The 48,709-nt window shown below is 35.7% G+C and carries 42 protein-coding genes, 1 tRNA gene, 2 pseudogenes and 1 riboswitch; of the genes and pseudogenes, 21 read left to right on the top strand and 24 right to left on the bottom strand.

Annotation, left to right across the window (positions count from 1 at the left end):
- From A9G41_RS05490 to bamE, 9 genes are all read right to left on the bottom strand, one after another.
- Positions 1-650: hypothetical protein (locus A9G41_RS05490; RefSeq protein ID WP_143425417.1), on the bottom strand; the 650-nt coding region annotated here is incomplete at its 3' end.
- A gap of 162 nt (positions 651-812) precedes the next feature.
- Positions 813-1,496: an endonuclease gene (locus A9G41_RS05485; RefSeq protein ID WP_075539412.1), complete on the bottom strand. Its 684-nt coding sequence runs from the start codon at positions 1,494-1,496 to the stop codon at positions 813-815.
- Between the two features lie 1,494 nt (positions 1,497-2,990).
- Positions 2,991-3,067: transfer RNA gene (locus A9G41_RS05480), tRNA-Arg, on the bottom strand.
- 235 nt (positions 3,068-3,302) lie between these two features.
- Entirely contained in the window at positions 3,303-3,593 is a 291-nt protein-coding gene (locus tag A9G41_RS05475; protein ID WP_179854679.1) for a hypothetical protein, read from the bottom strand.
- Positions 3,594-3,753: 160 nt separating this feature from the next.
- Positions 3,754-3,978, bottom strand: a complete 225-nt coding sequence (locus A9G41_RS05470) for a hypothetical protein (RefSeq protein ID WP_075539410.1) — start codon at positions 3,976-3,978, stop codon at positions 3,754-3,756.
- Between the two features lie 166 nt (positions 3,979-4,144).
- A complete protein-coding gene (gene rep / locus A9G41_RS05465; protein WP_065582724.1) occupies positions 4,145-6,160 on the bottom strand; it encodes a DNA helicase Rep in 2,016 nt (671 codons plus the stop codon).
- A 131-nt stretch (positions 6,161-6,291) separates the two neighbouring features.
- Positions 6,292-7,254 (bottom strand): tRNA dihydrouridine(20/20a) synthase DusA, encoded by a 963-nt coding sequence (gene dusA, locus A9G41_RS05460; protein ID WP_065588395.1) that lies wholly within the window; start codon positions 7,252-7,254, stop codon positions 6,292-6,294.
- A gap of 852 nt (positions 7,255-8,106) precedes the next feature.
- Entirely contained in the window at positions 8,107-8,469 is a 363-nt protein-coding gene (locus A9G41_RS05455; protein WP_065588704.1) for a hypothetical protein, read from the bottom strand.
- 482 nt (positions 8,470-8,951) lie between these two features.
- Complete coding sequence (gene bamE / locus A9G41_RS05450; protein WP_065588703.1) at positions 8,952-9,374, bottom strand: outer membrane protein assembly factor BamE; 423 nt, start codon at positions 9,372-9,374, stop codon at positions 8,952-8,954.
- A 208-nt stretch (positions 9,375-9,582) separates the two neighbouring features.
- Here bamE and A9G41_RS05445 point away from each other — a divergent pair, with 208 nt between their 5' ends.
- Positions 9,583-10,194 carry an FKBP-type peptidyl-prolyl cis-trans isomerase gene (locus A9G41_RS05445; RefSeq protein ID WP_065582721.1) on the top strand — a complete coding sequence of 204 codons (612 nt, stop codon included), beginning with the start codon at positions 9,583-9,585 and terminating at the stop codon, positions 10,192-10,194.
- A gap of 60 nt (positions 10,195-10,254) precedes the next feature.
- Here the strand turns inward: A9G41_RS05445 and A9G41_RS05440 are convergent, their stop codons facing one another.
- Positions 10,255-11,484: an MFS transporter gene (locus A9G41_RS05440; RefSeq protein WP_065582720.1), complete on the bottom strand. Its 1,230-nt coding sequence runs from the start codon at positions 11,482-11,484 to the stop codon at positions 10,255-10,257.
- A 130-nt stretch (positions 11,485-11,614) separates the two neighbouring features.
- On the opposite strand from A9G41_RS05440, the gene dapB reads away from it, so the two are divergent.
- From dapB to tamB, 5 genes are all read left to right on the top strand, one after another.
- A complete protein-coding gene (dapB, locus tag A9G41_RS05435) occupies positions 11,615-12,436 on the top strand; it encodes a 4-hydroxy-tetrahydrodipicolinate reductase (protein ID WP_065588702.1) in 822 nt (273 codons plus the stop codon).
- 7 nt (positions 12,437-12,443) lie between these two features.
- Complete coding sequence (tadA, locus tag A9G41_RS05430) at positions 12,444-12,941, top strand: tRNA adenosine(34) deaminase TadA (protein ID WP_065582718.1); 498 nt, start codon at positions 12,444-12,446, stop codon at positions 12,939-12,941.
- Positions 12,942-13,073: 132 nt separating this feature from the next.
- Positions 13,074-13,613, top strand: a complete 540-nt coding sequence (gene hpt / locus A9G41_RS05425) for a hypoxanthine phosphoribosyltransferase (RefSeq protein WP_065567268.1) — start codon at positions 13,074-13,076, stop codon at positions 13,611-13,613.
- Between the two features lie 17 nt (positions 13,614-13,630).
- On the top strand, positions 13,631-15,346 hold the full coding sequence (gene tamA / locus A9G41_RS05420) for an autotransporter assembly complex protein TamA (RefSeq protein ID WP_075539409.1): 1,716 nt from the start codon (positions 13,631-13,633) through the stop codon (positions 15,344-15,346).
- Between the two features lies 1 nt (position 15,347).
- Positions 15,348-19,169: an autotransporter assembly complex protein TamB gene (tamB, locus tag A9G41_RS05415; protein ID WP_075539408.1), complete on the top strand. Its 3,822-nt coding sequence runs from the start codon at positions 15,348-15,350 to the stop codon at positions 19,167-19,169.
- Positions 19,170-19,181: 12 nt separating this feature from the next.
- On the opposite strand, the gene mnmD is transcribed toward tamB, so the two are convergent.
- The gene (gene mnmD, locus A9G41_RS05410) at positions 19,182-19,934 is read right to left on the bottom strand and encodes a tRNA (5-methylaminomethyl-2-thiouridine)(34)-methyltransferase MnmD (RefSeq protein ID WP_075539407.1); all 753 of its coding nucleotides are present in this window, start codon (positions 19,932-19,934) and stop codon (positions 19,182-19,184) included.
- 88 nt (positions 19,935-20,022) lie between these two features.
- Between mnmD and A9G41_RS05405 the strand changes: the two genes are divergently transcribed.
- The 6 genes from A9G41_RS05405 to A9G41_RS05380 all read left to right on the top strand — a co-directional run bounded on the left by A9G41_RS05405 (position 20,023) and on the right by A9G41_RS05380 (position 24,816).
- Entirely contained in the window at positions 20,023-20,754 is a 732-nt protein-coding gene (locus A9G41_RS05405) for a 1-acylglycerol-3-phosphate O-acyltransferase (RefSeq protein WP_065567264.1), read from the top strand.
- 3 nt (positions 20,755-20,757) lie between these two features.
- Positions 20,758-21,528 (top strand): methyltransferase domain-containing protein, encoded by a 771-nt coding sequence (locus tag A9G41_RS05400; protein ID WP_065567263.1) that lies wholly within the window; start codon positions 20,758-20,760, stop codon positions 21,526-21,528.
- Positions 21,529-21,638: 110 nt separating this feature from the next.
- Positions 21,639-22,565, top strand: a complete 927-nt coding sequence (gene rfaD, locus A9G41_RS05395; RefSeq protein WP_065582714.1) for an ADP-glyceromanno-heptose 6-epimerase — start codon at positions 21,639-21,641, stop codon at positions 22,563-22,565.
- Positions 22,566-22,580: 15 nt separating this feature from the next.
- The gene (gene rfaF / locus A9G41_RS05390; RefSeq protein WP_065582713.1) at positions 22,581-23,630 is read left to right on the top strand and encodes an ADP-heptose--LPS heptosyltransferase RfaF; all 1,050 of its coding nucleotides are present in this window, start codon (positions 22,581-22,583) and stop codon (positions 23,628-23,630) included.
- Positions 23,630-24,592: a lipopolysaccharide heptosyltransferase RfaC gene (gene rfaC / locus A9G41_RS05385; protein ID WP_065582712.1), complete on the top strand. Its 963-nt coding sequence runs from the start codon at positions 23,630-23,632 to the stop codon at positions 24,590-24,592. The genes rfaF and rfaC overlap by 1 nt, the downstream gene beginning before the upstream one ends.
- Positions 24,593-24,615: 23 nt before the next feature.
- A complete protein-coding gene (locus tag A9G41_RS05380; protein WP_065580077.1) occupies positions 24,616-24,816 on the top strand; it encodes a YaeP family protein in 201 nt (66 codons plus the stop codon).
- Here the strand turns inward: A9G41_RS05380 and A9G41_RS05375 are convergent.
- The 3 genes from A9G41_RS05375 to trmA form a co-directional block, all read right to left on the bottom strand.
- Positions 24,809-26,221, bottom strand: coding sequence for a heavy metal sensor histidine kinase (locus A9G41_RS05375; protein ID WP_082259620.1), 1,413 nt, complete (start codon positions 26,219-26,221; stop codon positions 24,809-24,811). The genes A9G41_RS05380 and A9G41_RS05375 overlap by 8 nt on opposite strands.
- Complete coding sequence (locus A9G41_RS05370; protein WP_065567284.1) at positions 26,199-26,885, bottom strand: heavy metal response regulator transcription factor; 687 nt, start codon at positions 26,883-26,885, stop codon at positions 26,199-26,201. Before A9G41_RS05370 ends, A9G41_RS05375 begins: the two co-directional genes overlap by 23 nt.
- Before the next feature lie 361 nt (positions 26,886-27,246).
- Positions 27,247-28,344, bottom strand: a complete 1,098-nt coding sequence (gene trmA, locus A9G41_RS05365; protein WP_065582710.1) for a tRNA (uridine(54)-C5)-methyltransferase TrmA — start codon at positions 28,342-28,344, stop codon at positions 27,247-27,249.
- 349 nt (positions 28,345-28,693) lie between these two features.
- On the opposite strand from trmA, the gene srmB reads away from it, so the two are divergent.
- Positions 28,694-30,004, top strand: a complete 1,311-nt coding sequence (gene srmB / locus A9G41_RS05360) for an ATP-dependent RNA helicase SrmB (protein WP_065582709.1) — start codon at positions 28,694-28,696, stop codon at positions 30,002-30,004.
- 118 nt (positions 30,005-30,122) lie between these two features.
- Positions 30,123-30,725, top strand: coding sequence for a peroxiredoxin C (locus A9G41_RS05355; RefSeq protein ID WP_065567255.1), 603 nt, complete (start codon positions 30,123-30,125; stop codon positions 30,723-30,725).
- Positions 30,726-30,808: 83 nt separating this feature from the next.
- On the opposite strand, the gene A9G41_RS05350 is transcribed toward A9G41_RS05355, so the two are convergent.
- Positions 30,809-31,123, bottom strand: a complete 315-nt coding sequence (locus A9G41_RS05350; RefSeq protein ID WP_065582708.1) for a DMT family transporter — start codon at positions 31,121-31,123, stop codon at positions 30,809-30,811.
- Between the two features lie 26 nt (positions 31,124-31,149).
- Entirely contained in the window at positions 31,150-31,473 is a 324-nt protein-coding gene (locus tag A9G41_RS05345) for a DMT family transporter (RefSeq protein WP_218057698.1), read from the bottom strand.
- 562 nt (positions 31,474-32,035) lie between these two features.
- On the opposite strand from A9G41_RS05345, the gene A9G41_RS05340 reads away from it, so the two are divergent.
- The 3 genes from A9G41_RS05340 to A9G41_RS05330 are packed head-to-tail and all read left to right on the top strand — an operon-like array spanning position 32,036 to position 34,267.
- Complete coding sequence (locus A9G41_RS05340) at positions 32,036-32,692, top strand: nucleoside recognition domain-containing protein (RefSeq protein ID WP_065582707.1); 657 nt, start codon at positions 32,036-32,038, stop codon at positions 32,690-32,692.
- The gene (locus tag A9G41_RS05335; protein ID WP_065582706.1) at positions 32,685-33,152 is read left to right on the top strand and encodes a YjiG family protein; all 468 of its coding nucleotides are present in this window, start codon (positions 32,685-32,687) and stop codon (positions 33,150-33,152) included. The genes A9G41_RS05340 and A9G41_RS05335 overlap by 8 nt, the downstream gene beginning before the upstream one ends.
- Before the next feature lie 14 nt (positions 33,153-33,166).
- On the top strand, positions 33,167-34,267 hold the full coding sequence (locus A9G41_RS05330; RefSeq protein ID WP_065582705.1) for an amidohydrolase: 1,101 nt from the start codon (positions 33,167-33,169) through the stop codon (positions 34,265-34,267).
- Between the two features lie 108 nt (positions 34,268-34,375).
- On the opposite strand, the gene ribB is transcribed toward A9G41_RS05330, so the two are convergent.
- The 6 genes and pseudogenes from ribB to eco form a co-directional block, all read right to left on the bottom strand.
- A complete protein-coding gene (ribB, locus tag A9G41_RS05325; protein ID WP_065582704.1) occupies positions 34,376-35,020 on the bottom strand; it encodes a 3,4-dihydroxy-2-butanone-4-phosphate synthase in 645 nt (214 codons plus the stop codon).
- A 163-nt stretch (positions 35,021-35,183) separates the two neighbouring features.
- Positions 35,184-35,363: riboswitch (FMN riboswitch) on the bottom strand.
- 110 nt (positions 35,364-35,473) lie between these two features.
- Positions 35,474-36,232, bottom strand: coding sequence for an ABC transporter permease subunit (locus A9G41_RS05320; protein WP_081302218.1), 759 nt, complete (start codon positions 36,230-36,232; stop codon positions 35,474-35,476).
- Between the two features lie 243 nt (positions 36,233-36,475).
- Positions 36,476-37,348 (bottom strand): annotated as a pseudogene (potH, locus tag A9G41_RS05315) (putrescine ABC transporter permease PotH); the annotation flags it as partial.
- Positions 37,349-37,666: 318 nt separating this feature from the next.
- Complete coding sequence (potG, locus tag A9G41_RS05310) at positions 37,667-38,803, bottom strand: putrescine ABC transporter ATP-binding subunit PotG (RefSeq protein ID WP_218057107.1); 1,137 nt, start codon at positions 38,801-38,803, stop codon at positions 37,667-37,669.
- Between the two features lie 100 nt (positions 38,804-38,903).
- Positions 38,904-40,013 carry an extracellular solute-binding protein gene (locus A9G41_RS05305; RefSeq protein ID WP_065580074.1) on the bottom strand — a complete coding sequence of 370 codons (1,110 nt, stop codon included), beginning with the start codon at positions 40,011-40,013 and terminating at the stop codon, positions 38,904-38,906.
- Between the two features lie 339 nt (positions 40,014-40,352).
- The gene (gene eco / locus A9G41_RS05300) at positions 40,353-40,847 is read right to left on the bottom strand and encodes a serine protease inhibitor ecotin (protein ID WP_065582703.1); all 495 of its coding nucleotides are present in this window, start codon (positions 40,845-40,847) and stop codon (positions 40,353-40,355) included.
- Between the two features lie 120 nt (positions 40,848-40,967).
- On the opposite strand from eco, the gene ydiK reads away from it, so the two are divergent.
- Entirely contained in the window at positions 40,968-42,020 is a 1,053-nt protein-coding gene (ydiK, locus tag A9G41_RS05295; protein WP_065582702.1) for an AI-2E family transporter YdiK, read from the top strand.
- A gap of 196 nt (positions 42,021-42,216) precedes the next feature.
- Positions 42,217-43,575, top strand: a complete 1,359-nt coding sequence (gene pssA / locus A9G41_RS05290) for a CDP-diacylglycerol--serine O-phosphatidyltransferase (protein ID WP_442902722.1) — start codon at positions 42,217-42,219, stop codon at positions 43,573-43,575.
- A gap of 369 nt (positions 43,576-43,944) precedes the next feature.
- Here pssA and guaB read toward each other — a convergent pair whose 3' ends face one another.
- Together guaB and ubiG are read right to left on the bottom strand one after the other, a co-directional pair.
- Positions 43,945-45,411 (bottom strand): IMP dehydrogenase, encoded by a 1,467-nt coding sequence (gene guaB / locus A9G41_RS05285; RefSeq protein WP_065582700.1) that lies wholly within the window; start codon positions 45,409-45,411, stop codon positions 43,945-43,947.
- A 175-nt stretch (positions 45,412-45,586) separates the two neighbouring features.
- Positions 45,587-46,285 carry a bifunctional 2-polyprenyl-6-hydroxyphenol methylase/3-demethylubiquinol 3-O-methyltransferase UbiG gene (gene ubiG, locus A9G41_RS05280; RefSeq protein WP_065582699.1) on the bottom strand — a complete coding sequence of 233 codons (699 nt, stop codon included), beginning with the start codon at positions 46,283-46,285 and terminating at the stop codon, positions 45,587-45,589.
- A gap of 307 nt (positions 46,286-46,592) precedes the next feature.
- Between ubiG and A9G41_RS05275 the strand changes: the two genes are divergently transcribed.
- Both A9G41_RS05275 and A9G41_RS05270 read left to right on the top strand, forming a co-directional pair.
- The gene (locus tag A9G41_RS05275; protein ID WP_218057109.1) at positions 46,593-47,954 is read left to right on the top strand and encodes a sodium-dependent transporter; all 1,362 of its coding nucleotides are present in this window, start codon (positions 46,593-46,595) and stop codon (positions 47,952-47,954) included.
- Positions 47,955-48,080: 126 nt separating this feature from the next.
- A pseudogene (locus tag A9G41_RS05270) lies at positions 48,081-48,709 on the top strand (transposase); the annotation flags it as partial.

Here is a 48,709-nt window from a genome sequence, read left to right as displayed (position 1 = left end):
ACCCTTTCATGATAAAGGTTCTTAATATGATTAAATTCATCTATTTCTTTCTTTTTTATTACTAAATTTAAAGTTATTAAGCCAGATAGTTCACTTAACACTATTAAAAGTAGGCATAATATATTAAATAAAACTGGCGATTGAATGTTTGTATTGGTGCTAGAATAGATATATAAAAAAGAAAAAATAGCCATTCCAATAAAGCAGAATACAGCCCATAAATAATTACTATACCGCTTATTTTTGATTTTTTTATCATTTATCAATATTTCATTATTTATAAAATACAAATAAGGATATAATCGCTTAAATTTATTATAGGACACAATGTGCTTTAACAAGTTAATTAATTCATAAAAATAAACACCAATCTTTCTATCTGCTGATTGTACTAGTTCCATTTCCGCTAAAATCATTAACTCTGTATGACATTCTTTAACTACTTCTTCATTTAAAGAATTATCTTTACTAATTGCGTATATTCTACTTTTTTCTCTATTAATTATTTTATTTAAAAAAAATGATATGGCAGGTATTGCTATTTTTTTTACAAATTCTGGTATTAACATTACTAATATAATAGTTGTTACAATAATTCCCCGTGTGATAGCAGGTAACATATTTAAACACTCGACATACAAATCGTTCATTTCATCCTCCGAAATAAAAAAAAGATAAAATCTTAATTATCAATAGTCAATAGCTATTTAAAATCCAAGTAATAAAAACGCTGTTATCTCTAATAGGGCTTACAGCTAACTATTTGCAGCAAATATAACGCATTTAAATCAACACGCCATTGATAAACCTAATTATTTATTACACTGTTTTGTAATAAACTTGTTATCATTACCCTGAATTTGTTTAATTTGTTGATTGCGCTTGCATTCCCATTGTTCAGACGGATACATTTTATTCCACGCTGTCATTAATTTGCGCTCAGAATCTGATAAGTTAATGTTGTATTTATCTGACATATAAAAATGAGTGCGTGCAATTATGCCTCGAATCTCGTCACGTGGTTGAAATTGACGATATTTAAAGTCAACTGCAGATTGACATTGTCCATACTGATTAAATTGATTAGTGAATTGCGAGTATCGGTAGTTAGAACGATCACCGTTAATTTCGCCAATTGCAGGTTGTAGATTATGCATGTCACCTTCCATCAGATTAAACGTAGCATCTTTTTTACACGCCTTACGTCCACCATCTCGCCAACATTGTAAATGGCGTCCAAAATTTTCGGCTGGCATGACATGTTCCCATTCTATGCGAGAGGCTCGAGCTTCATTTTTTCTGGGTTTGTAACCACATTTACCAAAATCAACAACGCCCTTTTTATCGTTAAAGCTAAATTCGCAAGCGCAATAAAACTCAGTTTGTTTTGGGTTTGATTTATACAATTTAGTTAATTGGGTTTTTGCTGTATTAAAGTTTTGTGTTGAATTAGCAAAAAAAGAAACAAGCACAAGCGAGATGATAAACTTTTTCATAAATCCGTTTAAAAAACAACTCCAAAATAAATAAAAATATCGAGCGTTCTAATTAAAAATCATCGCACTCAATTAACTATAAGTACCAAGCAAGAAACTTGAGAAAGTAAACCCTCGATCTAAGTTGGGATAAGAAGAAAAATGAAAATACTAATCATTGTTCTTCTACTCCTTTTAAGTTTCCAGCTTTTTAGTAGTATCAAAGGCGAGGAGAACCCCGCTTTTGATCTTAACTATAACAATAAAATCTTAAAAAATCAAGGTGGTTAAGATTGCATTAATTAATGTAAACAAGTGAAAACTTAGATAGTTTGCAAGTTTAATTTATGGTTGATACTGTAAAGCTTTGTCTATGAGGTTTTATCTATAAAGTTTTGTCTAAATAGTAAAAAGCCTCTAGATGAGGCTTTCTTTTAAATTCAATAATGAGCGATGCTCTTGTAAAGTTAATGATTTATGATATTTTCTTGGATTACCACACATCCAACAAGAACAGGCTACCGGTGTTATTACATGCTTTTTAAGCGATTTTCTAGTATTGCCAGAATGAAAATCATGCTTTCTGTTATCTAAACATCGCTTAGCCTGATGTCGTCTATATGCTCGTGCTCTCATAAAATGACTTACATATGGAAACAAAAAAAGCCCAACTATTTTAGCGGACTTAAATTCTGTGCGCTTAAAACCGCATCATGTGCATATCATATATTTAAACGTTTAAACAGTCAAGTGTTTTATTGTATATTTCACGCTTTTTTTATTACTATAATTTGTAGCTCCATTTCTAGTGTATGAATAATTTTAGGCATAGAGTTAAAATAAGGTAGGTTTGTTGTAAAAGCATTAATTTAACCTTTCACTATCACTCAAAAAAATTAAATAAAATCAATTGGTTTCCTGAATAATTTTTAGTTAGTTATGCCAGATAATTGGCAATAATCTATTCCTGCTTATAGTAAAATGATTTGTAATTATATGCATCGTCTACTTTTTGACAATCAATCTTGCTGGTTCAATTAACTATATTTTTTCTCTCATATAATTAGCAACAAATAATAGTCGATTTAATTTATACCAATCTTCATTAGATAAACAGCTTCGAGAATATACACCACCCAACCGCTCTATAGCTTCATCAAACTTACTAACAGATCTTGGTAGCGTGGAATTTTAAATTGCTGATGAAGCTTTGAATAAATCGCTTGATGTCTTTCCCCTGTTCGATAAATCCTTTCATTTACCGCTTGCTGGATTCGCTGTTGTTCTGGTGGAATAGTATTAGGAAATTGCTGTGTTAATTTCGGGTTTTACTCGACTGGTTTCACTGCCAAATAGCCAACTGTTGATCATTGAAATAGATAAACATAAAGACTATTACAGAATAATCAACATTAATAAAAATAACAGTATAAGCGTTTTAGCCTAACTTAAGCAGTGAGATTTCCTTTAGATTTTAAAGCATAGCGTAACTTATTGATTGTCTTAATAATTAAATGGCGTCCCCTACAGGATTCGAACCTGTGACCTACGGCTTAGAAGGCCGTTGCTCTATCCAGCTGAGCTAAGGAGACTTAGATAGGATTTGTTGATTAGACGATGTGTATTATATAAAGCTATTTCTATCCGTCAATGATTTTTAATTGTTTATTATATTAGATTAACAAAATATCACCAATTGAGTTTTTATTATTTTGATCATGGTAACGAATATCATTACTTAGGATTAATTTTTTATATTCCAAAACATATCGTATCTTTAAAAATTATTTATCCTATTATTCATTAATAACCTTTTGTTTTAATTATCTAATTTATATAAATATTGTTCTCATTTCGCGGGGTTATTTGGCATAATGTTTCACATTGGTTCTTTTTCATTACTTCGATAATATGTGATAACTGTGATTTAAATTGATGTTGTTTGGTCATCAAATTTTCAGAATTTTCGATAATTTTGGCCTTTTCTGATTCAGGTATATATTTTGCATAATTTTCAGCAGATTTTGCTAGCATCGTGACGATTTTCAGTTTAGATTGGTCGGTTAAACAATCTGGTAAGTCCATCCACATTAATCCGCCTGCATAATATTTTAGCATTTCAGATTGCATCGCGTTAACGCTAAGTAGTGTTAGCGCACTCTTTTCCGAATCTGGCAATTCTTCATAAAATTGGTTAACATATGGCGATATTGCAGCAAAATATTCTATATTAAAATTACTTAATAAAATAACTTCGGGTTGAAATCGTTTTAGATTATTAGTGAATATCTTGCTCCGTTATCGTGTTTAATTCATTGAGTGAAAAAGTTAAATAGGTTTCAACTAACCAATTAATATAATTGGTGATATTCAGTTGTTCTTCTAGCTTATCTTTTGACAAATCCGCAATAAGTTTAGGATCAGTAAATTGACTGAGTATTTCTTTCCCTGTTACTGTATCAAGCCTTGGTAAGTTTTTTTCGGCTTGAAATTTTTTAAGCAAGGTAAAAAATCGCAGGTTATAAGTTTTAGACTTTAACTCTGTCGCATTGGCAAAGCAGCAGGTAAAAATTAAAATAGCTGTAATGATAAACTTTATCGTTTATTGTTCCTTAGATAATAATGATTTTTAATTATTTAGTTATTTAATTTTGATTATTGACCGTTGATTATTTCGCTTTGGCTATTTGCGCCTTTAACATCGCTAACCGACTTTGGCCTTGTTGCATTTTTTTTTCGGGTGATAACGCATTACGCTGATCTTGCCAGGCTAAGTCGTCTTGTGGTAGCTCTAATAAAAATCGGCTCGGTTCAACTTGCAGCGTTTCGCCAAATTGTTTTCGTTGCCGACTAAATGAAAAGGTGAGTTCACGTTGTGCTCGCGTAATACCGACATAGGCTAAACGTCGTTCTTCTTCGATATTATCTTCATCAATACTGGTTTGGTGGGGTAATAAGCCTTCAGACATGCCGATCAAATAAACATAAGGAAATTCCAATCCTTTAGAGGCATGCAATGTCATGAGTTGAACCTGATCGAGCTCTTCTTCAGTCTCGTTACGTTCTAACATATCACGCAGGGTAAATCTGGCAACTGCTTGCTCAAGCGTCATCGCTTCATCAATATCATCGCCTTGTAACATATCATTTAACCAACTAATCAACTGTTCAACATTGCGCATGCGCATTTGCCCTGCTGCTGGTGATGCGGATGTCTCATAAATCCAACTTTCATAATGAATGCCATGCAGTAGTTCATAAATAGCATTCATGGGTTCTGTATGTGTTTTTTGAATAAGTGTATCAAACCAGTGAATGAAAACTTGTAATGATTCCATGCGTTTGCCAGATAGAAACTCGGTCAAGCCCATATCATGGCTTGCTTGGTATAAACTCACTCCTCGCTGATTAGCCCATTCGCCCAGTTTTTGAATGGTTGCAGGACCTATTTCTCGTTTGGGTGTGTTAATGATGCGAATAAAGGCATTATCATCATCAGGATTAGTTAATAAACGCAAATAGGCCATCAAGTCCTTAATTTCAATTCTCGAAAAAAACGATGTACCACCAGAGATTCGATATGGCACTCGGTATTGCATTAACATTTTTTCAATCAGTCTTGCCTGATGATTGCCACGATATAATATGGCATATTGGCCATATTGGCTGTTATTAGCAAAGCGATGGCCAATAAGGTCATTAATCACTTTTTCGGCTTCGTGCTCTTCACTATCGGCAGAAATAACTTTTAATACGTCACCATAACCCAGTTCGGAAAACAGTTTTTTTTCAAAAATATGTGGATTATTTTCAATTAAAATATTTGCTACTTTTAAAATTCGACCTGATGATCGGTAATTTTGTTCTAGTTTAATCACTTCTAAATGGGAGAAGTCTTGTTTGAGTAATACTAAATTTTTTGGTCTTGCGCCACGCCAAGAATAGATAGATTGATCGTCATCACCAACAACGGTAAATTTAGCTCGGCTACCAACCAGCAATTTGATAAATTCATATTGGCTTGTATTGGTATCTTGATATTCATCAACCAATAAATAACGCACTTTATTTTGCCACTTTTCCCGCACTTGTTCGTTATTTTTTAATAGCAGTGTGGGCATTAAAATCAGATCATCAAAGTCTAAAATACTGCATGCTTTTAGCTGTTTTTCATAAAGCAGGTAACAATGGGCAAATAGCTTTTCTTTGTTGGTTTGCGCTCGGGCCATAGCAAGAGTGGAGTCAACAATATCATTTTTCCAATTTGAGATTGTTGCACGTAACTGATTTATCAGATCCTTATCACCCTCTAACCATTGATGAGTCAGCTCTTTAAGTAGCGCTATTTGATCATGATCATCAAATAATGAAAAGTTAGATTTTATACCTAAATGCTTGTACTCTCGGCGAATAATATCTAATCCTAGAGTATGAAATGTGGAAATTTTCAGCCCTCTGGCCTCTTGTTTACTAAGCGATTGGGCAATACGTTCTTTCATTTCACGTGCTGCTTTATTAGTAAAAGTTACTGCGACAATATGACGGGGTAAATATTCTTTCACCCGAATTAAATAGGCAATTTTATTGATGATAACCCGCGTCTTTCCTGATCCTGCCCCCGCTAAAACAAGGCAAGGACCTGAAACATATTCGACCGCTTTTTGTTGACTTGAATTTAAACGCACTAGATAAAAACCATTAGAGAAATTGTGGGCTAGTATATAACGATACACTAACTGCGTGCAATTGTTGTCATTATAAGCGAATATAATGACAATTTTAGGAAAACCATTCTATAAAAACTATTCGATAAAAACTATTCTATAAACATTAAAGCTTGTTCTACCACATCGACTCCAGCTCCTTTTTTGTGCGCATTTTCGCTAAGATAACGTCGCCATTGTCTTGCACCTTTACACCCATTAAAGAGGCCTAAAGTGTGACGCATAATGTGGTTAAGCTGAGCACCTTGTGCTAACTGCTGTTCAATGTAAGGATAAAGAGCACGAATAGCCAATATCGGGGCGATGACAGAGGGCTTTTCACCAAAAATTTTCGAATCGATTTCAGTCAATAACCAAGGGTTTTGATATGCTTCTCGCCCTACCATTACGCCATCAACATATTGTAAGTGGTGTTTTATTTCATCCATTGTTTTTATACCACCGTTGATAGCTATGGTTAAATGAGGATAATCTTGTTTTAGCTTATAAACACGGTCGTAGTCAAGCGGTGGCACTTCACGATTCTCTTTAGGACTTAATCCCGATAACCAGGCTTTACGCGCATGTACAATGAATGTATTAGTATAAGGCATCACCTTTTCAATAAACTGGCACAAAAAAGCATAGCTATCAAAATCATCAATGCCAATTCGGGTTTTTACTGTGACTGGAATACCAACTTGATCTTGCATTTGTGCAACACAGTCTGCAACTAAATCAGCTTTTCCCATTAAACAAGCACCAAACATGCCATTTTGTACACGATCGGATGGACAACCCACATTTAAATTGATTTCGTCATAACCACGCTCTTGTGCTAATTTCGCACATTGCGCTAACGCTTTTGGATCACTCCCGCCTAATTGTAAGCAGACTGGGTGCTCTTCATGATTAAACGCTAAATAATCGCCTTTACCGAATAAAATTGCCCCTGTTGTTACCATTTCGGTATACAGCAATGTTTGCTTAGTTAAAATTCGATGAAAATAGCGACAATGCTTATCGGTCCAATCCAGCATAGGAGCAATGGAAAATTTGTTAAGGGTTGAATTCATTGATACACCAATGTTTATAGCAGCTTTTATTAATTATCTCAAAAGGTTATTTTTGCCTATTTTGATATATTTTTTCATTATTAAACTCCCACGCCAATAGGAAGAATAATTTAAAGCAAATAATTTAAGGCTTATTGTATCATAGATAAACCTGTCCGTGCAGACAAAACACCTCACTATCGTTGCACCGTTGAAATAAAAAAGCCAAGATAATTAATCATCAGCCAAAAGTATTTAGCAAGCAACAAATAATAAAAGTATGGGTTACAAACCAATTATCGGAAATAGAGCAATTCTGGACATTATTAAAAATAATATATTGTGTAAATTTTCATCAATATTGACATTGCAAGTATGCAATTATCTACTCTAAATGCCCATCACATCATTGAATATTGTAGAATGCCTAGCGGTATCAAGAACTAAACCTACTGCTATCAACCGAAAAGAGATGATAGAAAATGACTAAACACAGCATAAGAAAAATAAAAAAAAGAAATTGTCAATTCTCTGGAAGCGAAGAAAATATATAAAGATGCTGATAAAGCTTGGAAACTACGAAAAATTTTAATTGGGCTCGTGAACATGCAAACCATTTTTAGGTATCTTGGCGCATATAAGGTATAGGAACTTGATATATAGCAAATATTTATCTAACCAGCTAACAAATGCCAAGGTTACTTTTTTATCAAAATTAGTAAAATTTTTTAGTGAGTGGTAACTGATCAACCTCTATTACGTATATTTAACTCAATTATGAAAATTGATATTGAACCCGCGTTTTATATAAACGTAACATATGAGAATATCGAGCTCTTTAAAATCAGGAACAACACAAACAAAAAGAATCATCTACCAAGATAATGTCTCATTGTCGGCTTGATTATTTTCTTCATACATCATTTGTATATTGATATAGCTACACATATCTAGACCACTAGTACAATAATCGCGGATCACTCGATCCATTATTTTTCTATTTTTTGCTTGAGTCGCTTTTTTAAATGCATTTAAATTTTCTCGTTCCATCATTCTTAAATTTGATGCTTGGCACATATCTAATTTACCACAATAGTCTTTTTTAACATTATCCTTAATATATTCCATAACTTCTTCCTTTTGAGCTTCTGAACCATCAAAGTCCATTGGATGAATAAATTTAGCGTGTGCAGCAGTGGAAAATAACATTGCGGTTAATATTAATTTTTTCAACATAAGGATTTCCTGTCTTGTTTATTGATTTTTATTAATAATACACTTTTTATATTGTTTATGAAAGTTTAAAAATTTAAAGTGGAGTATTAGAATAAATACCGTGTTTTTATTAATCGGTAAATTTAACACACCAACAATACCTCTATTTTAAATAGCAGAACGAAACCTCGGTATGAAAACTAGATGAACGGCAAAAAAACTGAGAATGGTACATGTCAAAGATCTAGCAGATTAAATCGACATACAGAGACAAAAAGCAGAAAAGAGTTAGAAAAAGCTGATAATTAATAGGTTGGGGGCTTTGCTCTTGAAAATCTTCATGGCTATTGGAAATATTTTCTAATTATATCTATCGCTTCAATTATTATCACTATTCTTTCTTTTTTAAGTAATGGCTAGTATTAATAATTAAAATTGTAATTTTTTTATGTTTAAATAGTATAAATCAAAAAACCTCATGATTTAACGAGGCTTTTATTTTTTTAAGATTCAGGAGTAGAATTCTCATCATCAGATTTGACATCAATTGGATCTGATATACCTTGTTTGTTCATCTCTTCTAACGATTTAGAACCCGCTAATTCTGTGGTTTTGATATCTTTTACTATGCCCATTTCATCAAAATAGATAGCAAAATTTCTTTGGCTAACGCCACCATGTTGTGGTTGCTGGCGGAAAATATAATACCAAATGTTATCACCAAAAACAGAAGTTAACATTGGTGAGCCCATAATAAAGACAACCTGTTCTTTGCTTTGACCAACTTGTAATAGCTCAATAGCATCTGGTGTTACATAATTACCTTGGTTGATATCTGGTCTATATACCCAACGTTCAACAACTGAACATCCCGTTAATAAAACACTTGCTACAATTGCAAAGGCGGTAAATTTACGAAACAGCATCTAAAATTATCCATAAAAAAAATTATAATTTATATTATCGCTGATATTTTATCTAAGTGCTAGCCAAATTGATAAATTCTTTCACAATTAGCTAATAAGCTAAGCTAACATCAGACCATCATGCGAATTATTGCTTGACTTTTGTTGTGGTATCAACCAACTTAATAGCGTCACAATAAACATTATTTTTAATAATAAAAGGTAAAAAATGAAATTAGAGACAACAGAGCAAAAAGCAAGTTATGCTATTGGATTACAAATTGGGCAACAATTAAAAGACTCAGGATTAAATAATTTAGAGCTTAATGCATTAAAACTTGCAATGGAAGATGTTTTAGCGGGTAACCCTCCTGCCCTGCCTTTACAAGAACTACATGATGCATTACGCCATGTGCATGAACAAGCAACGAAAGAAAAAGCCAAACAAGCCGAAAAAATGGCTCAAGCAGGTAAAGATTTTCTTGCTAAAAACATTGAAAAAGATGGTATTAAATCAACTGAATCTGGTCTACAGTATGAAATCATTAAACAAGGCGACGGTGCTTTACCTCAAGCGACCGATCACGTTCAAGTTCATTATACTGGGCAATTAATTGATGGCACGGTATTTGATAGCTCTGTAGAGCGTGGTCAACCTGCTGAGTTCCCAGTTAACGGTGTAATTAAAGGATGGGTAGAAGCGCTACAACTTATGCCTGAAGGGTCAAAATGGCGCTTATATATTCCTCAAGAATTAGCCTATGGAGCTCAAGGTGCTGGCGCATCAATTCCACCATACAGCGCATTAATTTTTGATGTTGAACTATTAAAAGTTTTATAAAAGTTATCTAAAAATTTTATAGATAGGTATGGACGCAATTTGACGTCCATCTGTTTTAAGCTATTGTTTTGCGTGTTTTGCGACAAGCGGTAATTGTTTAGGAAGGAAATAAGCAGTCACAGCCGCCATCAACAATAAGATGCTAGCCGTACCAAAGGCAACTAAGTGGGTATGTAAATTATCATAAGCCCATCCACCAAGCCATGAGCCAATCATTGCGCCCACTTGATGAAAAAAATAGGTTAATCCAGAAAGTAATCCGACAAGCTTTACTCCATAAATATCAGCGGTAATTATGCCCGATAATGACAAAGCGCCCGCCCAAACCAGCCCTCCTACTGCTGCGATAGTAAAAAGCTGCCATTTGCTTGATGCTAAAATAAGAGCAATAAAACCTAATCCTCGGATTAAATAAACCATCATTAAAATATTTTTTCGTTGCACTATATCAGAAAGATACCCCAACACTAGGGTGCTAAAAATAGCGACTAAACCGATTAAACCTATACCGTTAGAACTGGTGATTGAATCAAATCCGTGATCAACCAGCATTGGAACACCATGTGTTCCTAATAAATTCATACTAAAACCACAGGTAAAAAGCCCAAAGCTTAGCTGCCAAAATGGACGTGTTTTTAATACGTCCATAAGTTTGATGCTATCATCTGTTTTTTGATTGATAACAGGATCTATATTCGGTGTTGCAATTTCAGATTGATTATCTTTCATAATAAAAAAGGCAATAGGCAATGCCATAATCATGAAGATCACCGCAAACGAAACTAGTGTGGTTTGCCAACCATAAATTGGAATGAAGAAAGCAAAAACAGGTAACATCACCGCCATGCCAGCCATACTGCCTGTTGATAGAATAAATAATGCTAACCCTCTTCGTTTGATAAACCAACGCGCCACAATAGGCGTAAAGCTGACAGAACCGACAAAAGAAGTACCAAAAGATAACGCAATACCAAAAGACAAGAAAAAGTTCCAATAATCATGAGAGTTCGCAGACCAAACCGTTGAGGCAATAATAATGATTGATCCTAATATGAGCACAAAGCGAGTGCCATATTTACTCTCTAAATATCCCGCTATTGGCGTGGCGATACCCGAAAAAAGCATACCAATAGCAATAATGCCAGAAAGTACGCTGCGACTAAAACCAAGATCGTTTGCAATGGGAAGAAAAAATACGCCCATGCTCATCCTTAATCCGCTAGAAAGCAACGTTAAAAGCGAGGCTGCAATAACAATATTCCAACCAAAATACCAAGGAGATCGCATCATAATTTTCACCTCTTTTTAAATAAAAAGCGCTCGAAATTTGTAGTATTTAAATTTGACATTATGTATAAGTTGCTTATTTTCCGCTATAATATTTATTTATCTATAGCCATAAAAAGTTAAGGAAAGTTATATGTCAACAAATATGATTCGTATCGCAATTGCGGGTGCTGGCGGAAAAATGGGACGACAGCTCATCCAAGCCGTTGCACAAATCGAAGGCGTGACTTTAGGTGCAGCATTTGAGCGCGAAGGCTCATCGTTGCTTGGTAGTGATGCAGGTGAACTGGCTGGAATCGGTATTTGTGGCATTAAAGTTACTGATAATTTACAACAAGCAAAAGATCAGTTTGATGTATTGATTGATTTCACCCGCCCAGAAGGTACGCTGACTCACTTAGCATTTTGTGTCGAAAATAAAAAAATGATGATTATTGGCACCACCGGTTTTGATGAGGCAGGTAAACAAGCGATTGCCGATGCAGCAAAAAAAATTGCTATTGTTTTTGCTGCAAACTTTAGTGTTGGCGTTAACCTAGTGCTAAAACTATTAGAAAAAGCAACCAAAATCATGGGTAATTATACTGATATTGAAATCATTGAAGCCCATCACCGCCATAAAGTCGATGCACCATCAGGCACCGCATTAGCCATGGGCGAAGCGATTGCCGATGCACTTAATTGCAATTTAAACGATCGTGCTGTTTATTGTCGTGAAGGTCATACTGGCGAAAGACCACAAGGCGCTATTGGATTTGCTACTATTCGAGCAGGTGATATTGTTGGCGAACATACCGCTATCTTTGCAGACATTGGCGAACGGGTTGAAATTAGCCATAAAGCGTCGAGTAGAATGACCTTTGCCAATGGTGCCGTGCGTGCAGCACTATGGCTTGCCACACAACCCGTTGGTTTATATGACATGCGTGATGTGTTAAATCTCAATAACCTATAGTCGTAAAATGTTAGATGAATATTGGATGCAACATGCATTAATGCTTGCTAAACATGCCGAATCTATAGGCGAAATACCTGTAGGTGCGGTAATTGTTAATGAACATAATCAAATTATGGGTGAAGGCTATAATCAACCCATAAGTAAACATAATCCTACGGCTCATGCTGAAATTATGGCTATCGAGCAAGCAGGAAAACTTTTAACTAACTACCGCCTAATCAATACAACTCTTTATGTCACGCTTGAGCCTTGTATTATGTGTGCTGGTGCCATTATTCATAGTCGTATTAAACGTGTTGTTTATGGTGCAAGCGATTACAAAACTGGCGCCGCAGGTTCTTTTATTGATATTCTTGCTTATCCAAGTATCAATCACTATGCTGAAGTTACTGGCGGAGTGCTGGCTAATGAATGTAGTACTATTTTAAGTGATTTTTTTAAAAAACGGCGTTTACAAAAAAAGAAAGTTAAAGAGAGTGGTCAGACGGTTTTAGGTAACTAAGCATTTCAGTATAAAATATTAAAATTCATTCTTACCATAGTTTGATAAAAAGTAAGTTTGCTTATTCTTTTTATCAAGGAAAATTGCTAGAATCTAATTAAATTTTTTTGAAAATTAACTTGAGCATTATTAATGAAAAAACACGAATTAAGCATGATGATATCATCAGATGATATCCAAAAACGAGTAATCGAGTTAGGTCAACAAATCAGTAAAGATTATCAACATAGCCAAAATGAGCTAATCTTAGTTGGACTTTTACGTGGTTCATTTATCTTTATGGCAGATTTAAGCCGAGCCATTACCGTTGGACACGAAGTCGATTTTATGACAGCATCAAGTTATGGTAATGCGGTGGTAAGTAATCGGGACGTCAAAATATTAAAGGATTTAGATGAAGATATCCGTGATAAAGATGTGTTGGTTATCGAAGATATTATTGATACCGGTAATACGCTTAGTAAGGTGATGGCGATTTTAAAATTACGTCATCCGCGTAGCATTGAAATTTGTACGTTATTAGATAAACCGTCACGTCGTGAAGTAGCCGTACCCGTAAAATATATTGGATTTTCCATTCCTGATGAGTTTGTGGTTGGCTATGGTATTGATTATGCACAACATTACCGCCATTTGCCTTATATTGGACATATAAAATTACTTGAATCTTAACAAATATCGAGGTGTATGTGTCACGATTTTCTTGGTCATTAGGCTTGCTTTTAGTGATATGCGCTACATCAAGTTATGCTGATATGAAGTTATCAATTAAGGGATTATCAGGTGAACTTGCTGACAATGTCGATGCTCGTATATCATTAATCGCCCCCAATAAAATTGATGATACACCCAATTTTAAGCGTTATTTTGAAAATGAAGTGCAAAAATCGCTTCGTGCATTAGGTTATTATTCACCGACTTTCGAGTATAACGCGCAAAATCCTAAAGTTCTTGTTGTCAATATATCACCAGGCGAGCCTGTGCTCGTTAAGCAACTCAATGTGAATATTACTGGTGAAGGTCAACACGATCCCGATTTTGAATATTTACAAAAAAACAACTTACCCAAAATCGGTGATATATTAAATCATGGTGTTTATGAATCATTTAAGAAAAACCTGCAAGATTTATCACTAAAAAAAGGTTACTTTGATGCCAATATGCCCAAGCATCAGTTAGCGGTTTTACTGTCTGAACATCAAGCTTTTTGGAATATTGATTATACAACGGGTAAACGCTATCGATTTGGTAAAGTCACTTTTCATAATGCCAAAATCCGTAAAGATTATTTAGCTAATATTGTGCCATTTAAAGAGGGCGAAGAATATACGGCAGAGCAGTTGTCATTATTAAATAGGCGCCTTACCTCAACAAACTGGTTTAACTCAGTTGTAGTTGTGCCTGACTTTCCTCATTTAACAGAAGGTAAAATACTCCCAATTGATGTCGATACATCGCCTAGAAAGAAAAATAATATGGATCTTGGATTAGGATTTTCAACAGATAACGGTGTGCACGGAAAAATTGGCTGGAACAAACCATGGCTCAATAGCCGTGGACAGAGTTTTCAAAGCAATTTATCGCTATCCTCGCCAGAACAATTGGTTACGATGAGTTATAAAATTCCCTTAAAAAAATCACCACTTGAACAGTATTACACCATTCAAGGGGGTTATAAAAAGATTGATAATAATGATACTTACTCACAATCTTATACGTTTGGCGCTTTACGCAACTGGGATAATTTTTATGGTTGGCAAACCGCTTTAGGTTTTAATGTATTACGTGATGATTTTACCCAAGGCGATGCTAGCTTTAGAACATTTTTATATTATCCATCACTTAGCTTATCTAGAATTCGTTCTGACGGTAATTTATTAACAATGTGGGGAGATTCTCAACGTTATTCGCTTGAAGCTGCTGGTGAATCATTAGGCTCTGATATTAATCTGATGCGCTTTCAAGCACAACACGCATGGATTCGCTCGTTACAAAAATCCCATCGATTTATAGCTCGTGGGAATTTTGGCATTATACAAGCAAACAATTTTGACCGTGTTCCACCGTCATTTAGATTTTTTGCTGGTGGTGAACGTAGTATTCGAGGTTATAGTTATCAATCTATTTCACCTAAAGATAAAAAAGGCAAGTTAAAAGGAGCTTCAAAACTTATCACTGGCTCACTTGAATATCAATATAATTTATCTGGCTCATGGTGGGGAGCCGCATTTGTCGATACAGGAGAAGCTATTGACAAAGTTGATAGAACTAAATTCTATACAGGAACGGGGATCGGCATTCGCTGGGCTTCACCTGTTGGCCCAATAAAAGTCGATTTAGCAACGCCACTTAACCAAAAAAGCGGTTCTATTCACCTATATATTGGTTTAGGAAGTGAATTATAAAATGAATAACAACACAGCTAGAATTAAAAAAGTAAAAAAATTAAAACGGATACGTAAATGGAAAAAACGAAGCGTTGCCATTTTATCAGTTATCGTTTTTCTCACTGTTTTTACTATTCTACTTATCTACACAAGTTTAGGTGTCAAAATAACCACTTATGTTTTAAATAAATTTTTACCCGAGCTAAAAATTGCCCAAGTTGAGGGTACGTTTCATGATCTACATATACAAGGGTTCTCCCTTGAATTACCAGGTGTTAATGTTCAAGTCAATGAGGCTTCATTGTCACTTTCTGGGCTTTGCTTATTAAAAACAGAAGTGTGTGTAGATCAATTTAATGCCAATGGGGTAAAAGTTTCCATTAACACCGAACAAATTGGCAGTTCGCCAAGTGAATCAAGTGAGCCAACAAGTGAACCTAATGAAGAAAACCTCTTCAAGCTCAAAACACCATTACCGATAGATCTTAAACAGACCCACCTAACGGATGTCAAGGTTATTGTTGATGATATGCAATTTGGCATGTCAGACTTTACAGGGAAAGCCACATGGGTAAATAATCAGATTTATGTTTACCCTGCTGTTGCAACAGATCTAAGTGCTATTTTTGCGGATAAAACACTGACAAATCAAACCGTAACAACAACAGACAAAGACATTGCACTTAATGAAAAAATTACCGAGATTTTTAATCAACCGCTAATTGATTCATTGCCCCAAGTTAATATCCCATTAGATATTAATGTCACAAGTTTAACCGGTAATCATTGGTTATTACATATTGGTGGACAAGATTATCGATTTAATAACGTTGCTATTCAAACCGATATTGTCAATAGTCACATTATTGTAAAACAAGTGGAATTTGATGCTAGCACCCCTTATGCCAATGGACATACTTCTGCCTCGGGCGAAATTACATTACACGATAACTGGCCTGTACTAGCATTAATTAAAGCGAATACTGAACAAAACCAATTAAATGCTCAGTTTTCAGGAAAATTGCTTGGCGAACTATTAGCTAATATAAAGATGAGTGGTTTAAATCAAATGGCTATGAGTGGGCACCTTAATTTTATTGAAAAATACTTACCTATAATGGCTCAACTTGAAGGTAAGCATATTCAATGGCCAATTGAGGGATCAGCGCAATACCAGCTAGATGATTTTTCAACATCAATAAAGGGGAATGTAAAACAGTATCAACTGTCAGCCAAAGGTAATATAAAGGGACAAGAACTAGCCAATACCAAGTTTGAGATTGTGGGCACAGGAACCAACCAAGACGCAATGATAGAGCGTGCCAACATAAAATTACCGCATGGGGAAATTAATGTAGCGGGAAATATAAGTTGGCTACAAGCATTACAATGGGATACAAGCATAAAGCTAAATAATGTCGATCTCACTAACGAGCTACCAAGTTATCCTATTCGATTAAATGGTCTATTAAAAACAACTGGTAAGCTTGAAGAGGGTAAATGGGCGTTTAATTTACCCGACGTACAGTTAAAAGGTAATATTAATCATGCTGATTTTTTTGCATCTGGTAGTATGTCTAGTAATTCCGAAAATAAAGTTACTGCAAATAATCTTGCAATTAAATGGGGTAAAAATCAGATAGGTTTAAATGGGGCGAACGATAAAGGCAACTTGTTAGCAAAATTGAATCTTGAATCATTACCGCTATTAGTTGATGGTATGCAAGGATCTATTGCTGGAAATATAAAACTCAATGGCACATCTGATAATGCAATCGTAGACACGAATTTAACCATTAATTCACTATCTTTCGATACAATAAAAATAGCTAAAGCCAATGTTACAGGCAAAGTGGAATATAAAAACCAAGCCAGTGGCAACATGAAGTTAACGGCTCAAACAATAGAGCTACCTGGTCAAACAATCAAAAAAGCCAATATTGAACTATCTGGCAGTGAAAACCTTCATACTTTAACGGTTGATATTGATGGTGAACCAGCATCATTGAAAACTTCGTTAATAGGAAAACTGAATAAAGCGCGTACAAAATGGAACGGAACGATTCCTCATGCCCTACTTCACTTAGGCAATAATAACAATTGGCAGCTCACTAAATCAGTGGACTTATCTTATGATGTAGCCCATCAAGTGCCCAGTATTAATGCCCACTGTTGGAATAATAATCAGTCAAGTATTTGTCTTGATAAACAATTATCATTAACTAATAATACCAATACAAGCATTACCTTAAAAGAGATTAATCTGTCTAAATTGCCCATTCCAACCGATGGTGAAACCAAACTTGCAGGTAATGTTAATGGTAAAGTCATCATACAATTTAATCATGATAGTATGCTACCATCAATCAAAGCCAATATAACTAGCTCTGATGTTTATATTCAACAAATGCTTACCTCAAAAGCGCTGCCTCTACCTTTCGATCTTTTTAAAATAGAGGCTGAGTTTAATGAGCAACAAGCCAAACTCGATTGGCATTTTAGTTTAAATAAGCTAGGAAAAATCAATGGTAACCTTGTTATCACTGATCCAGTAAAACAAAAAAAATTAAGTGGTCAATTAAATATCAATCAATTAGCTTTAGCAATTATTAATCCGTTATTGGATAGCAAAGATTATGCTAAAGGCGCTATTAATGGCACGGTTAAATTTTCTGGATCACTAAATGATCCGTTACTAACTGGAAGTATTGGCTTAAAACATAGCGAAATAAAGTCAAGTCAATTACCCATTGATATTAAATCAGCCAAAGTTGATATCAATTTCAATGGGAAATCATCCACATTAAAAGGTATTTTAGCTACGCAAGCAGGCAATGTTAATATTAATGGTAATGCCAGCTGGAATACCTTTGACAAATGGCAAGCTTCGTTAACCGTGAATGGGGCTGCTATGGAAGTTTCGGTGCCGCCAATGATTGTTATGGCCATTGTTCCAGATATTAAAATCAATGCGACACAAGACGAATTAACATTATTAGGTAAAGTTAACATACCAAAAGGGAAAATAACGGTTGAATCACTTCCGCCATCAAGCATTGATGTATCTCCTGATGAAGTTATGCTTGATACAAATCGAAAAGAAATTAAACCACAAAAATTTGGCATGAACATCTTTAGCCATCTTGAGATCAATATTGGAGATAAAGTCACTGTTGATGCATTTGGGTTAAATGCCTCTCTTAAAGGTAATCTGATTGCGACACAAACCAATAAAGGACTTGATCTGCATGGAGAAGTGTTGATACCAACAGGTCGGTTCCACGCCTATGGGCAAGATTTAATTATTCATAAAGGCATTATCACATTCTCAGGATCGGCAGATCAAGCTAGGCTTGATATTGAAGCTATACGCAATCCTGAATCAATGGATAATAGCAATATCATGGCGGGAATTCGCGTTACTGGATCGTCTCAATCACCTAAAATTGAAATATTCTCAGACCCAGCTATGTCACAACAAGAAGCCCTTTCCTACATAATTCGCGGTCAAGGGCTTGATAGCGCAGAACAAAGTGATAGCGACATGATGACAGCACTGCTAGTTGGTATTGGCACAGCAAAAACAGGTAAATATGTTGGCGATATCGGTAACCTATTTGGTATCAAAAATCTAACACTTGATACACAAGGCGCAGGCAATAGCTCTAAAGTTGTGGTTAGCGGTTATATATTACCTAATTTGCAACTCAAATATGGCGTTGGTATATTTGATTCATTAGCTACATTTACTTTACGTTATCGTTTAATGCCGAGCCTCTATTTAGATGCCACATCAAGCTTAGCGCAAACATTAGATCTAATTTATCAATTTGATTTTTAAGCTGAATAAAACTTAAATAACCATTTTGCCTTGCCAAACTCCTTGGCAAGGCTGCTTATCTTTATAACCAATTAACATTTCACGCTTAACCCCATAACCCTTACGTTTAAGCACGTTAAATCCTGCATTAAGCAAATTTCGCCGCACAAATCCAGCCGCAGTAAAAGTGGCAAATGAGCCATTTAAGGCGGTTAATGCATAACAATCTTTAAATAATGATTCTGTCCACATATCTGGATTTTTTGCTGGCGAAAACCCATCAAAAAACCAAGCATCAACAAGTACCTTTTGTTTAGTTAAAAATGTCGAAAAATGGCTGATATCAGCATAACATATCGCTAAACTGACATTATCAAACTGGCAAGAAGAGTTAATTAAACCGTTTTGAAGTCGCCTAGCTAACAAAAATAGTGTTTTATTTTTAGAAATCACACTATCATGAACCTTTATTAATTCATCTAACGATAGTGGGTATTTTTCGATACTAAAAAAAGTAAGGTATTTAAGTATATGTTCTGGGTTATGACGCCTAAAATGCAAAAAAGATTGCCATAAGATCAAAAAGCTCAATCCAGAGCCAAAGCCTGTTTCGCCAACAACAAAGGTATCTTTGTTATGCTCAACAAAGCGTTGCTGTAAATTATTACCATCTATAAATACATACTTTGTTTCATCAATTGCGCCTTGCGTATTAAAATACACATCATCAAAATAAGTAGAAACAGGTATCTGATTTTCATCCCAAATAATAGTCGATTTATGCATAAACCTCCTTGAATAACTGTTTTTTAACAAACTGTATATTAACTCAGATTATGTATATAATACGCCAAATCAACTTATGAGGTAAATTATGGTATTTCTTTTTCGCTTAATTAGCGTTGTAATAATTGGTATTATCATTTGTGTCTTAGGCATCATTTTTTGTCTACTTAACCCAAGAAATCCCAAAAATGTAGCAAGATTTGCTCATTTGTTTGGGTTTGTCTTTAAACCCATAATGGGTATAAAGGTTGATACTCGCATCTATCCTGATATTGATAAATTAGGTAGTTGCGTATATATCGCTAATCATCAAGATAATTACGATGTAATCGTAGCCGCTAATGTACTACAGCCCAAAACGGTTACCGTAGGTAAAAAAAGCTTAGCTTGGATTCCTTTTTTTGGGCAACTTTACTATCTTACAGGCAATATTCTTATTGATCGAGACAATAAATCAAAAGCGCGCAATACAATCGGAAAAGTCGTCAATGAAATTAAGAAACGCGGTATATCTATCTGGATGTTTCCTGAAGGCACTCGTAGCCGTGGTCGAGGACTATTGCCATTTAAAACAGGTGCATTTAAAGCAGCAATTGCTGCTGGTGTACCAATTGTGCCAATTTGTGTATCGCAAACCAATGACATTAAATTAAACCGTTTAAATAATGGCCATATGATTGTTGAAATGCTAGAACCAATTGAAACCAAAAATCTATGCAAAGAAGATGCTAGAGCATTAATGGAACAATGCTACACGAAGATGGCAAACAAAATAGCACAAATAAATGATGAAGCAAAACAGTTAAACAATCAAAAATAACTTATGAATAAACAAGATCGCAATTTTGATGATATCAGCAACAAGTTTGCACAAAACATTTATGGCACAACCAAAGGTAAAATTCGCGAAGCGATAGTTTGGCAAACACTAGAAGAGATCCTAGCAACCTACCCACCTAATAGGCCACTAACCATACTTGATGCGGGCGGAGGGCAAGGTCAAATTGCCTGCCGTCTTGCAAAACTTGGGCATCAAGTCACACTTTGCGATATCTCAGAACAAATGTTAGCGCTTGCTAAACAAAAAGCACAGATGGAAAACGTAAAGATAAATTGTCTTTGCTGCCCGATTCAGCAGCTTGATAGCTTAATTAACCAACCTTTTGATTTAGTTATTTGTCATGCTGTATTAGAATGGATCGCTGAACCAATTGCATTATTAAAAGCATTAAAAAAACATCTTAAACCCGATGGCTACTTATCGTTAATGTTTTATAACTATCATGCCCTTTTATTTAAAACTGTCACATTAGGCAATTTTGGCTATACACAAGCAGGTTTAGCTAAGCGCAAAAAAAAGACGCTTTCGCCCGACTTTCCAAGAGAACCCATTGATGTATATCAATGGCTTAATCAAATCGATTTTACCATCCTACAAAAAACAGGCATTCGTATTTTCCACGACTATCTTGCCAATAAAGCCAAAGCTGAAACTCACTTTGAGCAACTATTAGAACTTGAACAAAAGTACTGCCAAACTGAGCCTTATCTTAATTTGGCCAGATATATTCTGGTTACAGCAAAATTAAGATAATTTTCTAAATAGTCTGGCTTTCATTCACGTTTTTTAAAATGATTACTCGAAAATTTTGCCATAAATCGGTATCATAAGCGGATTGATTTTATTGGTTAAGGAAAATAAACATGATCGTGGTAACAGGCGGCGCCGGATTTATTGGTAGTAATATTGTTAAAGGTTTAAACGACCAAGGATATAAAAATATCTTGGTTGTTGATGATTTAACTGATGGCACAAAATTTGCCAATTTGACTGATTTAGATATTGCTGATTATATGGATAAAGATGAATTTATTACAGCCATTATCAGTCATGAAGATCTTGATATTGATGTCATATTTCACCAAGGTGCTTGTTCATCAACCACTGAATGGAATGGCAAGTTTATGATGGAAAATAACTACGACTATTCCAAAGATTTATTGCATTACTGCTTAGACTTCAACATTCCATTTTTGTATGCTTCCTCTGCCGCCACTTATGGCGGGCGCAGTGATAACTTTATTGAAGATCGCGCTTATGAAAAACCATTAAATGTCTATGGGTATTCTAAATTCTTGTTTGATCAGTATGTAAGAGGCCTATTACCACAAGCTAACTCGCCAGTTTGCGGATTCCGTTATTTTAATGTCTATGGACCTCGCGAATCACATAAAGGCAGTATGGCCAGTGTCGCATTTCATTTAAATGAACAAATTAATAAAGGCGAAAAACCGAAACTATTTACTGGTAGCGATAATTTTAAACGTGACTTTATTTACGTCAGTGATGTGGTTGAGGTCAATTTATGGTTTTGGAAAAATAAAATCTCGGGGATTTATAACTGTGGAACAGGCCGAGCAGAATCATTCCAAGCTGTTGCCGATGCAGTGCTTAATTACCGTAAAAAAGATGAAATTGATTATGTTCCTTTTCCTGAACACCTAAAAGGACGCTATCAAAGCTATACGCAGGCTGACTTAACTAAATTTAGGCAGACAAAATGCCCAATCGAGTTTAAAACTGTTGCAGAAGGCACCGCAGAATATATGAAATGGCTAAATGAGCAATAAAAAGGATCTGATCAAATGAAAACACTCATTATCGGCCCTTCATGGGTTGGCGATATGATGATGTCGCAAAGCCTATATCGTACATTAAAACAACTTGATCCCAGTAACGAAATTGATGTGCTAGCACCAGCTTGGTGCTCTGCACTATTAAATAGAATGCCAGAGGTGAATCAAGCAATTACAATGCCATTGGGTCATGGTGAGTTTGCTTTAACAAAACGTCGTGAGATAGGTAAATCACTGCGAAATAATCATTATGATCAGGCCATTGTATTGCCCAATTCATTCAAGTCAGCATTGATACCTTTTTTTGCAAAAATTCCTAAACGCACTGGTTGGAAAGGCGAAATGCGCTATGGAATATTAAACGACTTACGTAAACTTGATAAACAAGCTTTTCCATTAATGGTTGAACGCTATATTGCGCTTGCTTATCCTAAAGATCAAATTCATTCAGCTTCCGATTTACCACATCCGCTATTGTGGCCAAAGCTCAATGTCAAGCAGGATGAAATAACTCAAGCTCTATCAACCTTTTCAATAACTCAAGAAGAGCCTTTAATTGGTTTTTGCCCTGGTGCTGAATTTGGACCTGCCAAACGTTGGCCTGATTATCATTACGCTACACTTGCCGATATGCTTGTTAAACAGCATGCCAAAATTATTATTTTTGGTTCAGCAAATGATAAAAATGTAGGTGAACAGATTATGGCAAAAATGACCTATGCAAATAAATGCATTAATTTGGCCGGTCAAACTCAATTAGAACAAGCCGTTAGTTTAATTGCAGCTTGTAAAGCAATTGTGACTAACGATTCTGGATTAATGCATGTGGCAGCTGCGTTAAATAAACCATTGGTGGCTCTTTATGGGCCAAGTAGCCCTGATTTTACTCCGCCGCTATCAGATAAGGCAGAAATTATCCGTTTAATGACTGGATACCATCGTGTTCGTAGAGGTGATACCGAGCAAGGTTATCATCAAAGTTTAATTGATATTAAGCCAGATAGTGTTTTTGAAACATTAATGAATCTTATTATGCGTTGTCAAAAGAGTAATGAATAATGCGTGCATTAATTGTTAAAACATCTTCAATGGGTGATGTACTACATACATTACCAGCTTTGACCGATGCAGCCAATAGCTTATCTAACATCACATTTGACTGGGTAGTTGAAGAAAATTTTACTCAAATACCTAACTGGCATTTTGCCGTCGATAGAGTAATTCCTGTTGCGATAAGACGTTGGCGAAAAAATTGGTTTGCTAAAAATGTTCGTCAAGAACGCCATAAATTTATCCAAACACTTAGCCAGCAAGAATATGACTGTATAATTGATGCACAAGGGTTAATTAAGAGTGCTTTTTTAATCACACGCAAAGCACGTGGCATTAAACATGGTTTAGATCGAAAAAGCATAAAAGAACCCATTGCAAGTTGGTTTTATGATGTAAAACACAGCATACCGAAACAAATGCATGCTATTGAGCGCATTAGATTATTGTTTGCACAAAGCCTACAATACAAACAGCCTGACTCAATTGGCGATTATGCAATTGCTCAACATTTTTTATCTTCATTACCCAATGATAATCAGCAATACTTGATTTTTTTACACGCAACAACGCGAGATGAAAAGCATTGGAATGAAGAAGCCTGGCGAAATTTGATCAAACTGGTTGAACCAACAGGCTTAAAAATAAAATTACCTTGGGGAGCGCCACATGAGCAAGCACGGGCAATTCGACTAGCTCACGGGTTTAAACACGTCGAAGTGCTACCCAAACTATCGCTTTCCGACATAGCAACCATTATTGCTGGGGCAAAAGCAGTGGTTTCAGTAGACACCGGATTAAGCCATCTAACCGCAGCACTAGATCGCCCAAATATCACTTTATTTGGTGAAACTGATCCAAATTTGATTGGTGGTTATGGAAAAAACCAATTTAGCATTATCTCAAACGAAAAAATGATGCAAACTATTCAAGCCGAGCAAGTTTACCAACAATTGACTAATTTTTTATAACGGCACCTCAAGGAGCGAATTTAATGAAAAAATATAGCGATCTTATTTATGAAAAATACGCACAAATTGGCAGTAATGATCTCGGTTATATTGAAGATGCCTTAGGTGCTGTCATGCAAGTGTTAAATGAAGTTGTGCTTAACGACCTTGTACCACAAGAACTAAAAGATAAAGCTGCTTATGCAGCAGCTAATTTATTGATTAGTGACTTTGATGTTAAATAGCAGTTGGTAAATTGATAATAAAGCGTGTCGATTGCTCGTCAGATTCGGCAGAAATCGTACCTTTATGCGTTTCAATAATAGATTTAACTATCGCAAGCCCTATTCCAGTGCCTGCGCTATCATTTCCGTTACGATGGCGTGATTCCTCAACGCGATAAAATCGGTCAAAAAGATGTGGCAAATGCTTACTGTCAATTTTTTTACCTGGGTTAGAAATAACAATTTGCACACGTTTTTCATTCACTTGCTTTAATGTTATGGTTATTACCTGATTTTCTGGAGTATAACGAATAGCATTAGATAAAATATTACTGATTGCTCGTCCCAACATCATTTTATCACCTTGAATATGAGAACAATTACCACCAAGGTTGAAAGTGATATTTTTCTCGTCAGTCAGTGGCTCAAAATACTCACACATTAATGTGATCATATTATGTAAATCAATATCAATTAAATTAGGCACCAATTGGCGATTATCTGCTTGAGCCAAAAACAGCATATCGGAAATCATCTGTGACATTTTTTCATATTCTTCCAAATTAGAGTATAAAATCTCACGATATTCATCTGTCGTTCTAGCATTATTGAGCACAATTTGCGTTTGAGTAGTTAGATTAGTAATTGGAGTTCGCATTTCATGGGCAATATCCGCTGTAAAATTGCGTTGCCGATGAAACACATCCTCCATACGATTAAGCATATCATTAAATGCTTTGACCAAACTTACGTATTTAATTGGCACTAAAGAAGTAGGGATACGGTAATTCAAACTTTTAAGGTTAATTTTTTCAATCTTTTTAATCAATCGATTAATCGGTTTTTGGGTAAAATAGATACTAATAAAAGAACCAATTAATACCAAAATACAAGCAATACCAATAAGTAAACCTAAACCGTCACGTAAACGTCGAATAAATTCAATCTGTAGATCACGACCAATAGCAACGATTGTGGTATAGCGCTTGCCATTTTCAATGGCAACATATGAGGCCGCAACTCGATATGATGATTTATCTTGATTCCAAATATCTGTTCTGTGATTTTCAACAATGTTATCAAAATCAATTTGAGTTTTAGCAAAAGCTAGATTGGGTCCACGAGTTCGGTAGACTATTTTTCCCTGATCATCAATAATATAAACAAATAACCGATGGTGCCCTGTCAAAATTAATAACAAATTTTGAATAAACTCATCACGGTTCTCGTCGGGAGAATAATAAACAAGCTCACGCTCAATAGAGTCAATAACCGAATTAAGTTCGGACACATTTTGCTGAATTGAAAGTTTTTCAAAAGAACGTTCAATTAGAAAGCTGAAGCAATAAAGTAAACCACACGTTATTAAACAAACAATAAGAGGCAAACGTAATGAGATTAACTTATTCGGGTTCATCCAAGACATCTAACTTATACCCCATTCCGCGGACTGTATGAATTAATTTAGGCTCAAAATCAGCATCAATTTTATTACGTAAGCGTCGAATTGCGACATCAATGACATTGGTATCACTATCAAAGTTCATATCCCAAACTTGAGAAGCGATTAAGGAACGTGGTAATACTTCACCTGGGTAACGTAAAAAATACTCTAATAATAAAAATTCTTTATTGGTTAAATCAATGCGCTTATCGCCACGTGTTACCGTGCGCTTAGGAAGATCCATGACTAGATCAGCAATACTCAATTGAGAATTATTAACCTGTGGGACATTACGTCGAAGCAAGGATTTAACCCGAGCCAGTAATTCAGCAAACGAAAAAGGTTTGACCAAATAATCATCTGCACCTAAGTTAAGGCCTTTTACTTTATCCTCAACACTGCCCATGGCAGTGAGCAACATAATTTGGGTATCTTTGCCAGCCTCACGCAGTGACTGAACAATTTTCCAACCCACAATGTCAGGTAACATGACATCTAAAATAATTAAATCGTAATCTTCTGTCATCGCTCTATGATAACCATCAAGACCATTGTTTGTTAGATCAACAACAAATCCAGATTCAACTAAACCTTGACGAAGATACTCACCTGTTTTTTGCTCATCTTCAACTACTAACAATTTCATATTTGAATACTTCCTTTGTTGTTTGCCTGATTGTCGAAATTGCATAATACTGCTATAGAATAAATGATAAACATTAAATCAATCATGATATATTAATGACCATTTTGTAATGTTTATGTCACCAATCAGTTGGTTTGTCTTTGCTATAGTAGCTACACAATGATTCATGAGGCTAGACATTATTGTTTCATTGTTTTATTTCCTTTCATCCATTCCTTGCAATTTAATGCAGCCCTAGTTTATCTAGGGTTTTTTTTATCTAATTTGGCGCAAGTCTGTATATATACTGAAAACAATAATTAGTCACACATAAATTGGGCTTATTGTAGCAAAAATATCCTGTTTTGAATATCAGATCCTTTTACTTTTTACACAATACTATGCCTGTTTCGATATGATCGGTATAAGGAAATTGATCAAACATTGCAAAATGTTGAATTGAATGCGTTTTGCTCAATAACTGCAAATTGTCGCGCAATGTATTAGGATTACACGAAATATAAATAATAGTTTTATAGGATTTCAATATATCAATAGTATTTAAATCCAATCCTGCACGAGGCGGGTCAACCAGTACCGTGTCGCACCGATAATCATCTAAATGAATTCCTTTTAAACGATTAAACTCACGCTCTCTTTTAATTGCGCTGGTAAACTCTTCAGCCGACAATCGGACAATAGTAAGATTATCAATATGATTAATGGCAATATTATGCTGAGCAGAATAAACTGACGCTTTAGCAATTTCAGTGGCCAATACTTTTCGAAAGTTTTGTGCCAGTGCAATTGAAAAGTTACCATTACCACAATAAAACTCTAGTAAATCACCCGACAAATTTTTAGTGACTGATACAGCCCACTGTAACATCTTAATGTTCACCGCCGCATTGGGTTGTGTAAAACTATTTTCAACTTGACGATAAGTAAACATTTTACCCATTACGGGTAAAATCTCATCAACATAATCGACATCAATTGCAATTTTTTGGTTGCTAGCGCGCCCGACAATACTCGCATTTACGCCTTGTTTAGCTAATTGCATTTTTAATTTTTTTGCTTCAATTATCCATTCATCATTTAACTTTTTATGATATAAAAGCGTAATTAATAACTGACCACTTAAGGTTGAAAAATAATCGATTTGAAACAATAAATGCCGAAGTAGATGATTATGCTGTAATAAAGGCAAAATAGTTTGCATCGCTTGATTTATTAATTTAGTCGCAATAGGAAATTCATCAACGCGTACCCGTTTTTTTGTCTTTTTGTCATACATAATATGATAAAGCTCCTCACCATGATGCCAGATTCTGAACTCAGCTCGCATTCGATAATGGCTAATTGGCGATGAATAGACTGTTAATTCGGGAAGAGAAAAGTCTGATAATAATGTTTTTAAAATATCTACTTTCCGTTCTAATTGCTTATTATAATTATCAATCGAAAAACATTCAGTCATAGTTATTATCTGATGGTTATTATAGAAATATTATTTAATAGGAAATTTTGAACCAGCTTGTATTAAGGTACAAATTGATTAAGCGTTAAACCGCAACGGAATAACCCAATCACCATTTTACATGCTGTAATAATTTACCTAATCTTACCATAAACACTCAAAGATGATAAGTTTTGCTTAAATAAATCGTTAAGATTTTAGGCACACAAGTTGACATTCTCTTCAAGATAACTTATCTGTAAGCAAATAACGTATAAAGAGCGAATAATAATCCATCACACTTTTATTGATTGTAGTTATAGTAATTGCCGTTATAATGTGTCTTATAATTTTAGATGAAAAGATCATTATGACAGTACACACTTTTTCTGATTTAGAGCTAGATGATATATTAATTCACAATCTTCAAACGCAGGATATAAACACCCCGACAGCAATCCAAGCACAAACGATTCCTGTTGCTCTAGATGGCAAAGATATTTTAGGCTCAGCACCAACTGGTACGGGTAAAACACTCGCTTTTTTAATTCCTGCTGTGCAACATTTATTAGATTTCCCTCGTCGTAAATCTGGGCCACCACGTATTTTGATATTAACACCAACGCGTGAACTCGCCATGCAAATTGCCGAGCAAGCCAAATTATTAACCGAATCGACACCACTAAGCATCGCAACCATTACTGGTGGGGTTGCTTATATGAATCACGCTGAAGTATTTAGCAAAAATCAAGATATTGTTATTGCAACAACAGGTCGATTATTACAGTATATAAAAGAAGAAAATTTTGATTGCCGAGCGGTTGAGATGCTGATTTTAGACGAAGCAGACCGCATGCTAGACATGGGTTTTTCGCAAGATGTCGAAACCATATCAGCCGAAACTCGTTGGCGTAAGCAAACTTTATTATTTTCAGCTACACTTGAAGGCGAAGGACTGCATAATTTTGCCAGTCGCATTTTAAATGCACCAATTGAAATCAATGCCGATCCATCACGTAAAGAGCGAAAAAAGATCCTACAATTCTATTATCGTGCTGACGACTTACCCCATAAAGTGGCACTGCTTACTCACTTATTAAAACAACAAGAATTAAAAAAAACCATTGTATTTGTTCGTAAACGTGAACGTGTGCACGAATTAGTTAACCTGCTGCATCAAGCTGGCATCCACAGTTGCTATTTAGAAGGCGAAATGGTACAAGCAAAACGCAACGAAGCGATCAAAAGAATTAGCAATAATACTGTTAATGTACTGGTTGCAACTGATGTTGCAGCGCGTGGAATTGATATTGACGATATCACCCACGTTATTAATTTTGATGCCCCGAAAACCGCAGATGTTTACTTGCACCGCATTGGTCGCACTGCACGTGCAGGTAAAAAAGGTACGGCAATTATGCTAATTGAAGCTCATGATAACGAATTACTACAAAAAATTGAGCGCTATATCCAAGAACCAATAAAACTAAGAACCATTGATGAATTGCGACCAAAAACAAAAGCCCCAAAGCCAGCAACAAAGAAAAAACCATCGCAAAAAGCAAAATTAAAAAGTGTTCGCAAAAAAGAAGATGCCAAGAAGAAAAAGATAAAACAGCGTCATCGAGATACCAAAAATAAAGGTAAACCTAAAAAATTAATAAATAATACCGAACAATAATCAACAGTTAATAGCTTAAACTTATGATACCGATTGTTTATAACAACTTGGACAATCGATTTTAATTGCTATAATGCTTCACGATATGATTTACATTTAATTAGCAAGGAGAAACACTATGACATTAGTCACTCGCAAAGCCCCAGATTTTACATCAGCAGCAGTTTTAGGATCTGGAGAAATTGTTAACAATTTCAATTTATCACAACATATTCATGGTAAATATGCTGTGGTTTTTTTCTGGCCAATGGACTTTACTTTTGTTTGTCCATCAGAGATCATCGCATTTGATCACCGCCTAGAAGAATTCAAAAAGCGAGGAGTTGAAGTTATTGGTGTTTCAATGGACTCTGAATATGTACATAACGCTTGGCGAAACACACCTCGAGACAATGGTGGTATTGGTGAAGTAAAATTCCCGATTATTGCAGATATCAAACACGAAATTATGCAAGCATATGGTGTTGAACATCCTGAAGCTGGTGTGGCATTACGCGCATCATTCTTCATTGATAAATCAGGCATTGTACGCCATGAAACGATTAACGATTTACCAATTGGTCGTAATATCGACGAAATGATTCGTATTGTTGATGCGTTCCAATTCCATGAAGAGCATGGAGAAGTTTGCCCTGCACAATGGACAAAAGGTAAAAAAGGCATGCAAGCAAACCCGAAAGGTGTTGCAAGTTTCTTAAAAGAGCATGCTAACGAAATTTAATTTAATTTCTTTTTTTATTCAACCTTACATTATATTTTACCGGAGATTATCTCCGGTTTTTTTGCCAGTATAATCAAAACTGATTATAAAGTAGCATGTAAACCAACAACACCAATAATAATAATGCTCAAACCAAATAATCGAGAAAAGTTTTTAGGCTCATTGAACAATAACATATTAGCTAACACCGCCCCCGATGTTCCAAGACCAACCCAAACAGGATACACAATACTCAATTCAAGATAATGGAGAGAAAAGTAAAAAAGCATAAAAGAAACAGAAAATCCTCCCCAATATAAAACAAGCCTAAGCAGACTTTTTTGCTCTGCATATAACTTAAGACCAATCGCCCCAAGAACTTCAAAAACAGTTGCAATTAATATCAATAGCCATCCCATGATTAAATTTGTCCTTTATTGTAATATTAACTATCCGCACGTTTAAGTTGCACAACACCAATAATGATAAGTGCCACAAAAAAAAGTTGAATTAATTTAATTTCTTTGTCAAAAAGCAACATGTCAATCACTGTCGCACCAACTGCACCAACGCCTGAAAATATGGCATACACTGTGCCTGTGGGTATTGTTTTACAAGCATTGGTTAAAAAAGTAAAATCGACAACAATTAGCAACACAATGATACCCCACTGCCATAGCTCGGTTGCAACGCTAAACCCTAAAATCCAACATAACTCAAAAAAGCAAGTCAGCACTACAAATGCCCACTCTTTATTCACGCTTAACATAGCTACCTCGTTTTGCTACTTTATTTTTTGTCATAACCTATTTTATATAGCACTTGATAATGATTTATTGTCGATAAACAACGACAAAATAAAAGATGGTTCGCAAACAGAACATTTGCCACCCAAAGAGCTTAATTACTGTATGTTTTTAACTACTAAGTCAAAAAAACGAATAAGTCAAAGCAACTAACCTTCATGATACCTTACCACAAGTTTTATTATTATTTTTCAATAAGGTAGGTAATTCTATAATGAATAATCATCAATAGCAAGAGCAAATTTTTATAATTCAATGCATTACGATTTATGTAAGTTAGCCTGCCTATTCCATATCATACCATATCGTATGCTTTTAGAAAGATATAAAAGAAATAGATAAATTGATAGAAAAAAATAAAAATAGTTATACTTTTTTAATTTAATTTTAAATGAGTATAGAATAATAAAATAGTGTTTTTAAACCGTTTTTTATTATAAATCTAAAGTAGGCGTTATCATACTTATCTAGTATCGCTACTTATAGGATAGTTAAGTAGGTTAAGCATAAGAAAAGGAAAGTAGCATGTCAAAAAAATCAGACAATGAATTTAAAGTAGGCATAAAAGCCTATGTATCACTTGTAGTGGCAATTTTGTTTTTTTCAGGCTTATTTTTTAATGTCGAAGGTAAAGCATGGTTAGGTGCATTTGATTTTACTAGCTTAAGCGGTAAATTTGGTACCATGATCCACCCAGAAAAAAATACTTTTGTAGGCGAAGGTGGTATTAGTGCAAGAGCTGGATTTATTTTTGCTTTATCGCTTATCCCAACGGTTATGTTGGCATTAGGTGTATTAGAAATCTTTACCCATTACGGCACAATTCGTGCGGCACATAAATTGCTAACGCCACTGTTAAAACCGATATTAGGCGTTCCTGGTAAAACAGGTCTTGCGTTAATTACTGACTTGCAAAGCACTGATGCTGGCGCAGTATTAACTAAAGAATTATATGATGAAAAGCAAATTACTAAAAAAGATCTTATCATCATTAGCGCTTGGCAATATTCTGGTGCAGGTTTAATCAATAACTACTTTTCTATTGGCTCAGCATTATTTGCGTCAATGACAGTGGCTATTTTTATTCCTCTTGTCATTATGCTTGTACTTAAATTTATGGGGGCAATACTAGTTCGCTTGATATTAAACTCAATTTATAAAAAGGAGTTTATCAATGAGTAATTCACAAAACCAATCAAATAACCCTTTAGATATTTTTGTAATTGGTGCACGCAAAGGATTCAATATTGCGATTAACAATTTAATGCCTAACATCTTAATGGCATTTGTGATTGCCGAAATGCTAAAACGTTTAGGTTTAATGCAATTAATCGGAACTTATTGTGCGCCAATGATGGAAGTTTTTGGCTTACCTGGAGAAGCCATTACCGTATTACTCACCGCTTGGTTATCCGCATCTGCTGGCACTGGTGTTGCCGTCAATTTGCTCACTAGTGGCATACTTAATACGACAGCAATAACTATTTTGACTCCCGCTATTTTTTTAATGGGATCACAATTACAATATATGGGGCGTTTATTAGGCGTTGCCGATGTACCTAAAAAATACTGGCCATTATTGATGTTAAACAGCATTTTCAATGCACTGATTGCAATGATTATTATGCGATTTATTGCTTGAGAAAGGAGATACCAATGTCAAACGTATTAGAGCATTATTGTTATTTACATCAAATTCCTGAGTTAGGCTTTGAGGAGCATAAAACGTCGGCATATATTGCACAACAGCTTGAACAAGTCGGTTATAAAGTAAGTCGCAATATTAATAACACAACTGGGATTGTTGCCCAATACGATAGCGGAAAACCAGGCCCAGTTCTGGCTTTACGGGCTGACATGGACGCATTGGGTCATATCATTGATGGTAAGCATTGTGCAAGACACACCTGCGGTCATGACGGACACTCATCAATATTATTAACCGCAGCACAAGAATTAATTCAAGAAGGCAGTATCAAAAAAGGGCGATTAAAACTGATTTTCCAGCCAGCTGAAGAACTTGGTTCAGGCGCTTTAGCCATGATTAAAGGTGGCATTATTGATGATGTTGACATGATTATCGGCCTACATTTACGCCCTAAAGACGAATGTCCTAAAGGCTTTGCCGCAGCGGCAATGTACTATTCGGCATCCACTACAATTGAAGCAAACATTCATGGTATACCTGCGCATGGTGCTCGCCCACATTTAGGCATTAATGCGCTTGATGCAGCTGCACTTGCCATTCAAGCAGTTAACACCATTCAACTGACACCAAGTTTAACTTATAGCATCAAAGCAACACGTTGCATTTGTGATGCAGGGGTAACTAATGCCATTCCATCTGAAGCTTATGTATGTTGGGATCTAAGAACCTCAACAAATTCAGCTATGCATGATCTAAAAGCCAAAACTCTAAATGCAATAAAACTCAGTATTGAATCTATCGGTGCAAAAGTGGATATCAATGTAACTAAAGAGATCCCTGCAGCTGAAATTGATAACGATGTCACCCAAATTATTGCCGAAGCTATTGTTGATGTACTTGGAAAAGAGGGCTTAAAAGATCCAATCTTTACCCCAGGTGGAGAAGATTTTTTCAACTATCCATGTGAACGCAATGTCAAAGCTGGTTTTTGGGGGTTAGGAGCTGATTTAACCCCAGGATTACATCACCCAGAAATGAAGTTCGACACTTCAGCATTAGAAAATGGCGTTAAAATAACAAAAGTCTGTGCATTAAAAGTACTTGGTTGATTTCGACTCCTATCCGCCGATGCTTTCGGCGGAAAATGGTATATACTGCAAACAACATTTCAATATTGCTATTATTTAGTATAATTAGTTAAAGTCTCTTTTTTAGTACTACACTGCTAACGATTTACGATACTCAACAATATCTTCAATGGTCACAACGGGCATATGATATTGTTTTGCAAACTTTACCACTTCAGGTGCTCTTGCCATTGTGCCATCATCATTTGTTAACTCACACAGGACTGCAGCAGGTTTTAAACCCGCTAATGTCACTAAATCAATTGATGCTTCGGTATGACCTCGGCGAACCAATACCCCCCCTTCTTTAGCAACTAATGGAAAGACATGCCCGGGGTGATTAAGATCGCTAGGTTTAGCGTTATCATTAACCGCAGCTTTAATGGTCGTGACGCGGTCGGCAGCAGATACCCCCGTTGTTACACCATCGGCAGCTTCAATCGAAATAGTAAACGCAGTATTATTTTTACTGGTATTATTGGCCACCATCATAGGCAATTCCAATTCTTCGCAACGTTTTGGCGGTAAACATAAGCAAACAATGCCACTACCATAACGAATAGTAATAGCCATTTGTTCGGGAGTGATTGACTCAGCAGCCCAAATAATATCGCCTTCGTTTTCACGATCTTCATCATCTAAAACTAGCACACCTTGACCGGCTTGAATTGATGCAATGGCCTTTTTGACTCGTTCGATTGGAGTTCCAAACTCATTCAGATTAAACTGATTCATGGTAAATACCTATATTTTTAATTTGCTCATTTCATTATTTACTTAATTAAATTTGAATCATTATTGATGCATCAAATTAATTAAGTACAAATAAATAAAATACCAGAATCAGGGCTGTGCTTGACCAGTATGACTTTGCCTTTCAGCAAACATGAGAAAGATAAGCAACTCTCTTTTATCCAGACTTTAACTGTCGGCTTTGGAATTTCACCAAATCTGCTTGACCTTAATATATTTAGATGGTTTGTTATTAATAAAATAAACAGACCATTAAAATCTAAAATATTAAGCGCTCGTGGGCTATACCACCGGTGGGGAATTACGCCCCGCCCTGAGAATTTAGCCAAATAAATTGACCATTCACACTATAATACAAAATGATGGAAAAAACACGGAGATTTTAAAACGTAATATTGCCGCAATATGCGGCAATATTGAGATAAGAGGCAGGATTTAGTGCTTATGTGTTTCTTGAATGCGACGTCGCTCAGACTGACGCATCCATAACCACGAAATAAAACCGATAATCCCGACAATGAGTAATATAATTGTGGCTAAAGCGTTGACTTGTGGATCGACCCCTAAACGTACTTTTGAAAATATTAATTTAGGTAATGTCATTGCGCCTGGCCCTGTTACAAAATTAGCAATTACGACATCATCAAGTGATAAGGTAAATGCAAGTAACCAGCCAGAAACTAATGCCGGTGCAATCATTGGTAATGTAATAACAAAAAAGACTTTCAATGGGTTAGCACCTAAATCTAAAGCCGCTTCTTCAATAGATTTATCAAGTTCACGAAGCCTTGCACTAATGACTACCGTAACATAGGCAGTGCAGAAAGTCGCATGTGCCATCCAAATAGTTATTGCACCTCGATCTTTTGGCCACCCCAAGACCTGCCCCATACCCACAAACAATAATAACAATGCCAAACCAGTAATAACATCAGGCATAACTAACGGCGCTGTTGTCATAAATGAGAACAAATTAGACCCACGGAATCGCCTAAAACGGATAATTGCATAAGCGGCTAATGTGCCGAGCACAACAGCAAAAGTAGCAGCGCATGCAGCAATAGATAGACTTAATCCGACAGCTTTAAGTAGTGTTTCATTGTGAATTAGCTCAAAATACCATTTGACTGAAAAACCCGCCCAAACTGTTACTAGCCGAGAACTGTTAAACGAATAAACAATCAAAATGATCATGGGGATATATAAAAACGAAAAGACAACTAAAAAGATAAGCCCCTTCAAGCATCGAAAAAACAGCGCTATAGTAACTAAAACCGTAAGTATAAAACTAAAAGTAATACAGCCGTAATAAAAGCCACTTTGCCCCAAAAGCGCTAATCCCGATGATGAAATCAAAATACTCAATAAAATTGCACCTAGCAAAGAGGAGATAAATACAATCAGGGCGGATCGTGTAATAACAGGTAAATTGTTCATCTATTTACCCCCCATTTGTCGATTTTGGAATTTATTAAAATAGTAAATTGGTACAATTAATATCATCAACATCACACTTGCAACGGCTGAAGCTGCTGGCCAGTCATGATTGTTAAAGAACTCGGTCCAAAGCTGGGTACCAATCATAATGCCTTCAGAAGGCCCTAATAATTCAGGGATCACATATTCACCTACAGCAGGAATAAACACCAACATTCCCCCAGCAATAACACCATTTTTAGTCAAAGGTACAATAATTTTAAAAAACGTTTTAATTGGTTTACAACCTAAGTCTAGTGCCGCTTCAATTAATGTCGAATCGACCTTACTTAACGATGTATAAATTGGCAATACCACAAAGGGTAAATACGAATAAACAATACCAATATATACCGCAAAATAGGTTTTCATAATAATCAATGGCTGATCAATGACGCCTAACCACATCAAAAAGTGATTTAACAGTCCATTAGGGTTCAAAATACCAATCCATGCGTAAACACGAATTAAAAACGATGTCCACGAAGGTAAAATAATCAATAATAATAAAATGTTACGGGTTGACTGTTTACATTGTGAAATCGCCCATGCCAATGGATAGCCAATCAAAATACACAGTATGGTTGAAATGGCTGCAATTTTAAGTGATTGCAAATAGGAATCAATGTAAATAGTATCACTAATTAGATTTAAATAGTTGCCAAAATTTAGCGCAATATTAAGTATACCATCATCATAACTGAGTAAATCAGTATAAGGTGGTACAGCCAAAGCCATTTCTGAAAAGCTGATTCTAAATACAATTAAAAATGGCAATAAAAATAGTAGCAACATCCATAAGTAAGGAATGGCAATGACCACTAATCTACCATATAACGTCATCAAATCTGAATCGCTATGCTGTTGGCGCATTTTTTTATAAGCAAAATAAATTACTACAAACCCAACAGGAATAAACGCTATGCTACCAGCAATTATTAACCGATAGGCGAATTTAGATGGCTTGTAATTAACTAAATATAAACCTAAACATGACAGCAAAAAACTCAATGTCATTGCGGTAAATAGCGCATCTAAAAATAAGTTATCAAAAGCACCTGTTGTTACAAAACGCCAATAAACATTGAGTAACACAAATGCATTTAATAACAATCCCAATAAAATGGATCGCATCACTATATCCTCTTTTGTTTATTCGGTAAGCACAACACAGCTATCAACTTCCCAACTTAAGTTAACAATATCTCCCCAAGTTGGCATACCTTTACGATAGCGGTGTTCATTTTGCAATTGTGCAATGATAATTTGGCCACTTGGCAATTTCACATGATAAATCGATAGATCACCTAAATAAGCAATTTCGACAACCTCACCTGTAGCACAGTTATACCCATCTTCAGGGAGTTGGTCACATAATTGGATTTTTTCTGGACGTAAGGCAATCTTAGCTGGTACACCTTCTACCGCTGGTGAATCATAATCGACTTTTAATGGATGTTTAATGGTAGGGCAACTGATAATTAAGCCGTCTTCTAATGTATCTTGTAAAATACCATCAAATATATTAACTGAGCCAATAAATTCAGCACTGTATTGGCAATTTGGATGTTCGTAAATTTCTTCTGGCTCACCAATTTGAACAAATTGACCTTTGTTCATAATGGCAATACGACCTGCCATTGTCATGGCTTCTTCTTGATCATGGGTTACCATTACGCAAGTTGCTCCTACTTGCTCTAAAATGCTCACCACTTCAAGTTGCATACGATCACGTAGTTGCTTATCTAGTGCACCCATGGGTTCATCAAGCAACAATAATTTTGGTCGTTTAGCTAGGCTTCGAGCTAATGCCACACGTTGTCTTTGCCCTCCTGATAATTGGTGGGGTTTGCGTTTGCCAAATTGCTCCATATGCACTAACGCTAACATTTCTTCAACACGCTGTTTAATCTCATTATGACTTAACTTGTCTTGCTTTAAACCAAAGGCGATATTTTGCTCAACCGACATGTGAGGAAATAGAGCATACGATTGGAACATCATATTAATTGGGCGATTATAAGGTGGAACTTGTGATAAATCCTTACCATCAAGAATTATTTGACCTGATGTTGGTTGTTCAAAACCAGCAAGCATACGTAGTAGTGTTGATTTACCGCTTCCTGATGCGCCCAGTAAAGCAAAAATTTCGCCAGTATAGATAGTCAAATTGACATCATCAACAGCATAATAATCATCATTAAAAACTTTCGTTAAATTTTTGATCTCCAATAGCGGAGTTATCATCTTTTTTTTAGGCTGTACCTGATTTGTTGTTTTATTATTCACTCTTTTTTCCTCATAACAACAAGCCAAAAAAAACGAGACGGAAAGATCAAATTAATCTCCCCGTCTAGAATAGACCAATAAATAATTAGATAATTACTGCTTATTTACCAGTTTTTAATTTTGTCCACGTACGTGTGATAACACGTTCAAGTTTGGGTTCTTTAACCTTCAAGGTAAATAATTTTTCCATTACTTCTGGTTTTGGATAAACCGCAGGATCATTTTTCACATCTGGTTTTACAAATTTGTCGTTTGCTTCTTTATTGGCGCTAGCAAAATTAACATCATTAGTCACTTGCGCTGCAATTTCAGGTTTCATGACAAAATTTAAGAACTCGTGTGCTTCGTCAGGATTAGCTGAATCTTTTGGAATGGCAAAAGTATCAAAAAAGACTAATGCCCCTTCTTTTGGAATTTGATAGCCCACATGCACACCATTTTTTGCTTCATCAGCTCTATCGCGTGATTGTAAAATATCACCCGACCATCCTAAAATCACACAAATATCACCATTTGCTAAATCAGTAATATATTGTGAAGAATGGAAATAACGAATATTTGGGCGAACTTTTTCTAACAACTCGTAAGCAGCACCTGTGTAATCTTTAGCATCAGTACTATTCGGATCTTTTCCTAAATATTGAAGAGCACTTGCGAAAATTTCGGTTGGGGCATCTAAAAACGCTACGCCACAATCTTTCAATTTTTCCATATTTTCAGGCTTAAATACTAGATCCCAGCTATTAACTGGCGCATCGCTACCTAAACGCTCTTTAACTTTATCAATGTTATAGCCAATGCCTGTTGTCATCCATACATAAGGGATGGCATATTTATTATCAGGATCATGGGTAGCCATTAATTTCATTAAATTAGGATCAAGATTTTTCCAGTTAGGTAATTTACTTTTATCTAATGGAAGATAGATATCAGATTTAATCTGTCTAGCTAAAAAACTATCTGATGGCGAAACCACATCAAAACCAGAATGGCCTGCCATTAATTTACCTTCAAGTGCTTCATTTGAATCATACACATCATAAACAAGTTTAATACCTGTTGATTTTTCAAAATCAGTAATTGTATTAGAGCCGATTTGCCCTGCCCAATTGTAAAAATGCACGACGCGATCTTTAGCAATAGCAGGTTGAGATAACGCTAGTGAAACACCAGCCACGATTGAAAGAATTGTTTTACGTTGAGTAAACATGCTCACCACTTCTCCTCTAGTTGTAGGGATATTACATGTTAGACACAAGCCCATTGCAAAGAAACAACGGACCCCCAAATTTTGCCATCGACGTTGAGAAAATGATATAAATTACCAATGTAACACCGCCAAGCGAAACCGAGGTAATCAGGCAATCACAAGTCATTAATAATGATAAATGAACATGTAGAGCTAACCTTGCATTACAAGGGATAAAATACCTTTTTTTTCAAAGATGTCCACTTAAAAAATCAAATATTGAAAGTTTCAAGATTGAGTGGACAGATTTTGACCACTCAATCGATAATTGATAACCAATTAACAATTCATAAATACAGATTATTCTGCATTAGCTTCTAGAATTTTATCCTTAGGTTGCCAAACACGGTATTTAACTTGCAAATCGTTAGGCACATAAAAAACTAATGGTACACTGCTGTTATAGTTAAATAAGCCTAAATTGTGGTTAAGGGTCACAAATTGATTTTTATTGCTTCCTTCAGGGCAAGCCATTAAAGTTGAAATATTACCTGCGGCCTTTTCAACCACATAGTACGAATATCCCCAACCTTTAAGCTCTTCTTGCTTAACAGTACCACCAATATTGTGTAAGTTACAATCAACATTCATTTCCTTGCCAATTATTACTTCAACTTTTGCATTGTTTTCGTCAGCAATAGCTGGCAGATGAATAGCATAACGTGTAACGCCCTCTTGAGCCGTTGGGAATGGTGCTGTATCATTAGCATTTTGTGCAATAGGTTTAATTTTTGGTGTGTTGGCACACGCCGTTAATGACACACCTAATAATGCCAATAATAATAATTTTTTCATTTTTAAATCTCCAGTATGAAAGAATGAATCATCGATACATCATATCATCAATACATCATATTAATTTTAATTGATAATGCGTATAATAACACAATATAGATTAATAAATATGGTGTTAAAATGCCAGCAGAAAAAAATACTACCGATTTACTCAAGTTGATTTTAAACTTATTAATTATTGGGTTGCTAATCATTATTACCTATCGTATTGTTGAAGTTTTCTTGTTTGGATTCTTTTGGGCGGTAATGGTAGTCATTGCGACTTGGCCATTAATGATAAAAATTCAAAAAAAACTGTTTAACAAGCGCTGGTTATCGTTGCTTGTTATGGCGTTAATACTTGCATTTGTTTGCATTATTCCATTTATATTAATTATTAGCTCTGTAGCACAAAATGGTCACCATCTTATTGAATGGGCTAAAACGTTACAACATCAAACACTACCCACGTTTGACTGGCTGGAAAACATACCGACCTTTGGTTCCGAGTTACATCAAAAATGGTTAAATCTGATTCAAACCGATGGTACCGATTTAGTGTCAAGCATCCAGCCTTATATTGGTACCATGATAGGTTGGCTACTTGAACAAGCCACTAACATTGGTATATTTATTTTTCATGCTGGCGTCATGATTATTTTTAGTCTATTACTTTTTTTAAAAGGCGAAAGCATCACTAAATATGTCTACTTACTAGCTAATCGACTCTCTAAGCAATACGGTGCAACCACCGTTACTTTAGCAGGACAATCTATCCGTGCAGTGGCATTAGGCGTTGTGGTGACCGCCATCACCTTAGCGTTAATCGGCGGATTGAGTTTTCTTCTCACCAATATGCCATTATCAGGCGTACTGACACTCATTTTATTTATTTGTTGTGTAGCCCAAATTGGCCCTGTAGTGGTTATGCTTGGCTGCATCGCTTGGCAATTTTGGTCAGGTCATACCATTGAGGGTATCTGTTTAATTGTTGTTGCCATCATCTTAACCACTTTAGACAGCGTAATGCGTGCTTACTTAATAAAAAAAGGAGCTAATTTACCATTTTTACTCATTTTATTTGGCGTAATTGGTGGTTTACTTAGTTTTGGTATAATGGGATTGTTTATTGGGCCAGTAGTACTTGCATTAACTTACAAAATAATTGAAACATGGGTTGATGAGCAGTCTTAAACCATTTATCATCCTAGCAATAAAGCATAAACATGCTGCTAAAGGTCAATAAGCATAATGATATGGCGTATTTAGCCTAAAGCAACTTAATCGAAATGCGCACATTTTAAAAGGAGTGTTATTTTTACTGGTCTTATTTACATTACTTTTAACTATCATTAGCCTAAAGTAATTTACCAGTTATAATGATAAATAAATCATGCGAATACCATTTATAAAATATAATCACCAAAAGCATCTAGATGAATTAGCAAAAATTCAACAAAATGCCGAACAATATGAGATATTCAATAGTCCAAAAGCATATCGACTAGCGTTAATTGACAAGATAAAAAACGCTCAGCAACGTATTTATATTGTCGCACTTTATCTAGAACAAGACGAAGCAGGTCAAGAAATTCTTAATGAGCTTTATCAAGTTAAACGGCAACGTCCAAATTTAGATATCAAAATATTTGTTGACTGGCATCGAGCACAGCGAGGAAGAATTGGTGAAGATAAAGCGCATACTAACGCCAATTATTATTACCAATTAAAACAAAAGAATCCAGAAATTGACATTCCAATTTATGGTGTACCAGTTAATCGTCGTGAGGTGCTTGGTGTATTGCATCTTAAGGGTTTTATTATAGATGATACGGTTATTTACAGCGGTGCAAGCATTAATAATGTCTATTTACACAAACTCGATAAATACCGTTATGACCGCTACCACTTTATTACTAATCCAGTATTAGCTGATAGCATGGTGCAATTTATTCATGAGCATTTTTTACCATATCAAGCATTGCAATTGCTTAATTTGGGCACGCATAAAACCCGCAAACAGATCAAATCTGAAATCAAAGCCCTGCGCCAACATTTAATGGATGCAAACTACCAATACAGCGCCAATACTGACAATGAAACTTTATCAGTTGCACCAATAATGGGGCTTGGGCGCAATAATGCTTTAAATAAAATTATTCATCACTTAATAAACGTTACCGAACAAAAAGTAATCTTTTGCACGCCTTACTTTAATTTACCAAGTATTTTAGTCCGCGACATTATCCGTCTGTTACGCAAAGGACGGAAAGTGGAACTGATTATTGGTGACAAAGAAGCTAACGATTTTTACATTCCACCAGATAAACCTTTTAACATATCGGGTGGGCTACCCTATTTATACGAAATCAACTTAAGAAGCTTTATCGAGCGCCTGCAACTCTTTATTGACAAAGAACAACTGATTATCCGCTTATGGAAGGATGAACAACAAAGCTACCACCTTAAAGGTATCTGGGTAGACGATAAATGGGTGCTTATAACAGGCAACAATCTAAATCCGCGAGCGTGGCGGCTAGATCTTGAAAATGGCATATTAATACATGATCCAAAACAAGAATTGAGTGACAAATTCACCCAAGAACTAAACGCTATACGCCAAAAAACTACCTTGGTCACTCATTTTCAACAAATACAGGCAAGCCAATTTTATCCTAGCCAAGTGCATAAATTAATAAAGCGACTCAGCCGTATAAAAGTGGATAGAATTATTAAACGATTGCTATGAAGTTATTGATATTTTAGATAACTAAAATAAGCACTGCCTAGCCAAATACCCTTGTTTGCTGGGGCAGTGCTATGCTTTATCAGGAACAACTCATTAAAATTAAATAAAAAGGTGGAATAACCCAAAATCATGTTTTGCAGCCTTATGTTAGGGTTGAGAGAGAATTCAGAACTAAATCTCCCAATTCAGGCGTGATGGCATCAATTATTCTGGGCACCAAAAGAATAAAACATTCCCCCCAATACTTCCCCTAAAATAACTTTTGACGTTATAAAAACAGTACGTTTTCTATAAAAACGGTTCAGAAAAGTAATTGATTTTATTGAAGTTTTTTTATTTGCAAAAAAAAAGGAGGTTCCCCCCCCTTTTTTACGCGCCCGCTCTATAGTTAGGTGGCTCTTTGGTGATAAGTACATCATGCACATGGCTTTCTTTCATGCCTGCGCCAGTAATTCGATAGAATTTAGACTGAGTTCTTAATGCATCAATCGTTGCGCAACCAGTTAGCCCCATACAAGATCTTAATCCTCCCATTTGTTGATGAACGATTTCTTTTAATTGTCCTTTGTAGGCAATGCGCCCTTCTATTCCCTCTGGTACCAGTTTATCTGCAGCATTGTCGGTTTGAAAATAGCGATCAGACGATCCTTTTGCCATTGCTCCAAGCGATCCCATGCCACGATATGATTTATAGGCTCGACCTTGAAATAATTCGATTTCGCCTGGTGCTTCTTCTGTGCCTGCAAACATTGAACCGACCATAACGCAAGATGCTCCTGCAGCAATGGCTTTGGCTATGTCGCCTGAATAACGAATTCCACCATCAGCGATAACAGGAATATTATGTTTTTGTGCGACTTCAACTGCATCCATAATCGCACTAATTTGTGGCACACCAACACCTGTTACAATGCGTGTTGTACAAATAGATCCTGGTCCAATCCCCACCTTAACAGCGCTAACTCCAGCTTCAATTAAGGCTTTGGCACCTTCAGCGGTGGCAACATTACCGCCAATAATTTGTAAATTAGGATAATTCTTTCTAGTTTGATAAATACGGTCAAGTACACCTTGCGAATGGCCATGTGAAGAGTCAATTAGCAACACATCAACGCCAGCCTCAACTAATGCGGCGATGCGCTCTTCATTACCTGGCGCGGCCCCAACAGCAGCTCCCACACGCAGGCGCCCTTTTTCATCTTTACAGGCATTGGGTTTTTGCTCGGCTTTGTTGTAGTCTTTAACGGTAATCATACCTTTTAGGTGGAAGCGTGAATCAACAACAAGCACTTTTTCGATACGGTGCTCATGCATTTTTTGAAGTACGATTTCACGTTGCTCACCTTCTTTGACGGTAACTAAGCGATCTTTAGGCGTCATAACGGCAGTAACAGGTAAAGATAAATCGGTGGCAAATCGTACATCTCGTGCAGTAATAATTCCAACCAGTTCTTGGGTTTCAGTCACAACAGGAAATCCAGCAAAACCATACTCTTTAGCTAGATCAATAACTTGCTTTATGGTTGCAGTAGGTAAAACAGATACAGGATCTTGAACTATACCACTTTCGTGTTTCTTTACTTGCCTTACATGATTGGCTTGATTTTCAATTGACATATTTTTGTGAATAAAACCAATTCCCCCCTCTTGTGCTAACGCAATGGCTAGATCTGATTCGGTTACTGTATCCATTGCTGCTGATAGCATTGGAATATTAAGTTTTATGGTTTGGGTTAGTTGCGTACTAATATCAGCTGTGTTCGGTAATACCGTTGAGTGGGCGGGAACTAATAGCACGTCGTCAAACGTGAGTGCTTCTTTAACTATACGAGACATGACAATATTCACCATTGGTTGGATTGTTGATAAAATATTGCCAAAGCATTTTACTTACTTTTACTTAAAAAAACCAGTGATATTTATATTAGATACGATTTATTAAGATAATATAAAATTATATGCATATTATATAGACAATTTGTTTTAACCTACACATTGCTCTTTTATTTTCCTAACGGTTTGCCATTAAGATGTAGTTGACATCAATATTAGGTCCTAATTTAAATTGGTTTCTCAATAGGTGGTACTCCATGCCTATCACATCACCAACAGTGAGACCTGCTTGCTCAACAAGCGACATTAATTCTGAGGGACGAATAAAGCGATTAAAATCATGTGTACCTTTAGGTACTAGCCGAGCAATATATTCTGCTCCATAAATTAATAGCAATTTTGCCTTATGATTGCGGTTAATCGTCGATAAAAATAATTTACCCCCTGGTTTAAGCAATTTTGCACAAGCATCAATAATTGAAAATGGATCGGGGACGTGTTCTAACAGTTCCATACACGTTACAATATCATATTGCATAGGATTTTGCTCTGCATGCTCTTCTACGGTCTGTTTTTCATAGGCAATAGATAAACCATTTTGCGCAGCATGCAGTTTTGCCACAGCGAGTGGCTCATCAGCAAGATCAATGGCTGTCACATTAGCACCAAGCTTCGCTAAGCTTTCAGATAAAATACCACCACCACACCCCACATCTAATACCGTTTTTTGATCTAATAATCCACAATGTTGTTGTATATAATTAACACGTAATGGGTTGATAATATGCAAAGGTTTACATTTGCCATCAAGATCCCACCACTGAGCAGCTAATTGTGAAAATTTATTTATTTCATTAAAATCAACATTTTGTGACATAATAACTTTTCCTATAAAGCACAGCCTAAATTCATAATCATACATTTTAAGGCATCACTACTATCAATAAAAGGGCAAAATATAAATTTATCCTGCTGTTAATATTTAGTTATTAGCTTGTCACAAATTGAATTCAAGTTACTATAAAATTTAATAGTCAAATTGTTATTTATATTAATAGTTTTAATGATTTCTTGTTTCCATGCTTATTTCATGGCATGATTTAACACCTTATCTCTAATAAAAACGTTTTTAAGCATTAGCTTATACTAGGATTAACCAATTAAGAATAAAGGAAAAAATATTCATGAGTACGGGTACTATGAAGGAAAATCACTCACAATGGAGCTCGCGCATGGGATTTATGCTTGCTGCGGCTGGTTCTGCTGTTGGGTTGGGTAACATTTGGAAATTTCCATATATGGCAGGTGAAATGGGGGGCTCAGCATTTGTGCTCACTTATTTGCTTTTTATGTTTGTTATTGGCTTGCCGATTTTAGTTTTAGAATGGTTAATTGGTCGTCGTGGACAAAAAAATCCTATTCATACCATGGAAGATGTTGCTGTTTCTGAAAATCGTTCTAAATCATGGCGTTGGGTTGGTATTATTGGCGTAGTAGGATCATTTTTAATCCTATCATTTTATAGTGTTATTGGTGGTTGGGCGACCGATTACATTATTTTAGCTGGTCAAGGGATTTTTGAAGGCGCTAATGGCAAAGTTACAGAACAAATTTTTAGTAACTTCCTTGGCAATGTGAGCCATTTATTAACTTGGCACACTGTATTTATGGCTGCTACCGCATTTATTGTAGCACTGGGCGTTGGTGCTGGTTTAGAAAGAGCGTGTAAAATTATGATGCCAGGACTAGGTATCTTGTTGTTAGTATTAGTTGGATACGCAGCGTATGTCAGTGGTCCATCTTTTGGTGAAGCATTTAGATTTTTATTCACGCCAGACTTTTCGGCTATTAATGGCACTGCTATGCTAGCCGCTCTTGGGCATGCATTTTTTAGCTTATCTTTAGGTATGGGCATTATGATGGCTTATGGCTCGTACTTAGGAAAAGATGTTAACCTACTATCTACCGCCCGCACAGTGGTAATTTTAGATGTTATTGTCGCAATGCTATCAGGTATGGCTATATTTCCACTGGTTTTTGCAAATGGTTTACAAGCAGGTGAAGGACCTGGGCTTATTTTTGTTACCCTACCAATTGCATTTGGAAATATGGCTGGTGGCACTATTTTAGGGGTATTTTTCTTTATCTTCCTAACTTTTGCAGCACTAACTTCTTCTATTTCATTACTTGAACCAACGGTTGAATTATTAGAAGAAAAAACACCATTAGGTAGAAAGTCAGCAACGATTTTAAGTAGCCTAGTTATCTGGGCATTAGGTATTGCTTGTATTTTGTCATTTAATGAATGGGCCGAAGTAAAACTATTTGGTAAAAATATTTTTGATTTACTTGATTACCTAACAAGTAAAATCATGTTGCCAGTTACTGGATTAGGTACGGTTGTATTTGGTGCTTGGATGATGAATCAAAAACGCATTCGTGAAGAGTTAAATTTAAACGATTTTTGGTTTAACATTTGGACAATACTAACTCGTTATGTTGTGCCAGTAGCTGTTATCATAATTTTGGTTTATGGATTCGTCTAAAAAGCCATTATAACTCCAGTTAAAAGCCTTGATATATTCAAGGCTTCAGATTGATGACAAAGAACTCGCTTTTTGGCGAGTTCTTTGATCTAATAGAGAGGAGTCCACTATAAGAGAAGTTCTTCTATGCTAAAAAAACCAACTCCAGCGACACCAGAAAAAATAGAGCAAATCTCACTAGATGCGCTTGTCCCCCAAAATCATCTTGTTCGTAAAATAGCTAAAGTCATTGATTTTGAATTTATTCGAGAAGCGGTAGCACCACTTTATTGCCCGAATAACGGTCGTCCGGCAGAAGATCCGGTCAGACTGTTTAAAATCATGCTATTGGGGTATCTTTTCGGTATCCCCAGTGAACGTCGTCTGGTTCAGGAAATTCAGGTCAATTTAGCTTACCGCTGGTTTCTGGGAATGGGATTAACCGAAAAAGTGATTGACGCCTCAACACTTAGTCAAAATCGTCGCCGTCGGTTTAATGACAGTGAAATCTATCAACAGATTTTTGATAATATTGTTGAGCAGGCCATTGCCAAAGGGTTGATAAGTGGTCGGGTATTATATACGGACAGTACTCACCTAAAAGCAAATGCCAATAAAGGCAAAGCACGTAATGAGCAGCGTATTGTTGAGCCCAGTCAATATATTGATGCGCTTAATCAAGCCATCAACGCAGAAAGAGAATTAAACGGAAAAAAGCCTTAAAGCCATCGACGGTAGAGAAATACAAGGAGGTTAAAGTCAGTACAACAGATCCG

This window comes from Gilliamella sp. Nev5-1, assembly GCF_001690895.1.
Taxonomy (GTDB): Bacteria; Pseudomonadota; Gammaproteobacteria; order Enterobacterales; family Orbaceae; genus Gilliamella; species Gilliamella apicola_C.
The sequence above is the reverse complement of the archived record's forward strand: the minus strand, read 5'-3'. Positions and strand labels throughout refer to the sequence as shown.

Bases quoted from the DNA above. Each gene is read 5' to 3' on its own strand.
- A9G41_RS05485 (WP_075539412.1), bottom strand. From the start codon at position 1,496: ATGAAAAAGTTTATCATCTCGCTTGTGCTTGTTTCTTTTTTTGCTAAT.
- A9G41_RS05475 (WP_179854679.1), bottom strand. From the start codon at position 3,593: ATGCTAAAATATTATGCAGGCGGATTAATGTGGATGGACTTACCAGAT.
- dusA (WP_065588395.1), bottom strand. From the start codon at position 7,254: ATGAATTCAACCCTTAACAAATTTTCCATTGCTCCTATGCTGGATTGG.
- A9G41_RS05455 (WP_065588704.1), bottom strand. From the start codon at position 8,469: ATGTTGAAAAAATTAATATTAACCGCAATGTTATTTTCCACTGCTGCA.
- bamE (WP_065588703.1), bottom strand. From the start codon at position 9,374: ATGCTGTTTCGTAAATTTACCGCCTTTGCAATTGTAGCAAGTGTTTTA.
- A9G41_RS05445 (WP_065582721.1), top strand. From the start codon at position 9,583: ATGAAATTAGAGACAACAGAGCAAAAAGCAAGTTATGCTATTGGATTA.
- A9G41_RS05440 (WP_065582720.1), bottom strand. From the start codon at position 11,484: ATGATGCGATCTCCTTGGTATTTTGGTTGGAATATTGTTATTGCAGCC.
- dapB (WP_065588702.1), top strand. From the start codon at position 11,615: ATGTCAACAAATATGATTCGTATCGCAATTGCGGGTGCTGGCGGAAAA.
- tadA (WP_065582718.1), top strand. From the start codon at position 12,444: ATGTTAGATGAATATTGGATGCAACATGCATTAATGCTTGCTAAACAT.
- hpt (WP_065567268.1), top strand. From the start codon at position 13,074: ATGAAAAAACACGAATTAAGCATGATGATATCATCAGATGATATCCAA.
- tamB (WP_075539408.1), top strand. From the start codon at position 15,348: ATGAATAACAACACAGCTAGAATTAAAAAAGTAAAAAAATTAAAACGG.
- mnmD (WP_075539407.1), bottom strand. From the start codon at position 19,934: ATGCATAAATCGACTATTATTTGGGATGAAAATCAGATACCTGTTTCT.
- A9G41_RS05405 (WP_065567264.1), top strand. From the start codon at position 20,023: ATGGTATTTCTTTTTCGCTTAATTAGCGTTGTAATAATTGGTATTATC.
- A9G41_RS05400 (WP_065567263.1), top strand. From the start codon at position 20,758: ATGAATAAACAAGATCGCAATTTTGATGATATCAGCAACAAGTTTGCA.
- rfaD (WP_065582714.1), top strand. From the start codon at position 21,639: ATGATCGTGGTAACAGGCGGCGCCGGATTTATTGGTAGTAATATTGTT.
- rfaF (WP_065582713.1), top strand. From the start codon at position 22,581: ATGAAAACACTCATTATCGGCCCTTCATGGGTTGGCGATATGATGATG.
- rfaC (WP_065582712.1), top strand. From the start codon at position 23,630: ATGCGTGCATTAATTGTTAAAACATCTTCAATGGGTGATGTACTACAT.
- A9G41_RS05380 (WP_065580077.1), top strand. From the start codon at position 24,616: ATGAAAAAATATAGCGATCTTATTTATGAAAAATACGCACAAATTGGC.
- A9G41_RS05375 (WP_082259620.1), bottom strand. From the start codon at position 26,221: ATGTCTTGGATGAACCCGAATAAGTTAATCTCATTACGTTTGCCTCTT.
- A9G41_RS05370 (WP_065567284.1), bottom strand. From the start codon at position 26,885: ATGAAATTGTTAGTAGTTGAAGATGAGCAAAAAACAGGTGAGTATCTT.
- trmA (WP_065582710.1), bottom strand. From the start codon at position 28,344: ATGACTGAATGTTTTTCGATTGATAATTATAATAAGCAATTAGAACGG.
- srmB (WP_065582709.1), top strand. From the start codon at position 28,694: ATGACAGTACACACTTTTTCTGATTTAGAGCTAGATGATATATTAATT.
- A9G41_RS05355 (WP_065567255.1), top strand. From the start codon at position 30,123: ATGACATTAGTCACTCGCAAAGCCCCAGATTTTACATCAGCAGCAGTT.
- A9G41_RS05350 (WP_065582708.1), bottom strand. From the start codon at position 31,123: ATGGGATGGCTATTGATATTAATTGCAACTGTTTTTGAAGTTCTTGGG.
- A9G41_RS05345 (WP_218057698.1), bottom strand. From the start codon at position 31,473: ATGTTAAGCGTGAATAAAGAGTGGGCATTTGTAGTGCTGACTTGCTTT.
- A9G41_RS05340 (WP_065582707.1), top strand. From the start codon at position 32,036: ATGTCAAAAAAATCAGACAATGAATTTAAAGTAGGCATAAAAGCCTAT.
- A9G41_RS05335 (WP_065582706.1), top strand. From the start codon at position 32,685: ATGAGTAATTCACAAAACCAATCAAATAACCCTTTAGATATTTTTGTA.
- A9G41_RS05330 (WP_065582705.1), top strand. From the start codon at position 33,167: ATGTCAAACGTATTAGAGCATTATTGTTATTTACATCAAATTCCTGAG.
- ribB (WP_065582704.1), bottom strand. From the start codon at position 35,020: ATGAATCAGTTTAATCTGAATGAGTTTGGAACTCCAATCGAACGAGTC.
- A9G41_RS05320 (WP_081302218.1), bottom strand. From the start codon at position 36,232: ATGATCATTTTGATTGTTTATTCGTTTAACAGTTCTCGGCTAGTAACA.
- A9G41_RS05305 (WP_065580074.1), bottom strand. From the start codon at position 40,013: ATGTTTACTCAACGTAAAACAATTCTTTCAATCGTGGCTGGTGTTTCA.
- eco (WP_065582703.1), bottom strand. From the start codon at position 40,847: ATGAAAAAATTATTATTATTGGCATTATTAGGTGTGTCATTAACGGCG.
- ydiK (WP_065582702.1), top strand. From the start codon at position 40,968: ATGCCAGCAGAAAAAAATACTACCGATTTACTCAAGTTGATTTTAAAC.
- guaB (WP_065582700.1), bottom strand. From the start codon at position 45,411: ATGTCTCGTATAGTTAAAGAAGCACTCACGTTTGACGACGTGCTATTA.
- ubiG (WP_065582699.1), bottom strand. From the start codon at position 46,285: ATGTCACAAAATGTTGATTTTAATGAAATAAATAAATTTTCACAATTA.
- A9G41_RS05275 (WP_218057109.1), top strand. From the start codon at position 46,593: ATGAGTACGGGTACTATGAAGGAAAATCACTCACAATGGAGCTCGCGC.